Source organism: Microbacterium sp. AK009 (assembly GCF_013410955.1).
Classification (GTDB): domain Bacteria; phylum Actinomycetota; class Actinomycetes; order Actinomycetales; family Microbacteriaceae; genus Microbacterium.
In genome coordinates, this window is the sequence record NZ_JACCCG010000003.1 from 56175 (window position 1) to 113536 (window position 57362).

Consider the following 57362-nt stretch of genomic DNA (forward strand, 5'->3'; position numbering starts at 1 on the left):
GGACGCCGCCCCAGCTTGGCGAAGGTTACGACTCGGGCACAGAGGAAGAGTTCTTCGAGGCTCTTCGCCTCCTGGCTGACGGTGATGCGCCGATGCGCGACATCCTCATACTGTTCAAGGATGTTGGGCCCGTTGCCAAGGCGGACGAGCAACTCAACCGCATTAGGGAGTTTCGGGATCGGCTGGAAAGAAGTCGCGAGATCTTGTTCAACGTCTTCGACTCGGAGTTCGCCTTCAGTCGGTACGTGCGCGGTTCTCTTCGACAGTGGGCGGGGCAGGGCATCGAGCCGTACTTTAAATTGGTGACCTTACCGGAGGCTCTTCCCCTGGACGAGATCCTGACCAATCAACCGACGGTGGCGCTGCTCGAGCTCGCAAAGGCAAAGGCCGATGAGGGGCTGGCTGTTCAAGCGGAGCGGCTGTTCGACGCCGCCACAGCGGATGGTGACCCAGACGGCCTCGTCGCCTATGCGAAGTTCATGCGTCGCGCTGGCCGCTACCAGCGCTCCCTGGAGCTGAACGGCCAGATTCTCTCCAATGCCGAGGTCGCAGGCGGCACCGATCGCAAGTCCGCGTCACGGCGCGCCATGGCCTTGGCAGGGATCGGAATCGTTCGTCGCAAGGTGGGCGAGCTCGAAGCGTCAAGAACCGCGCTCCAGGAAGCTCTACAGGAGGCCGGGCCATCCGGCGACATGAAAGTTGAAGCATACGTAAGCGACAATCTCGCTCACACTCTCCGCCAACTTGGTGATCTCGAGCATGCGGTCATCGCGCTAGAACGATCCCGAGATCTACGGGGCGAGCTCACAGGCGACCGGGACGCAGCAACTCTGATTAACACGGCGCGAGAGAGCTTGCGACAACGGGACCGCGTAACGGCGTTGCAGATGGTTGAGAACGCTCTGGACATACTTGCGCTAGACAAGAACCAGGACAGAGTCCTATATGCATCGGCAAAAGCTCTTCAGGCTCGAGCGCACTTTGAGCTCGGCGCATATGCGCAGTGTTTGGAGTTCGCTGCGGAAAGTCTGGCGGCCAACGAGCATATGAAGAACGATGATGGTGCCGGCATCTGTGAATCGCTGATGTCTCGTGCCCATCTCGCGCTCGGGGACTTTCCCCAGGCGCGAAAATACGCCGACTCCAGCTTTCGACGGGCTCTCAGGTCAGGCAACAAAACAGGGGAAGCCGCTGGGTACTGGAACCTGGCTCAGATCGAGGCTGCGGAAGGCGATCTGACTGAAGCGGCGGAACTCACCGACTCCGCCCTGCGCGTCGCGCGGGAAGGCGATAACGTGCCTCTCGAGTTCGCTATTGGAAAGTGGTTCGAAGGTTACATTGATCGCCAGGCTTCGTCGACTCCTGGGGCGGCCGCCGATTGAAAGGCAATGTGGATCGAGGTCGTCAATCACTTGACTGCCACCACCGTTGCGTCGGCCAGAGGAAACATGTAAGTCGCCCGCCCAAGCGCGTGCCGCATCCTGTGTCGATGAGGGCCATTTTCTTACTTACGAGCGGAACCAGACTCGACTGCGTGGCGTGACCCGCAATCACGAACCGACCGTCGGTGGGCGCGTCTTCCGGGTCGTGGACCGCAATCACATCAGTTCCGTCATACACAGTCCCGAGCGACTCGAGAAAACGGCGGTGAGCCTGCGGCACTGCAGCACGCAGTCGGGACAAAGCGTCTCGATAAGGAGGCTCAATATACGACCGAACCGTTTTCGCCCCACCCATCCTCAGGAATGATTCCAAGCCGTCGTCGTCGTCCAGGATTTTCAAGAACGCGGCGTCGTGGTTTCCTCGGAGGAACGTAGTTCGGTCCGGGGAGTCGCCCTGGAGTTGAACGAGCGCTTCGACGACGGACCTCGAGTCGGGCCCGCGGTCCACATAGTCACCAAGGAACACAACGTGGTCGGCCTCTTCAACCGCTCGCCGTGATACTGAGCGGAACTCATCCACGCACCCGTGGATATCGCCTATGAATGCTGTAATCACAAGATGACCCTCGGAATGATTGTGTATGGAGAGCCGTCGTTATTGCCGAGCACGAGGATCGCGGAGTCTCCAAGATCGGTGTCATCGAACTCGATGATGACGTCAGTCAGCGAATCGAAGCCGATCGGCTCGATCCAGCCGATTAGTTGTTCAATACGCCCGTGTAGATCCGCCAATACCTCTGTCGTCGGCGGACCATGCACCTCTGGATGAGAGGACAATAGCTGGGCGAGAGCCGGGTCATCGAACCGCTCGGCGAGCTCCGTTACTGAGAAGCATGGTGGGCCCGGTCGGAAGGCCCGCGCATAGGTCGCGGTGCGGAGAACGTATCTTGCGTGCCGCACAAACCCGTCGAGCTTGGCATGCTGCTCCTCGCGCGGAAGAGTGAGAAGCCGGGCGAGACTTCGCACGCGTTCCCAGAGCCGCTCGAGATCAATGTCTCCGAATGATGCCAGCATCTTCGCGACAAGATCGTCCGTGTCATGGAGAACGAGACCGTCCCGCGCCAGATGGTTCCCGAAGAGCGTGTGACCCGCCGTCGCGAATTGACTGAGATCGTACGTCGACACGTTTACCCTCCCTGAGGCTACGGTTGGGCGCGGCGCGTGTTCGACGATGAGAAGATCGACGTCGGAAGCATCGGCGTAGTCACCGCGCGCATAACTTCCGTAGAGAATGGCGCCGATCGCTCGAAGCGGGAGCGCGGCCAAGATCTCTTCGACTATAGGTCCGGGTATCTCTCGAGCTTGCAACGCATGGCGAACGCTCGTTTGCGAGATTTTGGGTGAGAGACCTGCCGGATTTCGCAACCGTACTCCTTCACGGGATAACCGAGCCTCGCCTCGATGAACCTCGAAGTGGTTCCGCCATTCAACAGCCACGCGCATCCGTCTCGCGCTCGAGCCAGAGCCTAGCCGGGATCGTATCGGCACACGGCTGCTCAAATATATAAACGAGCCCCGAGCAAGCAAGCCGTCGAGGAAGCACCCTATCGAGAGACTCCCGACGGCATACTCAGTCGCCGGAGGCGTCGATCGGAAAGTGTTCGCAACCCGGTCGCTCACTGTACGGACCGTGGTGGCCATGTATCTCTCGTTAGCCGTCTCCGGCCACGCACGTATGACCCGAACGGGGCCATGGTCGACGAGGGTGCGGCATACGCACTATGAAACCTCGTGCGGCGCTTGTCGACGACGCTCGAAAAGTAGGCCAATGCGACGTGTGAAAACGAGGCCACCTGGTTGTCGTTTGCTCAGTCTGCCGGATCCTGTGTCTTGATGCTGGGGAGGCTGTCGATGCCTCTGCCGCGTAGCCGGTAGCTGGCCCCCTTCAGGGTGAGGACGTCGGCGTGGTGCACGATGCGGTCGATCATCGCCGCGGCGACGGCCTGGTCGCCGAACACGCCGCCCCAGCCCGAGAACGGCAGGTTCGAGGTGAGGATCAGTGACGCGTGTTCGTAGCGGGAGGAGACCAGCTGGAAGAAGAGATTCGCGGCGTCCTGCTCGAACGGGAGGTAGCCGACCTCGTCGACGATGATCAGCCCGTAGCGTCGGAGCCGGCCGAGCTCTCGCGGCAGGTTCCCTTGCCGGTGCGCGTCGGTGAGCCGGGTGACCCAGTCCGTCGCGGTGGCGAACAACACCCGGTGCCCGTGCCGGGCGGCGACGATGCCCAGCGCGGTCGCGAGGTGCGTCTTCCCTGTCCCTGGAGGACCGAGCAGCACCACATTCTGCGCTTCGAGCAGGAACCCGCCCGAGGCCAGCGCGGCGACTTGCTGCCGGGCGGTGGGCTGCGCATCCCAGTCGAAGTCCTCCAGCGTCTTCCGCGCCGGGAACCCCGCCGCCTTGATCCGCAGCTCCGCGCCCGACGCGTTGCGGGCGGACACTTCGCGTTCCAGGACGGCGGCGAGGTAGTCCTCGAACGACCAGCCGGCATCCCTGGCTTGGTCGGCCATTCGGCTGGCTGCCTCGGTGATCCGCTGTGCCTTCAACGCCCCGGCGAGGTAGGTGATCTGCTTGACGGACTCTGTGGTCTTCGTGCTCGCCATCACGCCACCCCGCTGATTCCGAACGCGCGGTCGTAGTCGGCGAGGTCTCGGGTGAGATCGGTATTGACCACGGCTGGTCGTGGCTGCTGGAACTGTTGCCGCAGCAGCTTCGCGGTCTCCCGGTGGGCCGGGTCGGTGACGACCGCGCCGCGCGCCCAGATCCGACGGTGGTCGGCGACGATCCGCCCGTCCAACCGCACCCGCACCCGATCGAGGTCCGCGGTCACGTCGACCATCCGGCCGATCGCGTGAGGGTCGACGGAGTAGTCGCTGGCATCCAGCCGCACGTAGTAGTCCCGCCCCAGACGCACCCGCTCCCGCCAGCCCAACTGCAACGGGACCGGTGGCAGCGGCAGCATCCGCGAACGGTCATGCTCGATCAGATCGACCGGGCGGGCCTTGATCGTCCGCACCACCCGGGCGTTCGCGCGCTCCAACCAGTCCGCGAGCTGCGTGTTGAAATCTGCCGGTGAGGTGAAGGTGCGGCCCGGCATGAACGAGGTCTCCATCCACCCGTTGCGGCGCTCCACGATGCCCTTCGACTCCGGATCGTAGGGGCGCAGCTGCACCACCTTCGTCGCCAGCGTCCCGGCGAACGCGGACACGCCCTGCGCGAGACGTCCCTTCTGCCCGATGCCCGGCTCGTTGTCCCAGATCAGCCGCCGCGGCACCGCACCCAGCTGATGGATCAGTTCCCACGACCCGAGCAGCAGATCCTCCGTCTTGCGGGTGGGGATCATCCGGGCGGCGAGAAACCGGGAGTGCGCGGGAACGATCACCAGCACCGGCAACAGCACGCTGGAGCCGTCCTCGAGCGGGATCTTCCGCGGCGGGAACCACAGATCACACTGCGCCGCGTCACCCGCCGCCCACGACAACCGGTCCGCCGGATCCACCGGGCGATGTTCCGGCCGCAACCGGCGCATGTTCTCCCGGAACCAGGTGATCGACCCCGGCCACTCCACCCGTTCCGCGATCACCGTCGCCGGCATCTCCGGATGCTCCGCCAGCAACGCCCGCACCCGCGCCTCGAACGGCTTGAACAACGTCTCCGCCGCGGGCGGCCGCTCATACTTCGGCGGTCGGTCCGACGCCAACGCTCTATCGACCGTCGACCTGCCGATCCCCAGATCCCTCGCCACCTGCCGCCGCGGCACCCCGTCCGCGACCAGCCGCCGAATCAACGCCCAATCTTCCACCGAGATCACCCACCCAATCTGTCTGGGTGGCCTCGTTTTCGCCCGTCGCTATGGCCTCGTTTTCAACCGTCGCCGACAGGCGGCGGGTCTGACGTTGTAGACGCTGATGGGTCAACGTGCGATCGTCCGCCAGAACTGTCCACGCTACTCACAGATCGACACGGCGCGTGCTCTTGGGTGCGTCTCCGAATAACCGCACTCAGGTGGGGATCGCGCAGAGGGCGACGCCGGCACGGCAGGTGATCAAGAACTTGCCGAAACAGTTCGCGACGCCGCGCCGCCGCATGGCGAGGGCCAGGAGACGCTCAATGATGGTGCGACCCAGGTAGGCGGTGGCGTAGCGCCCGGGGCGGGCAGCCGCCGCGGCTTCCGCGTCGCGTTCGGTGCGGCCGGGATGATCGGCTGGGCGGTGCTGATCGACGCGGCGATCACGTGTGGCCGCTTCAAACCGCGCGACGACCGTCGCGTCCACTGGCGCGTGCCGACCTCGCCAAACCGATCTCCACGCGTTCGTATGGCGCGTCTAGCGGATGTCTCGAAATGTCCCGGTCCGGGTGAGCAGCGAGTGTGGGCCGCTGCTCCTCCCCAGCCCAGACCGGGACTCTCTGCGCCAAGGCTCTGGTGGACTTCCCTGACATATCGTTTAGGGTGCCGCTCATGACGCATTTACTGCCTCGTGGGCGTCATTTCACGCTGTTGTGGACCATCCCGGATGCGGTGGGCGGACTCACGAGCGCTGCCCTGCACCGATCACGAGCATTCGCGGCGTACGGCGGCGCGGATGTCGACATCCTCACCTTCGACAACCGGGTGGACTATCCCGCTGTCACCGCCCAGCTTCGCGAGCGCGGGGAACTATGTGAGGGCATGCGGATCGTCAATCTGTGGGATTGGTTGCGGGAGCATGAGGTTGCCAGGGCCTCTCATCCGAAGGACAGCTCCGACCGACCGTTCACCCCGTTGAGAACTGGTGAGGAGGATGCGGCGCACCGTTCGGTGTACCGAGGGGGAGCTTTGCTTCGGCGCGAGCGCCTCGCCGTGGACGGTCGGACCGTGCTGCAGACCGACTACTTCCGTCAGGACGGCTCGCTCCTCGCGTCCGATCGAGAGGATGCTGACGTCCTCGGCACCCGCGGCGGCCGGAGCATCGTGGTGTGCGATCGCGGGGGGTATCCTGCGCGGTCGTGGGGCACGAGTTGGGCGTTGTATCGGTGGTGGTTGGATCAGCTGACCGCGGGCGCCCAGGAGAGCTATCTGATCGCGGACAGCAAGCCCGTCTCTCGTTTCTTGCGCACGTACCGCCGGCCGGGCAGGGTCACAGTCACGGTTGTTCATGGCTCCCATCTGGTGAGGAACATTGGCCCATGGGGACCGTTGCGTCCGCAACGCGCCGAGGTGCTCCGCCACCTCAGCGACTACGACGCCGTGATCTTCCTCACCGACCGGCAGCGACGCGATGTCCAGCTCCGTTTCGGCCGACACCCGAACTCTGCGGTCATCCCGAACAGTCGACGACTTCCGGTTCAACCCGTCCAGGAGCGTCCGCCCGGTGCGGGCGCGCTGCTGTGCGCGCTGTTGAGGCTGAAGCGTCCCGAGCACGCGGTGCGCGCGGTGACCCATGCCCAGCGGGTCGAACCAGAGGTGAGCTTGAACATCTTCGGCGACGGATCCCAGCGAGCGAGCATCGAACGCCTGATCGCCGCCGCAAGAGCAGAAGAGGTCGTACACGTGTGGGGGTGGCGGGATGACGCGAGAGCGCGTCTGGCCCAGACATCCTTCCTCCTGATGACCTCACGGTCCGAAGGGTTCGGGCTCGTGTTACTGGAGGCGATGGGTGCCGGGTGCATCCCTATCGCGTACGACATCCGGTACGGTCCCCGCGACCTGATCGACCACGGAGGCAACGGCTTCCTCGTCCGCAGCGGACACGTCAGAGGGCTCGCGCGCGCCATTATCACCCTGCAAAGGATGCCGAGGGAACAGGTGGCTGCGATGCGGGACGCGGCACGGCGAACAGCCGAGCAGTACACCGACGAGGCTGTCCTTGGACGGTGGGCGGGAGAGCTCACGGCCGCGCGAGAACGAAACCATGCGCGGCCCTGGGTGAGGAATGGCCGGAATTCCTCGGCTACGTGATCGGGTTCGGCTTCCTCGGCGGCAGCTGGCTGACCCATGCACGGATGACGCGTGTCATGAAGCAGGCGGACGGACTGCGGGCTGTCCGAAGCGGAACTGCCGTTTCAGCCCCCGTCGGCGCGGAGCTTGCAGACGCAGGCTCGGGAAAGAGGAGGACAGATCACGTACCGATTCCGCCGGCCGAGCTTCTCCTTGGCGATGTAGCGGCCTTCGATGAGGTCGCCCAGGATGGAGATCACGGTCCTCTGCGAAAGGCCCGTCGTGCGGGAGAGTTCCGCGATCGTCGCCTCGGTGTTGTCGGCGACGGCGAGCAGCACCCGACCATGGGCGGTGAGGAAGTCCCAGCGGGTCATGGCGATGCGGTCCCGATCCTATGTGCGGTCCGGGCACGGCCCCGGACTGAGGATCGCTCGCCCTCCCCAGGAGTCCACATGAACCGCCATCTGCTCCTGCGTGCTCTGCACGACGATGCGGTCGGTCCAGAACGGGCCCCGGTCGAGAGTCAGGCAGCTGCGCGGCGGCACCACCACCTCGTTCGTCGTTCCGATGAGGATGTCCCGGGCGCCCGGCTCGATGTCGTAGTCGACGGTGCCGAGTTCCCTGACGTCGTAGGCGGTGACGGTGATGGGCATCTCGCCGACGTTGCGCAACCCGCCGCATCCGAAGCCGTTCGCGCAACGAGACTGCCCTGCGCTGACGACGGCGCCGAGGATGACGGCTATCACGGCGATGGCGGGCAACAGGATCAGGACTGCGCGCCATCCTTTGTGGACGGACGCGTGCCCTGTCACCTCTCGCTTGCTCTGAGGGATGCCGGTGGCGTGCATCAGAACCTCCAGGCTCTCGTGGAGACCTGAGGTCTCGTCCGGCCTTGCCCTTGCGGAAGGCTCGAGCACCGGGCTTCGATGGCGAAGCCGCCATGACGATGCGCGACTCGGGACTACTCCCCTCGGCAAGATTCCACCAGACCGTGCCTGTTCTCGCCCGCTCATCCAGCAGAAACTCGGTGTTTCCTGGGCGAAATTCCATGCCCGCGGTCGCTCCTTCAAGTATGCCGAGAGCCCACTGCTGCCCTTCGACACCTGAACGACGCTTCTGCTATCCTCCGATTCGAGGAGGGGAGTAGTCCCCAGCCCACGCGTCGTCACTGCGGCTTCGCCACCGAAGCCCGGCGCGGGGAGAGCGGTCGCTGACCGATCTGGACCAGACCTCCGGTTGCCATACGAGACAACTGGAGGCGTCGTGCCCATCCCCCCACCCCTCGGCTCACGTGCCCCCGCACCGCCGTCGATCGCGATCAGCCGGGTCCGGCGACGCGATGCCCGTCCGTGACACCGCGCTGCAGGGTCGGCCCATGCACGCACAGCGCGCCCAGACCGCCCGCCGCCGCGGCATGGTTCCGGCTTCGCAAAGAACGGGGACGACGTGGAACGGGTGAGCGCCACACGAAGCGAGCTTCTCGCACGGCGGGGTCAGGTGACCCTCGCCGTCAACGGGCGCGCGCTCCTGGCAGAGAAACGCACCGCCCTGATGCGAGAGTTCACCCGCCTCACTCAGTCAGTCGTGAGTGGGATGCAGGGACTCGAGGAGCGAGCGCGAACGGCACGAGCGTCGCTGGCCGAAGCGACCGCGCTCGACGGGCCGGAGACCGTCGGATCAGCGGCGATGGCCGCGACCGGTGAGATCTCGGTCGGGCTCCGAAGCCGCAACGTCGCCGGCGTCGCCATCATCGAGCTCGAGCACGATCCCGTCGCCCGTCGGCGAAACGATCGCGGATACAGCCCGACGGCCACGACCCCGAGAGTCGACGCCGCTGCCGAGGCATTCGAGTCGCTCATCGAGTCGCTGCTCGACATCGTCGCGCTCGAGCTGTCGCTGCGGCGCCTCGCTGAGGAGATCACCCGAACCACCCGCCGCGTCAATGCGCTGGAGCACGTAGTGATCCCCCGACTGGAAGAGGAGCGGAACTACATCGCCATGGTGCTGAACGAACGTGAGCTCGAGAACAGGACCCGCCTGATGCGCGCCAAGAACCGTGTCGACCAGCGGGCAGCCGACGAGAACAGGGAAGGGGGAGGGCGATGAACTCCGGTGCGACCCGGCCAGAGATCCTCGACGCGGTGCGAGATCTCGAGCAGCGACTGGACGGCCGGCGCTCCGTCGAGGAGGAGGTTGCCGCGGCGCTGACCCGAGCGCGAGCTGACGCGGCCGGCGTCGTCGCGGAGGCGAAGGCCGAGGCAGAGATCGCTGCAGCCCAGCTGCGTCGCGACATCGACCTCGCGGCGGATCGCGAAGCCGAACGGGTGCTCGCCGACGCGCGAGCCCAGGCCAAACGTCTCGCCGCTCACGCGGAGGCCGACCGCGAGGCAGCGGTCGAGGCGGTCCTGCGCCTGCTCACCCCTCCGCCGAGGGGCGCCGTCTGATGGCCGTCGAACGGATGGCGAAGATCTGTCTCATCGGTCCCCGAAGCGAGCTCGACGAGACGCTGGAGCAGCTGCACCGGGTCGAACTCGTGCACCTCGCCGACGCCCACCGGGAGTCGTACGACCTCTCCTCCACACCGGCCGACACGAACCGCGCCACTCGCGCCGACGAACTGCGCTTCCTCGCCACCGAGCTCGTCGCGCTGCTCGAGCTCGCCGGAATCCGTGTCGCCGATTCCGATGATCGGGTCGACGTCGTGCCGGGCGCGGCCGACGTGGCGCAGATCCGCCGCGACATCGAAGACGTCGCCCCACGGGTCGAAGCGCTCACCGCGCATCGAGACAGGCTCGAAGACGAGCGCGTCATCCTGCCCCGCTACATCGCGCCCCTTCGTCAGCTCCTTCCCCTCATCCCCGACATCGCCGATCTCACCGAGGACGAGCTGCGCAGGCTCCGCCTCGACACGGTCGCTCTCGTCCTCAACACCGATGACGAATCGGTCGTCGCGCTCCTCCGCGAGGAACTCGCGGGGCACCTCGACGATCGCTTCGAGCTCGTGCACACGCGGATGGACGACGGCGTCATCGGCTGCGTGCTGGTCTTCCCGCATAAGGAGACCCGAGCCGTCCACGAACTCCTCGGCAAGGAGCACGTGCGGCACGTCGCGGTCCCCAAGGACTACGAGCGGTTCTCCCTCACCGTCACCGTCGCCCGGATGCAGGAGCGCCTTGCGGCGATCCCCGGTGAGATCGCGGCCGTCGACGCCGAGCTGACCGCCCTCCTGGCGCCTCGGACCGGGCGCTGGCTCGACGAGCTGGCGAGCCTTCGCGCCGAGCTGGAGCAGACGGATGCCGCGGGGTTGACCGGATCGACCGAACGCACCTTCGTCCTCGTCGGCTGGGTGCCCCGCCGCGACCTCCCCGCTCTGGAAGCCGCTCTCGCGACCTCGCTCCACCCCTCGATCGTCATCGAGGAAATGCCGGTGGACCGCCACGACCCGTCCGCTCCGGTGCTGCTGCGCAACCAACGACCGGCGCGACCGTTCGAGTTCCTGGTCAAGCTCATGGATCTCCCCCGGCCCGGAACACTCGATCCGACCGGACTGATGACGCTCTTCCTGCCGATCCTCTTCGGCGCGATGGTCGGCGACGTGATCTACGGCGCTTTGCTGCTCGTCATCGCCATCGTCATGAAGCGCCGGATCACCTCTCCCGGGCCGCTGCGGGATCTCGCCTCGGTGCTCTTCGTCGGGTCGATCTGGTCGATCGTGTTCGGCGTGCTGTTCGGTGAGGCGCTCGGCGACCTCGGCAAGAACGTCCTCGGCTTCGACTGGGCGCTGTGGTTCTACCGGCCCGACGGACTCGTGCCGCTCCTGGTGTTCGCGATCGCGCTCGGCGCCACCCACATCGTGCTCGGTCTCGCCCTCGGGATCTGGCAGGGCTGGCGCGAGCGGCACCGCGGGGAGGTGCTCGAGCGCACCGGTACCCTGCTCGCGCTCGTCGGCGTCTTCGGCCTCGCCGCCCTGGCGGCGGGGATGCTGCCCGGTGGCACCATCACACCGGTGATCGCGCTCATCGTCGTCGGACTGGTCCTGGCGATGATCGCGCACGGCCGGATGGGCGTGCTGATGGCGCCGCTCGAACTGATCGGCGTGCTCAGCAACATCCTGTCGTACCTGCGGATCGCGGCCGTGGGACTCGCCTCGGCCTACCTGGCCATCGTCGCCAATCGTTTCGCCGAGCTCGGCCCGATCTGGTTCGGCATCATCGTCGCAGCCTTCTTCCACGCCCTGAATCTCGCGCTCGCCGGGTTCAGCCCGATGATCCAGTCGATGCGACTTCACTACGTGGAGTTCTTCAGCAAGTTCTTCGCAGGAGGCGGTCACCCCTTCCGCGCCTTCGGGGCGCGCGCCGACCGGCGCGACCGCCCCGTCCCAGACCAGCAACGCACCGATGGTGCCCTGGCGCCGTGACCTCACGGCGAGTCGAACAGCCACCACCCACACGAAGGAGACAGACATGGAAATCGGACTGATCGCCATCGGCGCCGCCCTCGCCATCGGGCTCGCGGCGATCGCGTCGGCAATCGCGCAGGCCCGCGTCGGCGCAGCGGCGATGGGTGCCATCGCCGAGAAGCCCGAGCTCACCGGACGCGCGATCCTGCTCATGGCCATTCCCGAGACGCTGGTCGTGCTCGGCTTCGCGGTCGCCGCGATGATCATCCTTCTTCTCGGAGGCTGAGCCGTGCCGCTGCAGGACCTGCTGGAAGCCCTCGCCCGAGAGGCGGAAGACGAGCGTGCTCGCCTCCGCCGCTCGGGGGAGAAGGAACAGGAGCGCATCCTCGCCGAGGCCCGCGCCGAGGCCGACGCGCTCCGCCGATCGGTGCTCGATGCGGCCGAGACGCGCGCTCGCGCCGACGCCACGCGTCGTGTCGCGGTCGCCCGGCTCGAGGCCGCCCGGATCGAGCAGCAGGCGGCGGAGGCCGCGTTCGACGAGCTCGTCGAAGAGGTGCGTTCCCGGCTGCGGGCCATCGGCTCGCGCCCCGACTACCCGCAGGTCCTGTCGGCCCTCCTCGCGGAGGCGCTCGAGGCCGTGCCCGACGCCGAGGTGGTGCTCGTGAACCCGGCGGATGTCGCGACCATCGCCGCGGCCGCGGTGGTCGGCAACACCATGGCCGGCGTCACGGTGGCCGGCGACGAGGGTGTCGAGGGAGGAGTCGTGGCGACGAGTTCGAAGGGCCGACGCGTCCGCAACACCATGTCCGGGCGCCTGGAGAGTGCGGACGCGGATCTGCGGCAGTGGTACCGCTCGCGGCTCGGGCCGGCCGCCGCAAGATCGGTGAGGAGCGCACCGTGAGAACGACCGCAGCCGCCGCGCGGTCCGGGCGCACAGGGCGCCCCGACTTCGCCTACGGCAACACGCGCCTCCGGGCGCGGCGCCCCGATCTGCTCGATGCCGCCGCGTACGAGGCGATGATCGACCGAGACCTCGACGGTCTGCTCGGAGCCCTCAGCACCACGCCCTACGCTGCCGACCTCGACCAGGCGGTCACCCGCTATCACGGAGCCCGTCGGGTCCACGAAGCGGTCCGGAGGCATCTGGGTCGCACCCTGGAGGAGATGCGCTCGTTCTACAGCGGGCGTGCTCGCCTGCTCGTCGACATCCTGCTGTCCCGATGGGACCTGCAGAACACCCTCGTCGTGATCCGCGCCGAATCGGTGCGCACGAAGCCCGACGACGCGCTCGCGCACGTCGTCCCGCTCGGCGCCTTCAGCGACGCGGTCGCCCGGGAGGTCGCGCGGCAGCACGAGCTCTCGGGGGCGATTCAGCTCCTGGTGCGCTGGCAGCTCCCCGATCCCGAGACCGCCGCCGCGTTGCGGTCGGCCCTGGCGGTGTACGAGCGGGTCGGCGACCTCGCCGAGCTCGAGCAGCGCGTGACGGCGAGCTGGACCGCTCGAACCAGCGCGGAGCTGCTGCGGCTGGGGCGCGACGCTGCCGCACTCCTCTCCCACGTCCAGCGAGACATCGATGAGCGAAACGTCACGGTCGCTCTGCGGCTGCGCACCGACGACGAACTCGACGAGGGCCTTGCCAGCCACTTCCTTCCGGGGGGCGTCATCGCGGCCGCGTCGCTCGAGGCCGCGGTCCGCGGCATGGAGAACGGGGCCGTCGCCGGCGCGCTGACGCGATTGAGGCCGGAGTGGGAGCGGGCTCTCAAGCGTTGGGCGGCGTCGGGCGACCTCGTGCAGCTGCAGTACGACCTCGACGTGGTGCGCGTGGAGGCCGCCACGAAGCACTTCGCCTTCGGTGATCCACTCGGCATCGGCATCCCGGTCGCCTACACCGTGGCGAAGGAGACCGAAGCGCGCAACATCCGGCTCATCGCCGAGGGCACCGCGCGCGGACTCGACCGCGACCGGGTGCGCAGCCGCCTGCTCCTCCCCGGGAGCCGGCGATGAGCCGCCTCATCGTGCTGACGACGCCCGACATCGCGCCGGGGTACGAGTTGGCCGGGGCGATGGTGTTCCCGGTGTCCGATGCGGCCGAGGCATGGGAGCGCCTCGTCGCACTCGTCGATGAAGAACAGGAACGCGGGGTCATCGCGGTGCACGAGCCGTTCCACGCCGGCCTGTCGCCGTCGCAGCGACGTCGGTTCGACGAGTCGACAGAACCCCTGGTCGTCCCGCTGCCCTCGGGTGAACCCGGCGGCGGCGATGAGGGACGCCGCGATCGCCTCATGCAGCTGCTGTGGCAGGCGGTCGGCTACGAGATCACATTCGACGCGGAAGGGACGACATCATGACCGAAGTGCGAGACTACATCGAACGGCGAGCAGCCCGCCGGACGGACGACCACGGGCAGGGCCAGGTCTGGCGGATCGCAGGCCCGGTGGTCGTGGCTACGGGGCTCGACTCCGCGCGGCTCTACAACGTGGTCCACGTCGGCGACGCGGGGCTGCCGGGAGAGGTGATCCGGCTCGACGGCGACCGCACCACGGTGCAGGTGTACGAGGACACCTCGGGCATCCGCGTGGGCGAACCCGTCGTGGACACCGGGGCACCGCTGGAGGTGGAGCTCGGACCGGGTCTTCTCGGGGCGATCTTCGACGGCACGCAGCGGCCCCTTCCCGTCCTCGCCGAACGCGACGGGGATCCCTTCGGCGCTCCCACCATCTCGCGCGGGATCTCGGTGCCCTCACTCGATCGCGAAAGGCTCTGGGACTTCGTTCCCGCCGTCACGGTCGGCGACGAGGTCGAGCCGGGTGACATCCTCGGCACGGTGCAGGAGACCGTCGCGCTCACGCACCGGGTCCTCGTGCCGCCGGGAATGGCGGGCACCGTGACCGAGATCCGCGCGGGCCGCGCCACGGTCACCGACACCGTGGCCTGCATCGACGACGCCCCGGTGAGGATGCTGCGGCGATGGCCGGTGCGCGAACCGCGCCCGGTCGCCCGACGGCTCGATCCCGACGTCCCCCTCATCACCAACATCCGCATCATCGACACGCTGTTCCCCGTCGCCCGCGGCGGATCGGCCACGATCCCCGGCGGATTCGGCACCGGCAAGACGGTGCTCGAGCAGTCGATCGCCAAGCACTCCGAGGCCGATGTCGTCGTCTACGTCGGTTGCGGGGAGCGCGGCAACGAGCTCACCGAGGTCCTGGAAGAGTTCCCCGAGCTGAGCGATCCCCGCACCGGCGCGCCCCTGATGCAGCGTACGGTCCTCATCGCCAACACCTCCAATATGCCGGTCGCCGCGCGCGAAGCATCCATCTACACCGGCATCACGATCGCGGAGTACTTCCGCGATCAGGGCTACGACGTGGCCATCATGGCCGACTCGACGAGCCGGTGGGGCGAGGCGCTGCGGGAGGTCTCGGGGCGGCTGGAGGAGATGCCGGCCGAAGAGGGATACCCCGCGTACCTGTCGACCCGCATCGCGGAGTTCTACGAAAGAGCCGGGTCTGCCGTCTGCCTCGGCTCCGATGCGCGAGACGGTTCGGTGACCGTGATCGGCGCCGTCTCCCCTCCGGGAGGCGACTTCTCCGAGCCGATCACCCAGTACAGCCTCCGGCTCGCCGGCACCTTCTGGGCGCTGGACACCTCGCTTGCCCGGAGCCGCCATTACCCGGCCATCGACTGGGGTCGCAGCTACACCCTGTACGACCTCGACGGGTGGTTCGAACGCGAGGTGACCGAGGGCTGGGCGGACGGGCGCTCCTGGGCGCGTGCGACGCTGCAGGAGGAGCGCGGTCTGTTGGAGATCGTGCAGCTGCTGGGCGCCGACGCGCTCGCGCCGCCGCAGCGGGTGGTCCTCGCCACGGGCCGCCTCCTGCGCGAGGACTTCCTCCAGCAGTCCGCCTTCGACGAGGTCGACGCGCTGTGCGCTCCCGCCAAGCAATTCCACATGCTGCGCGTCATCCGCGCCGCTCACGACGCGATGGCGGCGGCGGTGTCGCGAGACATCGGCTCGGAGCGGTCGTCGACCGTTCCGGCGATCGCCGACGTCGCCCAGATGAAGTTCTGGCCCGACGACGAAGCCGCCGACCGGGCCGACGAGCTGTCGGCACGCATCACCGCGCAGATAGGAGAGCTGCAGTGATCCCGAACACCACCCCTCACACCACCGCGCTCGCATGGCCCGAGGCAGACGGTCTGCTGGCCGTGGAGCATCGCACGGTCTCGTACGTGTCGGGCCCGCTGTTGATTGCCGAGGGGGTGTCCGCAGTCGGGTACGACGAGATGGTCGAGGTGATCACACCGGACGGCAGCGTCCGCCGAGGGCAGGTGCTGCAGGTGGAGGGCGATCGCATCGCGGTCCAGGTGCTCGGCGGGACCCGCGGTCTCGACCGGCCGGACACCGTCATCCGCACCCGCGGGAGGGTGGCGCGGATGGCGGTCGGCGCCGACCTCATCGGGCGCATCCTCGACGGATCGGGCGATCCGATCGACGGAGGGCCTCCCCTCATGCCCGCCGAGTACCGGCCGGTGGTTGGGGAACCGTTGAACCCCTACGCCCGGGCGCACCCGAGCGACGTCATCGAGACCGGCCTGTCCGCCATCGACGGCCTGAACACGCTGGTGCGCGGCCAGAAGCTGCCCATATTCAGCGGATTCGGACTTCCCGCCGCGGAGCTGGCGGCGCGAATCGCCGAAAGCGCGCGCGTCCCCTCCGCAACCGGTGCCGACGACGACTTCGTCGTGGTGTTCGCCGCGATCGGCGTCACCCAGCGGGAGGCGGCGTTCTTCCGCTCCCGCTTCGCGGGGAGCGCGGCGCTGGAGCGCTCCGTCCTGTTCATCAACCAGGCTGACGATCCGACCGTGGAGCGGCTGCTCACGCCGCGGGCGGCGCTCACCGTCGCCGAGTACCTGGCATGGGAGGAGGGCCGGCACGTCCTGGTCATCCTGTCGGACATCGCGAACTACTGCGAAGCCCTCCGCGAGGTGTCCGCCGCACGTGAGGAGATCCCCGGCCGACGCGGGTACCCCGGGTACATGTACACCGACCTCGCCTCCCTGTTCGAACGCGCCGGCCGCGTACATGGAAGCGCGGGATCGGTGACGCAGCTGATGATCCTCTCCATGCCGGACGACGACATCACCCATCCCATTCCCGACCTCACCGGCTACATCACCGAAGGCCAGATCGTGCTCAGCCGCGACCTCGACCGGCGGGGGATCTTCCCGCCGATCGACGTCCTGCCCTCCCTCAGCCGCCTCATGAACGCCGGTATCGGCGAGGGGAAGACCCGCGCTGATCACCGCGAGATCGCCGATCAGCTGTATGCCTGTTTCGCCCGCGGTCGCGACCTTCGCCGATTGGTCTCGATCGTCGGTGAAGGAGCGCTGTCGGACACCGACCGCATCTACCTGCGCTTCGCCGATGCCTTCGAACAGGAGTTCGTCGGGCAGCGCGACGAGAGCCGGACGATCGACGACACGCTGGAGGTGGCGTGGCGACTGCTGGAGGGCTTCCCCCGCGAAGAGCTGAAGCGCATCAAGCAGCGGACGCTCGACGCGCGCCGTGATGCGGCCGAGTCGCAGGCCGGCGATCCGGCAGCCGCGCAACCCGCTGGCGCTGAGGGTTGACGGCGTCGCCCGTTTCATCAGTATCTGATCCGAGGAGGACCCCATGTCACAATCCACACCCCGGGATGCCGCGGAGGCCGGGACCTCCAGCGAGCGCACCGACTGGCACGAGTCGACAGTCGACCAGACCGCGGAGGGTCTTGCCACCGACCTCCGGTCGGGCCTGACGAGCGCGGAGGCGGCCGACCGGCTGCAGCGCTACGGGCCGAACGAACTCCAGGAGCGGGCCGGTCGCACTGTCGGGCAGATCGTTTGGGAGCAGGTCTCCTCGATCCTCATTGTCATCCTGGTGCTCGCGGGCATCCTCGCCGCGGCCCTCGGACGCCCGTACGACACCGCGGCGATCCTGGCGATCGTGGTGCTCTTCGTCGTGCTCGGCGTGGTGCAGGAGTACCGGGCGCAGAAGGCGATCGCCGCGCTGAAGCAGATGTCGGCGCCGGTGGTGCGGGTCGTGCGCGACGGCCGTCCGCGGGAGATCTCGGCGCGGGACTTGGTTCCCGGCGACCTCGTCCTGCTGGAGACGGGCTCGGTCGTACCCGCTGACATGCGCGTCGTGGAGAGCGTGAACCTCCGCGCTCAGGAGGCCGCGCTGACCGGCGAGTCGGAGCCGGTCGACAAGACCGTCGACCCCATTGCGGGCACCGATACGCCGCTGGGCGATCGAACGAACCTCGCCTACCTCGGCACCTCCATCACCTTCGGGCGGGGGAGCGCGATCGTGACCTCCACCGGGATGAGCACGCAGCTCGGGCGGATCGCCGAGCTCATCCAGGACGTCAAGCACGAGAAGACGCTGCTGCAGCGCCGGCTCGACGGTCTCGCCAAGATCCTCGCTCTCGTCGCGGTCGCGATCGGCACCTTCGTGTTCTTCAGCGGCCTCGCGACGGGAGAAGAGACCGCGGTGCTGCTGCTCACCGCGGTGAGCCTCGCCGTCGCCATCGTGCCCGAGGGACTGCCGGCCGTGCTCACGTTCACGCTCGCGCTGGGAGCGCAGCGCATGCTGGCGCGCAAGGCCCTCATCCGCAGGCTCCCGGCCGTCGAGACGCTCGGCTCGGTGACGGTGATCTGCTCCGACAAGACGGGCACGCTCACTCAGAACCGGATGACGGTGACCGTCCTGCGTTCACCGACCGCGTCGGCCGACCTCGCCGACGCGCTTCGCGAACGAGGCGCCGATGCGCGGCTCACCCTCGGGGACGATGCCCGCGAACTCGGCCCGCTGCTGGTGGCCGGCGCGCTCTGCAACGACGCGATCCTCGACACCGATGACGGTCTCGATGCGGTGGGAGATCCGACCGAGGCCGCGTTCGTCGTGGCTGCCGCTCGGTACGGCCTCGACAAGCCCGCCCTGGAGCGGTCGTTTCCGCGGGTGGCGGAGTTCCCGTTCGACTCGGCGCGCAAGCGCATGACCACCGTGCACGAGGTCGGCTCGGCGGACGCCGAGTCGCTCGCCGGGCTCCGAAGCCTCGCCGGCGCGTCCGCCTACCTGGCGTTGACGAAGGGGGCCGCCGACGCCATGGTCGACCGCTGCACGGCCCTCCTCGCCGACGATGCGGTGACTCCACTCGATGAGGCCGGGCGAGTGCGCCTGCGCGAGGAGATCGAGTCGTATACCGCGAAGGGCATGAGAGTCCTCGCGGTGACGGGGAAGGGGCTGGATTCCCTCCCCGTCCCGGAGGACGAGGAGTCCGTCGAGGACGACCTGGTCTACCTCGGCCTGGTTGCAATGGTCGATCCTCCGCGTGCGGAGGCACGGGATGCTGTCGCGACCTGCCGCACCGCCGGCATCCGTCCGGTCATGATCACGGGTGACCATCCCCTCACCGCGCGGGCCATCGCGGCCGATCTCGGCATGGCGGCGCCCGACGCCCGGGTGATCACCGGTCGCGACCTCGACCGGATGACCCCCGAGCAGCTCCGGGAGGCGGTACGCGAGGTCTCGGTCTACGCCCGGGTCTCCCCGGAGCACAAGCTCCGCATCGTGGAGGCACTGCAGGCGAACGGCGAGATCGTGGCGATGACCGGCGACGGTGTGAACGACGCCCCGGCGCTGAAGAAGGCCGACATCGGCGTGGCCATGGGTTCGGGAACCGATGTCGCGAAGGAGGCGGCCGAGGTCGTGCTCCTCGATGACAACTTCGCCACGATCGTGGCCGCCGTCGAGGAGGGCCGGGTCGTCTACGACAACGTCCGGCGGTTCGTCCAGTTCTCCATCTCGGGGAACGTGGCCAAGGTCCTGGTGGTGGCGATCCCGCCGCTGCTCGGCCTGCCCCTCCTGCTCGTTCCGATCATGATCCTTTTCTCGAATCTGCTCACCGACGGTCTGCTCGGCCTCGGCATGGGGGTGGAGCGGCCCGAGCGCGACACGATGCGCCGTCGGCCCTACGCGCCGACGGAGAGCATCTTCAGTCGCGGCATCGGCATGCACATCGCGATCATCGGCCCGATCCTGGGTGCCGCGATGATCCTTGTCGGCTACGTTACTTATCAGGCCACCGGCGGGTCGCAGCAGTCACCGGGCGCCCAGCTCCTCGTCGCGACGATGGTGTTCACCACTCTGGCATTCGTTCAGCTGCTCCGGGCGCTGTCGGCGAGGTCGTTCCGCGAGCCGGTCTGGCGGACCGGTGTGCGCGGCAACCGCGTCCTCATCGGCATGCTCGTCGCCGCGCTCGTGCTCCAGCTCGCCGTGGTCTACGTCCCGTTCCTGCAGGATGTCTTCCAGACGGTCGCGCTCGATGCGACCCTGCTCGGGTGGGCGGTGGCGGTCGCCGTCGCGGCCCTCGTGGTCATGGAGATCGAGAAGGCGATCCGCGCACGGACCCACCCGCTGACCCTCGCCGAACCGAAGCGGGTGCCCGCCGAAAGGAGATGACCGTGCCATGACGTCGTCTCCACAAGCGAGCCCTCGGCTCCGGGTGAGCGTCGTGGTGGCGGTCTACAATCCCGGCGCCGGCTTCGACGAGCTCCTGGCCTCGCTCGACGGTCAGAGCCTGGGCGCAGACGCGTTCGAAGTCATCCTCTGCGACGATGGCTCCGACGAGGCCACCCGCGCCAGGCTGGCGGCAGCGGCCCGCACACGGGCCAACGTGAGAGTGCTGACGCTTGCCCGTACCGGCTGGCCGGGCACCCCGCGAAACCACGGAATCGACGCGGCGGAGGGCGAGTACGTCTTCTTCGCCGACCAGGACGACAGGTTTCCCCCCGAGGCGCTGGAGCGCATGTGCGACTACGCCGACCGGCACCGCTCCGACGTGGTCATCGGCCGCGTCCTCGGCATCGGCCGCGACATCCCACGGGCGATCTTCGCCCGTGACATTCCCCACGCGCACCTCGACGTCGATCCGCTGCTGGAGCTGCTCACCCCGCACAAACTGTTCCGCGTCGCCTTCCTTCGCGCGCACGGCATCCGATTCCCCGACGGCCGCGTGCGACTGGAAGACCACCTCTTCGTCGTGGCGGCCTACTTCGCCGCATCCGTCATCTCGGTCCTCGCCAGCAGCCCCTGCTACTACTGGGTGAAACACCGCGGCAGTGCCAGCTCGTCGCGCATCGACCCCGTCATCTACTTCCCGCACCTCCTCGCCGTCCTCGACCTCGTCGAGGCGAACACCGATCCGGGTGAGGTTCGCGACCGGCTGCTCAGGCACTGGTACCGGGGGAAGATCCTGCAGCGACTGGAGGGACGCCGCGTCGTGCGCTACCCCCCGGAGTACCTGGCCGGATTCCTCGACGTCGTGACTCCCATCGCGCGGGACAGGTTCGGCCCCGGCGTCGAGGCGGGGCTCGCACTGCCGTTCCGGGTGCGTTCCGCGCTCCTGCGCGGCGGAAGGCGGGACGACCTGATCCGCTTCTGTGCGTGGGAAGGGGCGGTGACCTGCCGGGCCGAGGTGGTCGAGATCCGATCAACCCGCTCCGGCCGGCTGCGGATGACCCTGCGGGCCACCGTCGAGCGCGACGGCACCGACGCGTTCCTCTTCGACTCTCCCGCCGGACCGGAGCATCACCGGTACCTCCGGCTGCCAGAGGACATCGCCCCAGACCTGCTCCCAGGGCCCGTCCTCGACGCCACGCATGATCTGCGGCGCGACCGCGTCGAGGTCGGAATTCGCGGCGCCGGAACCGGTATCGACCTCCGCCGCGCGACACGCCCGACGGCGCCCGGTGCGGTCACCGTCGTGCTCGACCCGGTGGAGATCTTCGGCGCGCACGAGCCCGCGGAGCGAGTGGCCCTCCGCGCGCACGTGCGCCGGGCGGGCTGGGCGTTCACGGTGCCGCTTCGGGTCGCCGCCCGTCCACCCGGCGACCTCCTCCGGGGCGCGGGATGCGTGGTGGAGGTCGGCCCTGCGGGTGACCTTGTCCTCCGCCGCGACCGAACCCCGGGGGGCTGGCTGCGCCAGCAGGCGCGCCTCCCGCGGGCTGCGCGCACTCTCCCTCACCGGTTGCTGCCGCGCTGGGCGCGCCGCGTCGGGCGCCGTCTGCTCTCACGCGCGCCGAAACGATGAACGGCAACCGCGCCATTACTTCTCACTTCGACGACCACCCGATCACGGTGCCGTTGTCGGAGGAGGAGGCAGGGGGCTTCCACAACCATTTCTCGCCGGCCGTCGTCGCTGCCATCAGACTCACCGTCGTCCCCCGTCGAGCTGGGAGACGTGGCGCTCGACGTTGCCGATCACGCGCTCGAGGCTGCGCTGAAGTTGAACGAGATCCACGCCGTCGTCCGCTCCATCGTCCGAGGCCGCCAAGCCCTGCCAGGCTGAGGTGATGAGGTCGGCTCCGGCCGCGGTGAGGGACACCAGATTGGTTCGCCCGTCGGAGTGGTACGGACGCACCTCGACCCATCCCAGGGCGGTGAATGCCGCAAGTCGCTGGGTGACCGCGGCACGCGACACGCGCAGAACGCCGGCAATCGCACTCTGCTACGCGCGCCCCAGGGCTTGGAGCACAGATGCCGCGCTACGCGCGTTCGTGTTCGCGCGCTTGCAGGAGCGATGGAGCCCGCAGCAGATCTCCCGTTCGCTCAAACTCACCCACCCGGGGAATCCGACCGCGCGGGCGGCGACGGAGACGATCTATCAAGCGATCTACCGAACGGACTCGGGCATCATCCGAAAATCTAAGCCGTCACCGTTGCGCACTGGGCGCGATCATCGACACGGTCAGAGCCGGCAGGTCCGCACTCGACGACAATTCGCCCAGCCAATGCTCTCTGTTCACGACCGCGACTTCGAACCGACCGACAGGTCAGTCGCCGGTCACTGGGAAGGAGACCTCATCGTCGGCCCGCATAGCCGATCGGCACCCTTGTCGAACGGCAGACCCGGTTCGTCAAGCTCCTGCACCTTCCCGCGCACAACTCGACGGAGCTCCTGCACGCGCTCGTCAGAACTCTCAACGAGCTGCCGCCACCGTTGCGGCGGACGGTGACATCCTATCAGGGCACGGAGATGGCCCGACACCTCAAGATCACCCAGGCGACCGGAACGCGGATCTGCTTCTGCGACTCCGCCAGCCCGTGGCAACGAGGATCGAACGAGAACACCAACGGACTCCTCCGCCAGTGCTTCCCGAAGTCCACCGACCTCTCCATTCACACCGCCCGTGACCTCGCACGCGTTGAGAACGAGCTGAACCGCCGGCCCAGCATCACCCTCGGTGATCGAGCGCCAGCCGACCTCTTCGAGGCACTGCTACCCTCCGAGAATCCGCTCTCGTTGCGATGACTACTGGAATACAAGCCGGCGCTATGGCCTCGAGATCAACCGTCGCCGACACAACCGACGCCTCGCCGATCGCGGCCCTTCGTTCCGGTCGTGGTCACCTGGTTCAGCGGTGTCGATTTGCGGCTGGTGGTGGTGTGCAGTCGCGGAGAACGACGCTGACCCCCTTTGACCCGAGACGCTCTAAACCGAGATGTCAGGTGCTCCTCGTCGATGGAGGATTGGTCTGAAGGTAGTTCCGTCGTGCGCGGATCACACCCATCTCGTAGGCCGTGACGGCGATGAGCGTGACGGCGAGAAGAGGCAGCGTGAAGTAGAGCATGACAAGAGTGAACCCGCTGAGCGCGTCGTGCTGCGTCGCCGCGAGCACGAGGTACACGGTGTAGGCGATGTAGAGGAGCACGAACACAGCGCCCTCCCATCGCTTGATCGCGAAGCCGGTGAAGGCGATCGGGACGAGCGCGACGGCCGCGGCGATCATGAGGGGGATGTCGAGGGCGATCGCGGCGTCGGCAACGGGGATACCCGCGGGGAAGAAGACGGCGGGCAGACCCAGCACGAATCCCAGGTTGAAGATGTTGCTGCCGACGATGTTGCCCACGGCGATGTCGCGCTCGCCGCGGAGGGCGGCGATGATCGAGGTGGCGAGTTCGGGCAGCGACGTTCCGATGGCCACCACGGTCAGACCGATGATCAGACTCGACACGCCCAGGCTTGCGGCGATGTTCGTGGCGCCGGTCACCAGCAGCCGCGCGCCGACGACGAGGAGGCCGATGCCCAGGACGATCAGCAGAACCCCGTACAGCAGGCCCTTCCGTCGGGGGCGGGGGGGTGCGGCGGAATCGTCACCGCCTGATCTCCTCGGTTGATCTGCGCTGTCGCCCCTGCTCATGGTGAAGCTGAGGACGACGTGAGCCGTGGCCGCGGCGAGGAGCAGCGCCCCGTCCCATTGGCTGATCTCACCATCGAGCGCGAGCAGCAGGAGCAGCACGCTGATTCCCACCATGACCGGCACGTCGAAGCGGACCAGTCGACGTTTCACGGCCAGCGGCAGGATGAGAGCCGACAGACCGAGGATGAGGAGCACGTTCACGATGTTGCTGCCGACGGCGTTGCCGACGGCGAGGTCGGGTTCGTTGTCGAGCACGGCGCCGATGGTGACGGAGAGTTCGGGAGCGCTCGTGGACGCTGACACGATGACGAGGCCGATGACGAGGGACGGCACACCCAGCCGGGCGGCGAGGCCCGACGCGCCGCGGACGAGCGCTTCACCGCCGGCGATCAGGATGACCAGTCCCAGGATGATGGAGCCGATGTCGAGGATGTTCATTGGGGCGGCCTTCTTGTCGGGTGGTTGCCGGTGTCGTCCGGAAAATGGTGTTCGGTGTCGCTCGCGCGGGGTTCGGGCAGGGCCTCTTCGGGCAGGGCCTCGTCGCGTGCGAGGTCGTTGTAGTGGGCGCGGGTGTTCAGTGACACGCCGGCCCGGTACGCCGCGCGCCCGAGGGCGAACCCACCCACGGGTGAGGTGATCAGCTGGAGCGCGACGGCGAGGAGAAGCGGGATGGCGGTGCGCCACGACGGCTCGATCAGGAGTGCCCCGAGCAGCACGAGACAGACCCCGAGGGTGGCGGCTTTGGTGACCGCACTGAGTCTGGTGTACACATCGGGAAGGCGGAGCAGACCGAGGGCCGCTACGGCGAACAGGAGGATTCCCGCGGCGACCGCGGCGTATCCGAGTGCGCGGCCGGCGGCGAGCAGATCGATCATGGCCGGGACCGATCGACGATCCGCGCCAGCGCGACGGTGGCGAGGAATCCGGTGAGCGTTGCCACCAGCACGATGTCGACGAGGGCGGGGTTGTCGGTGCTCAGCGACAGCAGCGCGATCGCGGCGATGAAGGCGAAGAAGACGAAATCGGCTGCGGCCGCCCGGTCCGCGTCGGTAGGGCCGGAGATCAGCCGCCAGACGGCGGGCGGAAGCGTCAGCAGCAGCGCGGCCAGCAGCAGGTTCTCGAGCGTCACGTGATCACTTCTTTCCCGTTCTCAGCCGCACGGCTGCAAGGTACCGAGATTCCAGTTTCTCCAGGTCGGCCATCAAGGCATCACGGTCGGGAGCGTACATCGCGTGCACGTACAACTGCGGTGGGTCACCGTCGCGGATCGCGAGGGTGAGGGTGCCCGGGGTGAGGTTGACCAGGGCCGCGAACGTGGACACTTCTCCTCGCGTGGCGCACCGCAGGGGGAACGCGATGACGCCGATGGCCAGTCGACTGCGCGGGGTGAGCACGTCCACGGCGACCTCGATCGACGCGCTGACCACGAGCCCCGCGAACCACAGCAGGAATCCGAGCATCCGACCCAGACGGGCGAGGTGACTCCCCAGTGCTCTCATCGTCCGGTCACCGCTTCGATGTAGGGGGACAGATCGAGGAGATTGGTCGCCGCCGTCTCCGACAGCGCCAGCATCGGCTCCGCGCCGACGCCGAAGACCACACTCAGCACCGACAGCGCCAGCACCGGGAGTATCAGGCGCACGGGGACGGGCGGGGGAGGGGCCGGGGCGGGCGCGGGTTCGTCTCCCCAGAACGCGCCGTTCCAGATCTTCAGCATCGACAGCAGAGTGAGAAGGCTCACGGCCACAGCCGCACCCGCCGCGACCCATGCCGCGGCGTCCGCGGCGGCGACGACCAGGGCGAACTTCGCGACGAAGCCCGACAACGGCGGAATGCCGGCGAGCGAGAGCGCGGGAACGAGGAACGCTGCCGCCAGCAGGGGAGAACGGCGCGCGATGCCCCCCAGGCGTCGGAGGTCACCCGACCCGGTGACGCGCTCCACGGCCCCGACGGCGAGGAACAGCGCCGTCTTCGCGATCATGTACTGCACCAGGTAGAACACGCTCGCACCCAGCCCGGCGAGGGTGAATAGCCCGAGGCCGATGAGCACGTAGCCGACCTGGCTGGACATGTGGAACGACAGGATCGCGCGCATGCCGGACGACCCCAGCGCGCCCAGCACCCCGACGACCATCCCCACGACGCACACGGTCAGGATGATGGCCTGCAACCGTTCGTCGACTCCGAAGGCGACCGCGTAGACGCGGAACAGGCCGTACACGCCGATCTTGGTGAGCAGCCCCGAGAAGAGGGCGCTGATCGAAGGCGATGCGAACGGATACGTGCGCGGCAGCCACCAGTGCACCGGCACCATGGCCGCCTTGCCCGCCAGAGCGATCAGGACCACGCCCATCGCGATTCCGGCGGCGGGCGACTCCGCGGCCACACCGGCGAGCTCGGCGAGGTTGACCGTTCCGGTCACCCCGTACACCAGGCCGATACCCAGCAGCAGGGTGGTCGAGATGAACAGGTTCACCGTTACGTAGACGCGACCGGCTCGCACGGATCGTGCCGACCCGGACCGGGTGAGGAGCACGTAGGAGGGCACCAGGGCGACTTCGACCATCACGAACAGATGGAACAGGTCACCGGTCACGAATGCCCCGTAGACGCCGCCGGACAGCACGAGGACCAGGGGAGGGAAGAAGGTGTCGCGGTCTTCGCCGGAGGCCGCGGCGTACACGCAGCAGATGAGCACCAGGAACGCCGACGCCGAGAGCAGAAGCGCGCTGAAGGCATCGATCACGTAGGGAATCGCGATTCCCTCCGGCCAGCCGGAGACCTGATGCGCAAGAACCGAACCGTCCGCGGTCTGCGTCAGCGCCCACACGGCGAAGCCCAGCACCCCCACAGTGGTCAGCCACAGCACGGCGCGCCGGACCAGGGATGACGGCACCGCCAGGCAGAGCCCTGCTGCGCCGAGCGGCACGCCCAGGAGGAGGGGGAGAAGAATGGTCACGGTGCGCCTGCACCCCCCCGCCCGGTGTCTGCCACATCGGGGCCGCGGGGATCGTCGTCTGCCGATTCACCGGCACCCTCGGTGGGATCGGCCCGCGAGGCGGCATCCGCCGGCATGCCGACGGCATTGCGATCGCCATCGGTGGCGTCGTCGTCCGATCCGTCGTCTTTCGCCGGCGCTCCTGCGAGCGTGATGAGGTAGACCGTGATCGCGAAGGCGATGACGATCGCGGTGAGAACGAACGCTTGGGGAAGCGGGTCGGCGATGCCTGAGGGATCGCCGTCGGCCGAGATGAAGGGCGGCTGCCGGCGGTCGGTGCCACCGGCGGCGAGGAGGACGAGGTTCGCGGCGTGGCCGAGGAGCACGAAACCGAGGATGACCCGGAGCAGGTCGCGCTGCAGGACGAGGTAGATGCCGCCTGCGACCAGGACCGCGACGGCGATGGCGGAGGTCATCGCGGCGCCCCCGCTTCCTGCGGTGTGCCGCTTCGCGCGCCCAGGCGGCCGATGGCGGTGACGACGAGCCCGATCACGCACAGGTAGATACCGACGTCGAAGACCAGCGACGTGGTGAGGGTCTGACTGAACCCGCCGAGCTCGACCGAGGTGCGAAGCGGCCGGAGGAAGGAGCCGTCGATCACGCCGACCAGCCCCGTTCCGACGCAGACGAGCAGGCCCGACGCCAGCAAGGGCTGCGCAGGCAGACGGGCCCAGCGGCTCCGGGAAGGAGCGAGGCTCGCCAGGGCGACGCCCGCGCCGCCGACGAGAGCAGCGATGAAGCCGCCGCCGGGATCGTTGTGCCCCCGCCACAGCAGGAAGAGCGAGAGCGCGACGACGACCGGTCCGACGACGACCGAGACGGTCTGGAAGGGAGCGGCGTTCCCCAGCCGCTCCTCCCGGGTCGGCAGGGCGGTGACGCTCCCGACGCCGTCGGTCGCGGTACCGAGGGCAGATGGAGGGCGAGCGGAGCCCAGGGCGCCCAGGAGCGCCACGGCCGCGACGACGAGCACCGTCGCCTCTCCCAGGGTGTCGAGTCCTCTGAAGTCGACCAGGACGGTGTTGACGACGTTGGTGCCACCCGACAGCTCCGGACCCTCGCGCAGCAAGAAGTCCCCGGCCGGCGAGATCTCCCGTCGGCCGGTGAGAGCGTACGTGGCGGCGAACGCCGCGACACCTGCGGGCACCGCCATCGCCGCGGCGCCGAGGCGGCGACGACCGGAGGGGCGCTCCATGACCGCTGACAGGCGCCGCACCACGAGCACCGCGACGACGACCGTTAGCACCTCGACGAGGAGCTGGGTCATCACCAGATCGACACCACCCACGATGAGGAACCACACCGCCACCGCCAGACCGACCACTCCGACCAGCGCCAGTGCGGCAAGTCGGGAACGAACCACGCACAGTCCGGCAACGGCGAGGGTGAGCGCGACGATCACTCCGACATCGACCGCTGCCGCAGTGCCGGGGATGACCGGCGGGACGGGTCGGGCGACGAGGACGAAGCCGAGGGCCGCGACCAGGAGGACGCCGATCGGATACGCGAGGTGGGCGGCAGGTGAGGCAGCCCGTGCCGGGGCCGCAGACCACTGCCCGAGCGCCAACAGGCCGCTGTACGCGCGGTCGTAGAGGTCTCGTCCCCGCAGCGGCAGGTTCCAGCGGTGGAGGAAGGCATCGACCTGGTCGCGTCGGAGGAACAGCGCGATGCCGCCGGCGATCGTGACGGCCGACAGGGCGACGGGTACCGAGACACCGTGCCACAGGGCGAGGTCCGAATTCCCCTCCTGCCCGAGGGTGTCGATCACCGTGGCGTCGATCAGCGGATTCAGCGTGCTGACGCCCACCCCGAGAACGAGTCCGGCCACGGCGGGCACCATCGCAGGGGCGAGGAAGCTCCACCGCGGTTCATACAGGTTCGGCTGCTCGAGCGGCCCCGCGAACGCCCCCCACATGAGGCGGAAACTGTACGCGAAGGTCAGCGTCGCAGCTGCGACGGCCGCGACGGACAGCAGCACATTGATCCCCGGCGCGGCGGAGTACTCCCAGAAGGCGTAGTACGCCTCCTCCTTCGAGACGAATCCCAGCAGTGGAGGCACTCCAGCCATCGACAACGCGGCCAGCGCGGTCAGGGTCGCGGTCACGGGCATGACGCGGTAGAGGCCGGAGAGCTTGCGGATGTCTCGGCTGCCGGCTTCCCGGTCGATGATCCCGACAAGCATGAACAGCGTCGCTTTGAACAGCGCGTGGGCGAAGGTGTGCAGCGCGGCGTCGGCGAGACCGTCGACGTTGCCGAGGCCGATGAGCGCGATGATCCAGCCCAGCTGACTGACCGTCGAATACGCCAGCAACGACTTCAGGTCGTGTTGCTTGAGCGCGAGCACGGCACCGATCACCGCGCTCACCAGTCCCACGGTGAGGAGCGTCGCGGTCCACCCCAGGGTCTCGGCGTACACCGGCGAGAACCTCATCAGCAGGTAGATCCCACCCTTGACCAGGGTTGCCGCGTGCAGGTACGCGCTGACGGGCGTGATCGCGACCATCGCGTCGGGGAGCCAGAAATGGAACGGCACCTGCGCAGACTTCGTGAACGCGGCGATCAGGACCAGCACCGCGATCCACGGCGCCGCGGAGGAGTCGCGGAGCACGTCCGCCCGATCGAGGACCGTGGCGAGAGAGGTCGTTCCGAGGGTCACGAAGACCAGGACGACCGCCATCAGCAGGGCCAGCCCGCCCGCCGCGGTGATCACCAGGGCACGCGTCGCCTGACGTCTGCCACGCCCCGTCCCGCCGATCAGGAGGAACGAGCACACGGTCGTCAACTCCCATGCCACGTACAACAGCACCAGGTCGGCGGCGAGCACGAGCATCAGCATCGCGGCCGCGAAGACGGTCAGGAGCACGAACAGCCGGCCGTGACTCTGATCGTCACCGAGGTAGCGGGCCGCGTACGCCATCACCAGCGCGCCCACGCCGAGGATGAGCACAGCGAACAGCAGACCGAGGCCGTCCATCCGCAGCTTCAGCGCCACGTCCAGCGACGGCAGCCACACGAGCTCCGCATCGACGCTCCCCGCCAGCGCATCGGGCGCGAAGACGAGGAGCAGACCCAGCACCAGAACGAAAGCACCCGACAGGGGATACCCCGCGTTACGGCCCATCGTCCGCGCCAGCGGAAAGGCGAGCACCGCCGCCAACGTCATCACGGCGAACGGCACCAGCAATGACACCCGCGAACTCCCTTCACCAGGTGCGTCCGCACCCGGGAAGGCGGTGACGTGAGCGCAACTGCATCGGATCGTATCGGAACGACCGAGGCGCCGCGGACCTCGACGGACCCGATCACGTGAACGAAACGATCAAGAAACCCTTGGCGTTTCCTATGAAAGGGCGGTTCCGCTCTCGGAGCGCGGTTCCGGGCGCCCGGTTCGATCCCCGTCGCCTCGGTGGGGACCTCGAGAGCGCTCACCCGTTCCGGGCGCAGTGGACAGCCGCCGCGTGCTCTGGTGGACTCGAAGGAGAAGAAAAGAGGAGCTGAGCGGATGACGCCGGGCAACCTTCCCTCGGGGCGCTACTTCACCCTTGCCTGGACGATCCCGGACCGCATCGGCGGGCTCACCAGTGCGATGCTGCAGCGGACCCGAGCATTCGTGCGTGCCGGCGTCGGGGAGGTGACCGTTCTCATCTTCGACGACAGAGTCGATTACCCCGTAGTCGCCCAGCGTCTCGCTGACCGGGCCACCTCATCCCCGGGGAAAACCCGAAGGATGGGTGTCTGGTGCTGTGAGGCGACCGGGAGGGATCATCGACCGCAGACGCCCGTCGCGCTCCGCCACCGTGGTCGAGGCCTACCTCACCTCCGACTGGCCCGACGCCCGAGTCGCGACCGCCGGACATCTGCATCGCCGCGGGTAAACCCGTGAGAAAGATCGTGTCGCGATCGACTGCTTCCAGCACACCCGCGAAAGGTCGACTTCCGCGCAAACACAGGCGAGCGCGCCCTCGCACACCCATGAAAGACCGCGGGATATGAGTTCAAATCCCACCGTCACCGCCACTGTTGAAGCCCCTGTCGAACCCCTGCAAACACTGGGATCGCGGGGGTTTCTTCTTGCTCTGGGAAGCCAAGTGAGAAAGACCGGCTCTCTCACCGGTCGGCGTGAGGGCTGCGTGCCTCGAAGACGGTCAGCGAGAGCGCTGGCCGGGGCCGAGTTCCGGCCACCCACGAAGGCTTGTCGGGCGTCCGAAGCCGGCCTCGCCGATCTTGATCGTCCGTTGACTGTCTCGTGCTCGGCTCAGCGCCTGGCCGACGTAGTCAAGGTCGTCATCGAAGAGGTCTGCGTAGGTGTCGAGCGTCATGGCCGCACTAGCGTGACCGAGCATTCTCTGAATGGCCTTCACGTTTGCGCCGGCGCTGATCGCGAGGCTCGCTGCGGTGTGGCGAAGGTCGTGCGGAGATGTACGAGGCATGTCCGGGTCAATTGCTTGCGCGCGCCGCACGGCGGCGGCGAACCACCCGTCTCTCGAATTGGGCAGCCTTAGGTGATCTGAACTATGCCCCGAATCGGCACTCGCCGAACTACGAGGTTGTTCACCTCGACGTCGGCGCGGAGCGCGCGATTGTTGACCTCGCTGAAAAGGTAGCGACCCTCGAATGCGCGGTACCGGGCGTGCAACGATGTCTCGATACCAGCGGCTTCGTCGATGGCGCTCGCCTGGAACGCAGGAGCAATCCGCAACGCGGAACCCACGGGCAGTGTCGCGTCCTCCCATGTCATGGTCGCCCCGTCAGGTGTTCCTCACCGACGCCGACCTTCTCGCCACTGCAATCGAACGCGCCTGCCACGAAGCCGACCCGCAGTTCCGGCGCACCAACAATGACATCTTGGGCAACGCGGACGCCTTCGTACACGCTCACATCTGGCCCCGCTACGAATGGGAACCCCCGGAACTGATCTGGCGTCCCGTCTGGCTCTACGACCTCGTCAGCTGGAAGAACCCAGCAACGCGCTCACCACCAAGCACGACGCACTCCGCGCGAGCATCACCAAGCACCTACACGAGCTCGGCAACGCAGACAACATTCGCATCACTCAATAGGCTCGCGATCAGCAATCGGGCTTGACGAAAGACATAGGGGCACCCCCCGGGCGTAAGTCTTCCTACCGTGGCGCTGCTGCGCAGTCGACACAGCGCGTCAGGTTTGCAACTATGATCTGATCGATAATCGTTCGGAACCATCGATGGGACAGGCCATGCGCAGCGAGTCCATTTCGCGAGGGCTCCTCTCCGATCAGGTATACGAGCTCCTTCGCTCGTCGATACTCGATAAATCTCGTCGGCCCGGCTCACGTCTTGTTGAGTCGGAGCTTGCTCGCAATCTCGAAGTAAGCCAGGCCCCCGTCCGCGAAGCCCTGAAGCGCCTCGTCCATGAAGGTCTCGTCGTGTCCGCGCCCCGCCGGGGTAGCTACGTCACCGAGTTCTCCCGCGACGAATTCGAGGTTGCCCGGCAGCTGCGTGCAGTGGTCGAGCAGCTGGGAGCACAACTGGCGGCGCGTGCGGTGACCGAGGAGGAGCTCACCGATCTCGACCGCGTTGTAGAGAAGATGCAGGATTCCGTCGCGAGACACGACTGGGCTACCTTCCGCCTGTGCGACATGGAGTTTCACACTCGCGCACTCGAGCTAGCTCGCCAGCCGGTTCTGCAACGGGTTTGGTCGGCGCTCCAGCCGGCGCTGATATCGCAGAGGGCGATTGGCGATCCGGCGTTCGCGGATTCCGGAGAAACGATGGTGCAATGGCACGCCGATCTCGTCGACGTGTTGCGGTCTGGCGAGGCCGACCGCGCGGGCGAGATGTTCCGCGCTCATGCGTCCGGCGCTCTGACGCCCGGCCAGACCAACGCTCCTTGATCCTTCTTTTCAGTTGACGATCGAGCCTGGATTAGCCATACTGTTCTCATCGCTAATCGATAGGCGATAGTCGAGGAAATCGTGGCGGTGCGGAGAAGAAGTAGCTTGCTGATGAGAGCGAACCTGGTTCGCGCGCGGCGATCGTCGCCGCGACCGGTGTGGCGGCAGTGCTGGCGGGGTTGCAGCTCCACGGTCGAGGATGTTGCGCAAGACCCCGATGCGACCGTGACTGTATGGGTCGACGGAGTTCGGCTCCAGGCCGCCCAGGAGTGGGCGGACTTGTTCGCACAGAAACACCTCGTCGCCGGACAGACGGCCGCGGCGAAGAAGGGATAGCCAATGAGGATCCGTAGTGTTCGGACGACTCTCGCCTCGCGGTTGCACTCCACGGGTGAGCAGTGGATCACCGACCGCTACCGCAGCATCAAGGCCGACCTGGTCGTGGTCGCCGTCGAGCTCGAAGACGGCACGGTAGGGATCGGGGAGGCGTCTCCGTACGGCATCCCTGCGATGATCGCTGACTGGGTCGAGTGGCTCAGCCGCGATCTCATCGGAGCGGATCTCTTCAACGATCGGGCGGTGCCACGCCCGAACGGTACGGCGACGATCGGCCGCGTTGGGTCTTCTCACGACTTCGCCGCGGCTGGCATCGACTGCGCGATCTGGGACGCTCGGGGCAAGATCCGGGGGGCGAGTGTCGCGCGACTGCTGAATCCCGATGCGGACGACCGGGTCAAGGTGTACGCGTCCGGGGGCGTGCGGTTCGACTGGCGTAAAGACCCGAACGTCTTGGTGGAGGACGTCAGGGACTACGTCGACGCCGGTTACGACACCGTGAAGGTCCGCCTCGGAACGGCCTGGAGATGGGACCGAGTCACACCGGGCCGATTCCTCGACTTGTACGACGAGGCGCTCGCGGAGGCGGGGCCCGGGGTCAGGATCGCCGTCGATGCGAATTGCCGGCTCGGCCTAGAGGAAGCCATTGAACTCGCGCGCGGCTTGGAGTCGCGCGGCGCTCCCTTCCTCGAAGAGCCCTTCCCGAACACCGATCTTGCCCTCTATGCGGAACTGAAGCGGCACACATTTCTGCCGATCTCGGGAGGCGAGTCCTTCTCGAGTCACGAGCAGTATCGGCCGTGGCTGGAGTACGGTCTTCTCGACATCGTGCAGCCGGACGCCGGCGTCATGGGCATTACCGAGCTGTGCCTCGTCGGCCGGACGGCGGAGTCGGTCGGAGTGCAGGTGATACCTCACTCCTGGCACAACGGCTTGATGGCCATGGCCAACGCCAACGCCGTAGCCGCCCTGCCGAACGCCCCGATGGTGGAGGAGTGCATGGTTCAGGGGCCGCTGAAGTGGGGCATCGCGGCCGCGGGGTCTCCTGTGCGAGAAGGCTCAATTGATTTGAGCGATCGTCACGGTCTGGGATTCGAGCTCATCCCCGACTTGGAGCAGCGCTTCCCCAACATCGAGGGGCACTACGGCGTGGAGGTATTCCGCGATGAGCGATGACCACGACATTCATTCGGCTGAACAGGGAGGGCTCATGATGCCGACCGACACGAAAACAACACCACCGATCCAGCTTCCCGTGCGGGGCGGACCCTTCGAGCGCGCGGGCGAGGACGCCTTCCGCGCGCTCGAGGGCGTGAGCGCAGCCACCGCCAGCGCGCATTTGCACGGCATGGGGATTTCGCGGACCTTCATCAACGGCCCCGCGTCGATCGCGCCCGGAACCCGCGTGGTAGGGTCTGCGCTCACGCTGCAGTTCATGCCCGTGCGGGAAGACATCGGCAGCGGAGAAGGGCAGGAGTACGCCGAGCGCACAACGGCGCTTTGGGCCGTTATGGAGACTGTCCAGCCGGGGGACGTGCTCGTCGTCCAGGCGTGGGGAAGTCCTTTCACCGGGTGCTTCGGAGACATGCTGGTGCGCTACTTCCGCCGTAAGGGCGGGGCGGGCATCGTCGTGGACGGCCGAATCAGGGACGCCCCTCGAGTGCGGCAATTGGGGGTTCCAATCTGGTGCACCGGATTTACCCCCCACTACGCGTCTCAGACCGAGCTCTTCCCGTGGGCGTACGACGTCCCCGTCGCAGCCGGTGGGGTGCTGTGTCTGCCGGGTGACGTCGTGATAGCCGATGACGATGGCGCGGTGGTCGTGCCGGCGAGCAAGACCAGCGAACTCACTGCGCTGTCGCGCGAGCATGAGGAGTGGGAGGTCTTCAGTCGGATGCGTATCGACGAAGGCGGGCGGCTGTCGGACTACTACCCGCTGAACGACCGGACGCGCGCCGAGTACGAGCGGTGGCGGCACGACGAGTCGGCCGCGGCAATCGGACGGGACTGACTGATCTAGATCGATCTGCCGCTCAACGAGCTCGAGGACTACCGCAGTGCCCGGTCGAGCCGCACGAGTTCGACGCGTTCTGGAGCGGAGCGCTCGAAGACGCGGGCGCACCATCTCGGCCTCGTGCTCGATGAGGTATACGTGCCGCTGGCCAGGCCTTGCAGGTCTACGACGTGGCGTCCCGGATAATGACGGCCGTGCGTGGCTGACGCTTTTCGCGTGAGCCTTCGCAGCGTTCGGGTAATGCGGCGAGTGAGTTCATCGGGTCCGGCCGTGGATGGGAGCTGCCCACCGACAGCCTGCTGTTCGGCTTGGCCGGTCACGCGCACCTCGTCACGGATACGCGTGGCCAGGGCGCATCGTGGAGCTATGGCGCGACGGAAGACAATTCGGTGTCGACGGGCCCGCGCACGCCGGATTCCCGATATCCGTGATCCAGCCGCGCGGAGCCTACTGCTATTTTCGGCTCATCGGCTCATCGGCTCATCGGCTCATCGGCTCATCGGCTCATCGGCTCATCGGCTCATCGGCTCATCGGCGACGCGGCGGGTACCGTCGAGGTTGTGCGGAGTGGAGCGATCTCAAAGGAGAATCGTAGGGGGGTGTGCGGCATCAGCAAGGGTGACGGCTGAGCTGTGCACGGGTCTCGCGGCGGGGATGGCCCGTGTTCCATTCCTGCGCGACTTTCCTCGCGCGGTCGCCAGGACGGACTCGCCTTCAAGCTCACACGGTACTTGTTGGCGCAGCGGGACCGGGGTGACGGCGCGTAGCGAATGTTGCGGTACTTCGACGGCGTTCAGTTCGCTGGGCAGATCGATGCGCCCACCCACGTGTCCGTCGCCCTCATCGACGACACGTGCCCGCCGACGACGGCGTTTGGCACATACAACGTCATCTGTGCGACGAAGTCCATGCAGGTGTGGCCGTACAACGCACACGAGGGCGGGAAGGCATCGGACGAGCATGACCCTCTCGAGCCCTTCCCGCGGGAGCTCGTATGATGTCACGAGTCCGCGGCCGCCAGCCGCTTAGCGACCGTCCGACTGACCCCGCCCGTCCATCCGCCACACGCTCTCGAGGCGGATATCCGAACCGGCAGTATGCTCGAGCATTGCATGGATAGTCGCCTCCCAGCTTCGGAGGTCGAGTTTTGACGCTGCCATGCCGGCAATCACCTCGGCATACGGTCGGTCGGTCTCGATGTGGTGGAACAGCGTCCGGCCGTCCCGCCAGATGTGCCAGCTCAGGACACCGTTGGCCCGCAGCGCCTGGGCCAGCTCGTCCGGCACCGTAGCATGGACTCGTACGTAGTCGTCAACGCGATCCGAATGCAGAACTGTACGACGGGCCGTCACGTACGTTGGCTGTGCCACACGATCACCTCCCTCGGGCGAATCGTCGCGGAGGCCGACGATGACGCGTCGCACGACAGTCTTCCTCGCGACCGACTGTGTTCTGAGCGACACGCCCGAATGGGCAACTCTGCGGCTCGACCTACCGCCGAACCCGAAGCAGGCATGTCGGCACCTCGATCGCAAGCGCCCCGCGCCGGACTGCACTCCTCGCCGCTGTTCACTGGGGACTCGACGTCGAGGGATGGGGGCGACGACCTCTGCGAGAGCTTCTTCACCTGGCTACAGCTGTATCTGCTCACCGGCGAAGATGAGCTGCTCGCGAGTTGCGAGCGCCACTGGCCGGGCGGCACCGAGCAGCTGAATGCGCTCGGGATGCTCGACGAGGACTTCGATCGCGGGTACGACTCGTTCGGGACGGGCGAGTTGCTGCAGTTCCTGCATTTCCAGGCGGCCGCGCCACCGGAGAGGTGGGAGTCGGCCGCTTCGCCGAGCTCTTCAGCGATCCGGCCAAAGGCAATCTCGACCAGGTCCGCCTGGGCGGACCTCACCTCGTGTTTCCGCCGAGGGTGCCCCTGGCGATTTTCGGCCCGGCATTCCAGGATTCGGTGGAGTAACAGGGCGGAGGAGAGGTCGAGGGCCCAAAGGCCCGGATTGAGCTTGATAGACGTTTCCGAATCACGTGCGAGACGATAATCGATTATCAGCTATCGACTAAATCTCTTGGTGGCGGTACGCTCACTGCATGCTGCGGCGCGCGCTGCGCGACGATCTCGCGCTTACAGAGGTGGCGGTTGGCACCGCCGCTCTGGGGAATCTCTACCAAGAGACGTCCGACGACGACGCGGCTGCGGCTCTCGCCCGGGCATGGGAGGCAGGCGTCCGGTACTTCGACACCGCGCCGCACTACGGCCTCGGACTCGCCGAACGCCGTCTCGGGATCGCGCTCGCCGCTTGGCCGCGTGAGGAGGTGGTCGTGTCGACCAAGGTCGGGCGCTTGCTGCAGCCTCGCAGCGCTTCGCCGGGCGATCGCGACCCGGCTTTCGCAGTCCCCGCGACGCACGACCGCGTCTGGGACTTCAGCCGTCGCGGAGTCATCGCCTCCTTGGAGTCGAGTTTGCAACGTCTCGGTACCAATGCCGTCGACATCGCATATCTGCATGACCCCGACGATCATCTTGACATTGCCTTCGCCGAAGGGATGCCCGCGCTGCTCGCACTCCGGGAACAGGGCTTGGTTCGCGCCGTCGGAGTCGCCATGAATCAGGTGTCGGTGCCTGCCGAGTTCATTCGCAGATTTGATATCGACGTCGTCATGATCGCTGGTCGATACACGCTTCTCGATCGCTCTGCAGAGACGGAGTTGCTTCCCCTAGCGCGCGAACGCGGCATCGGAGTGGTGGCAGCTGCGGCGTACAACTCGGGGCTTCTCAGCGCCGACCACTTCGACGAATCCGCTCGTTTCGACTACGCCGAGCCGACTTCTGCCGTGTCGAGTCGTGCTCGCCGTATCTATCAGATGTGCGAGCGCTTCGGCGTCCCCGCTCCCGCCGCGGCGGTGCAGTTCCCGCTTCGGAACGACACCGTGAGGTCCGTCGTCGCCGGCGTCCGGACCGAAGATGAGGCGGCTGCACTCGTCGATCGCTACCGGACTGTTGTCCCGGACGAACTATGGGCGAGGCTCGGTGCGACCGACCGAACGACAGAAGACCCATGAGCTCCAGGCAAGCCCAGCGGGGAGGTGCGTCTCGGGCCAGCGAGCGCACGCAGCGTGACACGTTCCCCAGGCGGGTCACCCCCTCGTGGTTCGCAGACGCCAAGCTTGGCGTCTTCGTGCACTGGGGTGCCTACTCCGTGCCGGCCTGGGCGGAGCCCACCGGTGAATTAGGCGCGGTCGCCGACGACGTCTGGTTCGCCCACAATCCCTATGCGGAGTGGTACGCGAACACAATCCGAATCAACGGCAGCCCCGCCCAAGCGCATCATGCAAGGGCCTGGGCCAGTTGCGATTACGATGCTTTTCTCGACCTCTGGAAAGCGAAGAGCTTCGATGCAGAACGGCTCATGGAGGACATCCGCGCAAGCGGCGCCCGGTACGTGGTTCCCACGACGAAGCACCATGACGGTATAGCGCTCTGGAATGCGCCCGGAACCGGCGCGAGGAACGTGGTCCACCGTGGACCGCGCCGCGATCTTGTGGAGGAAATGGCAAAGGCCGCCCGCGGGGAGGGGCTGCGGTTCGGTGTCTATTACTCGGGAGGCCTGGATTGCCATCATTCGCCAACGGCGCCGATTCGAACGCACGCTCAAATGTACGGCACGAGACCAATCAACGTCGCATACGCATGCTACGCCTTTCGACACGTCGATGACCTCATACGCCGATACCGACCCGACATTCTCTGGAACGACATCGAGTGGCCGGATGCGGGCAAGGCCAACACTCCATTCGGGTTGCCCGAGCTGTTCCGGCGATATGTCGACACCGTCCCCGACGGAGTGGTCAACGACCGTTGGGGTGTCCCGTTCGCTGACTTCGCGACGAGCGAGTACCAGGCGCATCGCGACAGAGAATCCGGACTCTTCGAACACACGCGCGGCATCGGGCTATCGTTCGGGTACAACGCTGTCGAATCTGACGAGCACCTGCTTCGGGGAGACGATCTGATTCGCTACTTCGTGGACGTGGTGGCACGCGGGGGGAATCTCCTGCTCAACGTAGGGCCGACCGCGGAAGGCACACTGCCCGCGACGCAGCGCACTGTCCTGCGCGATCTCGGTGCCTGGCTCGATGTGAATGGCGAAGCGATCTACGGCTCGCGTCCGGCCCCCAAACCGTTCGCTGCGGCAAACGACCCCTGGGTGCGCTGGACCGCGAAACGCGGCAGTGTCTTTGCCTTCGTCGACGCCGGCACTGGACCGGCACGGGTGAGGTGCGTGACCGATCTCGTCGATTGGCAGGCGGCTCGCGCGGTGTCGCGCTCTCCCGCGCAGCTCTGGCGGGTCGATCACGGGTTCGTCGCAGACTTCGCAGCCACCGGAATCCACGTTCTCGAGCTTCCCCTGAGAAGTGAATCTTGAACGACCTGAAACCCTCACGCGCGGCCGACCTGCGTGATCGCCACACCTACCCAGAAGGAGAGTTGACATAATGAGATTCGCCCGCTTCGGCCCGCACGGCTCAGAGACGCCGGCCGTGTTCGATGGCACAGGGTGGCGCGCCCTCGTGGATGTATCGATGGACGAGGTCGTCGAGGACCTCCACGACGCGAGGGCGCGGGTCGCACAGCAGTGCCAAGAAGGGAATCTTCCCGAAATCGACGAGGGTGTGCGCATCGGGCCACCGGTGCTCCCGGGGAAGGTTGTTTGCATCGGTCTGAACTACAGGGAGCACGCTCGCGAGAGCGGCGCCGACATCCCGCGAGAACCGGTGATTTTCCTCAAAGCGGGGGACACCGTCGTCGGTCCGAACGATCCCGTGCTCATTCCGCGTGGCTCGAGCAAGACCGATTGGGAGGTCGAACTCGCTGTGGTCATCGGCCGTCGGGCCGCTTACTTGGCGTCGCCCCAAGCGACCGCTGAGGTGATCGCCGGGTTCACGATCTCGCACGACGTGTCGGAGCGGGAGTTCCAGCTGGAACGGGGCGGACAATGGGACAAGGGCAAGAACTGCGAGACTTTCAATCCGCTGGGGCCGTGGCTCGTAACCCCGGATGAGGTGCCGAATCCACAGATGCTCGGCCTGCGGCTCGCCGTGAATGGACATACGCGTCAGAGCGCATCCACGTCCGACATGATCTTCAGCGTTCTCGAGATCGTGCAGTACGTCAGCCAGTTCATGGTTCTCCACCCGGGGGATGTCATCAACACGGGCACTCCGGCCGGTGTCGCGCTGGGTCTTCCCGAGCCGAAGCCGTATTTAAGAGCGGGGGACGTGGTTGAGGTGGACATTGAAGGGCTCGGCCGGCAGCGACAGGAGTTGAGGAACGCATGAGCGGCGGCGAGTCGACCGATCTCAGGGGTCTGAGAGCCATCGTCACGGGAGGTGCGTCAGGCATCGGGTTGCGGACGGCTCGTTATCTGCGGGCCTGCGGGAGTGAGGTGCGTGTGCTGGATGTGCGTTTGGAGGATCTCCCGGACGAACTCGCGGGCTTCCGCGCCGATGTCGCGGACGACGCCGCAGTGCGGTCCGCGGTTGAGGCTTCGGTGCTGGACATGGGCGGGCTCGACGTGCTCGTCAACAACGCGGGAATCGGCGCCCAGGGGACGGTGGCCGACAACGACGACGCGACCTGGCATCGCGTGCTCGACATCAACGTTGTGGGCGCCGTCCGCGTCACGCGAGCCGCGCTCCCGGCGCTGCGCGCATCTGAGCGGGCATCGATTGTGAATGTGGCTTCGATCGCGGCGACCGCCGGACTTCCTCACCGTGCCCTGTACAGCGCCAGCAAGGGCGCTTTGCTCGCGCTGAGCCGTGCTATGGCTGCCGATCACGTGCGCGAAGGCATCCGAGTGAATGCGGTGAGTCCGGGAACGACGGCGACAGAATGGGTCGATCGCCTCCTCGCCTCCGCCGAAGACCCGCAATCTGAGCGAGCGGCGCTCGAGGCACGTCAGCCTCACGGCAGGCTCGTTCACCCTGATGAGGTCGCCGCCGCGATTGCCTTCCTTGCGAGCCCGCTCGCCGGGTCAACAACGGGGACGAATCTTGAGGTGGATGGGGGAATGTCAGGACTTCGATTGCGTCCGATGTGATGGCGAATCCGCCAGCCGACGATCCGGCGCTGAAGGGCATCGTCGATACGCACGTACACTTCTGGGATACAAAAGAGCTGAGCTACCCCTGGCTGACCGACACGCCCGAGCGGGGGAGCTACACGCCGGATGACTACTGTCGCGTCACGGACGGACGCGTCAGTCGCGTGGTCGTCGTTGAGGCGGGGGCAGATGCCGGCAGCTCACTCGCCGAGGTGCGCTGGATTGACTCGCTGGCCGAGGCTCACCCGTTCATCTCCGGAGTAGTCGCCGCCTGCGACTTGACCGCCATCTCGCTCTCGGACACTCTACTCGGGGCGCTCGTCGGGCATGCACGTGTGGTCGGAGTGCGACACTCCCTTCAGGATGATCCCGTCAATCGATGGCGGATCGAGGAGCTCTCCCTCGGCATCGGGGCGGTGACAGCCCACGGACTCACCGTGGATGTCTGCGTCCGCCACGGGCAACTTGACGCACTGGCGGGGCTCCTCGAGCAGACTCCTGACGCGACCGTCGCGCTCGACCACCTGGGCAAACCGCCTGTCGACGCGGGGATTAGCAGCGACGCGGGACAGCGTTGGTGCGCCAACATGAAGCGCTTGGCTCAGCTGCCCCGCCTCGCCGTCAAGCTCTCCGGCCTTGCCGGCGCGTCGACCGCCGCCCCGCTATTCTCAGCCCACGCCGATGCTTTCGTAGACTTCGCCGTGCAGGAGTTCGGCGCCGAGCGGTCGATGATCGGCAGTGACTGGCCGGTCAGCGCAAACAGCGGCGCCAGGGTGTCCGTCCTTCCGTGGGCCTCGCGCATTCAGCGAGTCGTCGGGCCCGGCTGGCACCAGATCTCATCGGCGACGGCGATCAGCTTTTACGGACTTTGACAGTCCGTCTCCAGGCAAAGGGCCAGCAGTGGCGGGTGATCGATGTTGCGGTTGAGCGAGACGCGTACATCCCTTTTATGCGGGCGAATGGTCGAGGATGCAGTCGACGAGCTTGTCGCCACTGTCCGAAGTGCTGATGAACCCGGGGGCTCAATAAACAGTGTGATTTCTTGGTGCCGTCATCGGCTTCGCCGATCTTGGCGTGGGTCGACGTCCGGAGTGGCGAAGATCGAACATGCCGTCGTGGAAGATTGCGCTAACGGAAGGTCCAAACAGTCGGGGGCCGGGCCTGGTCGGGTTGCTCTCGCAAGAGGCTGTGGGCGAAGGAGCCTGCACGCGGCCGATACCGCCGTGCAGGGGCGGTGTTCAGTGGTCGGGCGAGGGTTGAAACCGGATGCAGGTCAGGCAGAATCCTGCTGGAGCGCCCCTCGGCGTCATCAGAGTGTCGCCAGAGCCACTCGCTTGTTCTTTGCGGTGGTGAGCGTAACGGTATGCCCTTTCGTGGTCACACTCACGTCGGCGAGCATAAAGCAGGGTTCGTTCCAGGCCCCCACCGCTTGATCCCGGCCGCGGCCGGCCATTGCCGATGGTCTGAACCGCGCCGTTGCTGGTGAGCTCGGCGGTGAGAAGCCCGGGGTGCGCTGCAACGTAGATGAAGGCGCCGTCTATGCCAACCCATTGATGCGGCAGCGAGCGGTCAGATTCCGCGATAGCAGCACTGGTCGTCGACCAATCTGACGATCTTGACGTCGAGCCTCTAGTGAGCGGCCGCCTGAGCCCGTCGGCTGACCTGAACGCAAGAGTACGGCCTTTGGCAGGTGCCTCGCCGTCCGTGGAATCAGCGACCAGCCGACAGATGGTCGACGCTGCCGAAGCTCCTGGCCACGGAATGTTATAAGTTGTAAACTACACATTATCGAACATGGGAGCCAGGGTGGCAGTACCGTCTTTAGAGAATCGAGTCGCCTTTGTTACCGGCGCATCTCGAGGCCTGGGCCGCGAGTTTGCACTCGCCATGGCGGCGGCCGGAGCGAGCGTTGTAGTCGGCGGTCGCGATGAGCGCGCGGCAAAGACCGTCAAGGCCGAGATAGAGGACGCAGGAGGCGTCGCGGCTGTCGCCCTCGGCGACATCACGCGGCGGCCCGACGTTGAGAGAGTCTTTTCCGAGGCGGTGACTCGATTCGGCGCCGTTGACATCCTTGTCAATAACGCCGGAACCTGCATACATAGCCCCGCGTTGGAAGTCTCGGATACCGATTGGGACCTGGTCTTCGACACGAATGTGAAAGGTCCGTGGCTCTGTAGCCAGGTGTTCGGGCGGCACATGATCGAGCGACGCCGCGGTGTGATTGTCAACGTCGGATCGATGTCCGGAGAGATCGTGAACAGGCCTCAGTGGCAGCCTGCGTACAACGCGTCGAAGGCTGCCGTTCATCATCTGACGCGCAGTCTCGCGGCGGAGTGGGCGCCCTATGGGATCCGAGTCAACGCGCTTGCCCCGGGCTACATGCGCACCGACATGTCACCTGTCGATGAGCCGCGGTTCCGACAGAACTGGATCGATGACGCGCCCATGCGACGCGTCGGTGAGCCCGCAGAGCTTCGCGGCGCGATCGTGTTTCTCGCAAGCGACGATTCCTCGTTCATGACGGGCTCGATACTAAACATTGACGGAGGGTACCGAGTCTTCTAAAGGGGGCACCTTGATATCAAAGTTGTCTTGAGTTAGATTTCACAACATGACACACGCCCCCGATGCTGGCGACGGTGGGCAAGGCCGCCTCCTGGTAACGGGCGCAGCCGGCAATTTCGGATCAGCCTGTGCGCGACACCTTCTCGAGGTCGGATACGACATCGTCTCTCTCGATAGCCGCCCTTCCCACGTCGAAGGAGTGAAAAACGTCACAGCCGACCTCACAGATCTGGGTCAGGTCCTGGAGGCTCTGACCTACATCGACTGGCAGTACACGGGCGGAGTAGACGCAATAGTCCACCTCGGGGCCATCCCCGCGCCCGGCATCACCACATCCGGCGCGACATTCGATAACAACGCCCGCGCGACACATAACGTCTTTCTTGCCGCAAAGATCAAGGGAGTCAAGCGCGTGGTGTGGGCGTCGAGTGAAACCACAGTGGGCATCCCCTTTGATGTCCCTCCACATCAGGTGCCCGTCACAGAAGCCTCACCGCCGATGCCGCAGTCGACCTACGCGATGGTGAAGGTCCTCGAGGAAGAAATGGCGCGTCACTTCTGCCGATGGGACGCAGACCTGACGATGATCGGCCTCCGGTTCTCCAACATCATTCACGAGTCGGACTATCCGGAATTGATCGGTGCGCAGGGTGACCCGGCCGAGAGGCGCTGGAACCTGTGGGGCTACGTCGACGCCCGCGATGCGGCACAGGCCGTGGAGCTTGCCCTGAAGACCGCCCGCGGCGGTACCGACGTCTACATAATCGCTGCCGCTGACACCGTCTCGCCTCTGACCAACCATGACCTTCTGCGCGCTGAATTCCCGGGCGTTCACGTCGTCGGCGATATCGGAACGCACACCACTTTGCTATCAATCGACAAAGCTCGAAAGGACCTGGGCTATGAGCCTCACTTCAGTTGGAGAGATCACGTTGAACGCGAGTGAGCTAAGTGAACTTCCGGCCGACTACGCCGAGCGCGTCTATGCCGGCCTCCTCGGCAAGATTCTCGGCGTTTACGTCGGACGGCCCGTTGAGGGGTGGCTCTACTCGCGTATCCAGGAGCAACTGGGGGATATCGAGTACTACGTCCATGACCAGGTCGGCGTTCCTCTCATTGTGGTCGACGACGACATATCGGGCACTCTCGCGTTCTTGAGCGCGTTCCGCGATGTCGACTACGAAGCGAACCTGTCCGCCGAAGCGATCGGCGAGGCATGGCTGAACTACGCGATCTACAACAAGACGATCTTCTGGTGGGGCGGCATGGGCAACTCCACGGAGCACACCGCGTATCTTCGGATGCGGGACGGCGTCGTCCCTCCCCGGAGCGGCTCGGCCGCGCTCAACGGGCCCGTGGTCGCAGAGCAGATCGGATCACAGATCTTCATCGATGGGTGGGCGATGCTCTTCCCGGGTGATCCGGATCGGGCGGCCGAGCTCGCCCGCCGCGCAGCGTCCGTTAGCCACGACGGCGAAGCGATCTACGCCGCTCAGGTCATGGCCGCGATGGAAGCACGAGCCTTCGAGAAGGCCACGATCGATCACCTGCTCGACGCAGGGCTCTCCGTGATCCCCCCTGACTGCGTCATCGCTCGCCTCATTCGTGACCTACGGGGATGGCACGCGGAGGAGCCTGACTGGCGAGTGGCTCGGGAGCGGCTCGAGGAACACTACGGCTATCACGCCTTCGGGGGGAACGTCCATGTCGTGCCCAACCATGGTGTGATCATTCTCGCCCTCCTCTACGGAGCGGGTGACTGGAGCCGCTCCATGATGATCGTGAACACCTGCGGCTGGGACACGGACTGCAACTCCGGCAATCTGGGCGCTTTGCTCGGAATTTGGCACGGCCTTGCCGGATTCGAAGGTGACCGTGACTGGCGCACTCCTGTGGCGGATAGGCTCTTCCTTCCCACCGCGGACGGAGCACGCACCACAACGGACGCGGTGACAGAGTCTCTGGTTATCACGAATATCGCTCGACGCATACGTGGTCTTCAGCCCGTGCTCCCGAAGGGCGGAGCCAACTTCAGTTTTCTGTTCGCCGGCTCCCGGCAAGGCTTCCAGGTCGTCGACGGGGTAGGGAGCGTATCCAACAACGGTTCGTTGCTCGGCGACGAGCCAGGTCTTCGCATTTCTGTCGGATCGAGTGGTCATGTGCGAGTGGCCTCACCAACATTCGTCCCTCCTGAGATGCTCAACGTGGCCGGGTACGGGCTGCAAGGCACGCCGCGGCTCCACCCTGGCCAGACGCTTCGCGCACGGCTCCGGGCAGAAGGCGCCGACGCCCAAGTTCGCCTCACCGCCGATGTGTACAACGAGGACGATCTCACGGGCGTTGTGGCCGGAGAGGAGCGGACTCTCATCGCAGGGGAGTGGGCCGAGGTCTCCTGGACCGTCCCGTCGACGGGCGGATATCCCATTGCCGGTGTCGGGATAGATGTGAAGGGAGAGGAGGGCAGCGGCGTCTTCATCGACTGGCTCGACTGGTCCGGAGAGCCCGATATCGTCCTGACCCGCCCGCAACCGCCAACCTGGCGAGCCTATCCGAAGCCCAAGGGCGGGTCCGCGTGGCGTCGGGCGTGGGTCGACGCAATGGACCTCTTCGAGGAAGGGTGGGGTGAAGGGTGGCCTGAGCCGTTCCGTCTCATCCAAAACGAGGGCAAGGGCTACGTGTTTCACGGGCCCGAGGATTGGCGCGACATCGAGGTTTCTGCGGAATTCACTCCGCACATGGCCGATTCCACCGGGTTGCTCGTTCGTGTCCAAGGTTTACGTCGGCATTACTCCGCGGTGATCTCCCAGTCGGGTGAGTTGAAACTCGTGAAGACGACTGGACCCACTGAAGTCGTCCTCGCTCGGGTAGATATGCCCTTCGAGCTCTACCGGCCCGTCGCCTTGGCAATGCGTGCCGAAGGCTCCCGTCTTACGGTCAGCGTCGGCGGAGAGGTGGTTCTCTCGGCGGAGGACCACGAAGCAACGTTGCAATCCGGTGGAATCGGGCTCATGTGCGAGCGCGGACGCGTCGCCGTTGGTGCGGTGACGGTCCGGCCGGCGTGACCACGGACTCGCTGGTCGGACGACCGTCCCGACCAGCGAGTTACAGGTAGGTGCCGAGGTCCTTCAGGGCCGGTTGCGATGCGGCGTCAGCTACGGCGGCCGCTCCCACCCGGCACGCTGCGGCGAGCGCCACTTCCGGAGGCAGCCCGAGGGTGAGCGCGATCGGCAATGCGGCGCCGAATGCGTCCCCGGCCCCGACGGTATTGACGACCGGGGCCTTAACGCCCGGTACTCTGATTGCCTCGCGACCGTGCTCAACCAATGCCGCACCCGCAGCGCCATACGTCACGGCGACGAGAGGCGCCCCTTTCAGCTCCGGCATCTGGGAGTACTCGTGTTCGTTGACCACGATCAGGTCACACGCGGCGATCAGGTCGACAGGAAGTTGACGTGCCGGGGAAGCATTCAAGGAGAAGTACCCGGGCGAGCGCGTTGCAGCATCTATCACAACCTCGATAGGCACCTCGAGCTGCGCAAGCACAAGGTCGGTTGCCGGGTGGGGGAGTCCATCGGGTAGCAATGAGCCGTTAGCGCCCGGGCATACAACAATGTGATTCTCCCCCGATCGATCAACGACGATGAGGGCTGTTCCTGTGGGCAGATGCGAGCGACTAACGAGCGAAGTGTCGACTCCGGCCGATTCCAGCGAGTGAAGAAGAAAGTCGCCCTCCGGATCGGGCCCGACGGCGCCGAGCATGTGCACTTTCGCGCCGAGCCGTGCGGCGGCGGCGGCCTGATTGGCGCCCTTGCCGCCCGCCGACCGCTCGAGTCGCGCGGAGCCCACCGTCTCGCCAGCTGTAGGGAGCCTCTCCGCATATGCAGTGATGTCGATGTTGAGGCTGCCGACCACCGTCACCGCGAGTGATGAGACGGACCCGGTGGCGGTCTGTCGGCGGTCGGTCGCGATGTTCACGCTCGCTGCTCCTGCCCGCGCGGCCCGTATGGATAGTCATCAGGGCGTGGATCGCTTGCTGACGATAGGCGGGTGAGTTCGTCGATCGAAAGGGTGAGTCCCGCCGCGGTCATGTTGCTTTCGAGCTGCGTGGCACTTCGCGCACCGAGGATGACGGAGGTGACTCCAGTCTGGTCGCGCAGCCAGGCGAGCGCGACCGCGGCCGACGTCACATCATGATCACGCGCGACGCGCTCGACCTCTTCGAGCACTTTCCACGTCCCGTCTCGCGGTGCGCGCTTGCTGTAGGCCTCGAAACCTCGGCTCGGATTCTCGCCTAACCGAGTGCGCCCGGTGGGCGGGGCTGTTCGCGAGTACTTTCCCGTCAGCCACCCGCCGCCCAGCGGGCCCCAGGCCAGAACACCAAGTTGCGCATCAAGCGCAGAGGGGAGGATCTCGTACTCAGTCTCGCGGACGAGCAAGCTGTACTGAGGCTGGATCGTGATCGGCGCGCTGGTGCCTACCGACGCGACGGACGCCATCATCTTCTGCAGCTGCCAGCCCGTCATGTTAGAGAATCCAGAATAGTCGATCGCTCCAGAACGAACGAAGTCGTCAAGCACGCGAAGCGACTCGTCGGCTGGCGTCGATGGATCCCACGCGTGAATCTGGTACAGGTCGATCGTGTCGCGCTGCAGTCGACGCCGAGATGCGTCGACTGCGCGTCTGAGGTGTCGACGTGATGCTCCGGAGTCATTCACATCATTCGAGACGGAGAAGCGAGCTTTGGTCGCGACGACCATTCGGTCGGAGACATCAGGCCGCGCGGTAAGCCATCGACCGATGATGCTCTCGCTCTCACCCCCGCTGTACACATCGGCAGTGTCGATGAGGTTTCCCCCAGCGCTGGCGAATGCGTCAAGCATCCTCCAGCATTCTGCTTCGTCTGCCTCATGTCCGAAGGTCATCGTTCCCAGAGCAAACTCGCTCAGCGCGATGCCTGCCCTCGGTGGCCTGCGATACCTCATGATCGCCCGTCAGAGTGAGTCGGGAGAGGCGTTCGTAGAAGCGCGCTGCGCCGCATCACCTCGTCATCGCGGGAGTGGATGCGGTCCACCTGAGCGGGAGTGAGGTAATCGACGTTCCCAATCGTGAGGGCGCCGCTGACGACCTGGGCGACCTTGCAGGCCATCTCCGTGACATTGAGCACGTCTTGCGGCGAATCCCCGAGGGCGAACAGGCCGTGATTACGAAGATAGATTGCCCGAGGTGCTTCCCCGTGCAGCGCGAGATGGCGTGACATCTCCGCTCTCACGACGCGGGCGAGTGCGAGGCCCGGGTCGACGTAGGGCACCAGCATCTGCCGCGGGCCGAGAACGACGATTTGATCGGGGAAGACGGCGCCTTTGACAAGCGCGTCGGCCTGATCCGAGCAGAGAAGGGAGTTGACGACGAGCGGATGTGTGTGAGCGACCACGCGGGCACCACCGAGCGTTTGGCAGACAGCGTGCAGGAGAGACTCCACAGAAGGTCTGTGGCCGCCCGTGCTCCAGCAGTCGAACGTTTCTGACACATCGTCGTCACTCGCATCGGCCTGATCCAGGAGGTCGAGCAGCGGCGCGAAGGGGACCTCCAAGAAGTCCTCGACAACCGCGTGCGCCATGCGTTGACCGCTTGCCTTCACAAACATCGTCTCGGCCGAAGCTCGAACCGAGATGTTCCCCTCTGCAAGGATCACCCAGCCTCGGGTCTCCCGGGCCATATCTCGAGACAGCGCCGCAATCTCCGGCAGGGTCGGGTCCATGAGCTCCTCGGCATCCGTCTCAGAGTGATGTAGTGTGAAAAGTAGCGAAGATTTACACGGTTTGCAACGCTAGACGACCGTCCGAGGTGCGCTGGAGCCCAGAATCGGCAACACTGTTCTCGTCGGAATGTGACAGGAACGCGAGTATCTAAATGAGCAGTCCGCTCCCGGCAGAGATGCGCCGAGTGCAGTTGAGTGACCTTCTCCGGTCTGAAGGATCTCTCACCATCGAACGCGCATCGCAAGCGTTCGCGGTTCACCCGATGACGATTCGGCGTGATATGCAGGCGTTAGAGGAAGAGGGAGTCGCGCGGCGAGTCAGAGGCGGAGTCGTGCTCGTCGGTCCCGACGACTTCCGTCGGCGTCAAGGGAGAAATCTGGGTGCCAAGCGCAAGATCGCAGAAAAGCTGGTGCCGCTTGTAAAGGGTCTGTCAGCGGTAGGGCTCGACGCCTCGAGCACCATCTACCAACTCGCCTGCGAGATACGCGACGTCGAAAACCTCACGGTTTTGACCAACGGTCTGGCGGCGTTCGACACTCTGCAATTCAGGCCAGGCCTGCGCGTCTACCTCACGGGCGGTGAACTTGAAGAGCGAACAAACAGCCTCACTGGCCCGCTTGCCACTGCCGCAATCTCGAGCTTCGTCCTCGACGCGTGCTTTGTATCGACCTCCAGCCTCGACCCCATGATCGGCTCCAGCGAACTCACGATGGGGGAGGTCGAGGTCAAGCGGGCGATGGCCACCGCGGCTCGACGCGTGGTCCTCGCGGCTGACTCGTCGAAACTAACGAGCAAGGCGATGGCTCGCTCGCTGCCGATGGACCGAGTCGATGTTCTGGTCACCGAGCTCGACCCAGATGACAACCGGCTCGACCCGTTCCGTGGCTCCCTCGAACTTCTGTGACGGAACGGCGACCGCCTTGCGGAATCCTTGCGGCCGTTGACCTCGGGGCGACGTCAGGCCGCGTCTTCTCGGCGACTGTGTCGGGGGGCAGAGTAAGCGTCGAGCCGCACAGTCGCTTCCAGAACGTGCCGCTCACATTGCCCAGCGGTCTTCACTGGGATATCGGCCGGCTGTTCTCCGAGATCGGGGGTGCGCTCCGCGACGTTGGTTCACGCGAAGGGAATCTGATCTCGGTTGGTGTGGACTCCTGGGGAGCGGACTATGGGTTGTTCCATCGAGGGCGACTGCTTGGACTGCCCTTCACATATCGTGATCCACGCGCGCTGCGTGGCCTTGAAGCGACTCATCGTCGAATTGATGCCGCCACGCTCTATCGACACAACGGGCTGGAACCGTTGCCGTTCAACTCGCTCTACCAGTTGTCCGAGGACGACGAGCAGGGCGTGCTCGACCTTGCTGATCTTTTCCTTCCCATTCCTGACCTCATGGGGTACTGGTTGACCAGCGTCGCGAGCACCGAGCCGACAATCGCGTCAACGACTGGGCTGCTCAATGCGGCAACGCAAACGTGGGATCCGGCCGTGATGAACCGAGCGGGAATACCTGGCCGCATCCTGCCTCCGCTTCAGAAGACAGGGGATTCGCTTGCTCGGGTTTCTCCGCAGGTCCAGTCTGCTTTCGGTCTCCCGGCGACGACGCGCGTCATCAAAGTCGCCTCTCACGACACGGCCGCTGCGGCCGTGGCTGCGCCTCTCGACGAACGAAATTCGGCCTACCTGTCGTGTGGCACATGGGCGCTGATCGGTGTCGAGATCAGTGAGCCGATTACTAGCGACGCCGCACGGTCCGCGGGTTTCACCAACGAGGCCGGCTTGGACGGCCGAACCCTTCTGCAGAAAAACCTCATGGGACTGGGGCTAATCAACGACCTCGTCAAGGAGAACCCTGACAAGGAGCTTGCTCCGCTCCTCGAGCAGGCTGCCAGCGTCGTGCTCCGCCCGGACCAGCTGATCGATCCGAGCGATCCTCTCTTCCTGCGTCCCGGGCGTGCTTCCCTCGCCATCATCGAATGGTTTGCCAGGCGTGAGCGGCCTGTTCCCGCAGGCTATCCGGCCCTCATTCGGTGCGTGCTCGAGAGCCTCGCGCAGGCATTCGCCGAGGCGATTCGACACCTCGAGGTGATTTCGGAGCGCTCCATACCTGCCATTCACATCGTGGGAGGTGGAGCACAGAACACCCTGCTGTGCCAGGCAACTGCGGACAGGTCGGGCAAGACGGTCATCGCCGGACCAGTGGAGGCGTCGGTGATCGGAAATGTGCTCATCCAAGCGCGATCGCTCGGCATGATCGACGGCGACAACGAAGACCTGAGGAATGTCGTTCGAGCGTCGTTCCGTCGGCAGCGCTTCCGGCCTCGCTAATCAGACCGTCGGGTGCACTCAAGGCTGTTGTATCCTGTGAAAAATTTCTCGATACAACAGGGCGGCGCGGATGCACTCACCACTCGAGGACCTGGTCAGTCGATCGAATCGCTTGGGTTCCGACCCGAGGAACACCAACTTCGCAGGCGGCAACACCTCGGCCAAGATCGTCGGGACCGATCCGGTGACGTCGGAACCAGTCGAGTTGCTGTGGGTCAAAGGGTCCGGTGGCGACCTCGCCACACTGACCGGGTCGGGCCTCGCGGTGTTGCGCGTCGACCGGATCCGCGCTTTGGCTGACGTCTACCCGGGTGTCCACCGCGAGGATGAGATGGTCGCGGCGCTCGATTACTGCTTGCACGGGAAGGGCGGCGCAACACCGTCGATCGACACGGCCATGCACGGGCTCGTTGCCGCCGCCCACGTGGATCACCTGCACCCCGACTCGGGCATCGCGATCGCAACCTCCGCCGACGGGGAGGAGCTCACCCGGCGGATCTTCGGCGACAAGGTGGCCTGGGTTCCGTGGAGACGGCCGGGCTTCCAGCTCGGCTTAGACATCGCCGCGATCCAGGCGGCGAACCCGGAAGCGGTCGGCTGCATTCTCGGAGGTCACGGGATCACAGCGTGGGGTGCCACCTCTGAAGAGGTCGAGCGCAACTCGCTATGGATCATCGATACAGCGGCGGAGTACATCGCCGAGCACGGCGCCGCCGAGCCTTTCGGTGCGGTTCGAGCGGGCTTCGAGGCGTTGCCAGAGCGGGAGCGGAGAGCAAAGGCCGCTGCCCTCGCGCCCACAGTCCGCAGCATGGTCTCGACCGACAGGTCCATGGTCGGGCACTTCACTGACTCGGACGTCGTCCTGGACTTCCTCGCGTCCGAGAAGGCGCCCGCGCTCACTACGCTCGGCACAAGTTGCCCCGATCACTTCCTGCGCACCAAAGTCAAACCGCTCATCCTCGACCTGCCGTCGAACACTTCGATCGAAGAATCGGCTCATCGCCTCAAAGAACTGTGCAGCACCTACCGCGCTGAGTATCGGGCGTACTACGAAGCCCACGCCACGGCGGATTCGCCCGCCATCCGCGGCGCCGATCCGATGATTGTGCTCATCCCGGGCGTCGGAATGTTCTCGTATGGTGCAGACAAGCAGGCAGCGCGTGTGGCGGGGGAGTTCTACGTCAACGCAATCAACGTCATGCGTGGCGCCGAGGCGATCTCGGCCTATACGCCGATCACGGACGCCGAGAAGTTCCGCATCGAGTACTGGGCGCTGGAGGAGGCCAAGCTGCAGCGCATGCCCAGGCCCAAGAGTCACCAGGGGCGGATTGCTTTCGTCACAGGCGGCGCCTCCGGGATCGGAAAAGCGATCGCCAAGCGCTTGGCGGCTGATGGAGCATGCGTCGTGATCGCCGACCTCGACCTCGACGCGGCACGGGCCGCCGCCGCCGAGCTGGGCGGCCCGGACGTCGCGGTCGGCGTCGCCGCGAACGTCGCCGACGCGGGTGCGGTTCAGGCTGCGATCGACGCCACGGTGTTGGCCTTCGGCGGACTTGATCTGATCGTCAACAACGCCGGCCTCTCGCTCTCGAAGCCACTACTGGAAACGTCCGAGCGCGACTGGGACCTGCAGCACGACGTCATGGCCAAGGGGTCGTTCCTAGTGTCCAAGGCGGGGGCGCGAACGCTCATCGAGCAGGGCCTCGGCGGTGACATCGTCTATATCTCGTCAAAGAACTCCGTCTTCGCCGGTCCGAGCAACATCGCCTACTCCGCCACAAAGGCCGATCAGGCACATCAGGTCCGGCTACTGGCGGTCGAGCTCGGAGAGTACGGCGTTCGTGTCAACGGAATAAACCCCGACGGAGTCGTCCGGGGCTCGGGCATCTTCGCCTCAGGCTGGGGCGCCAACCGCGCCGCGACATACGGCGTGAAGGAGGAGGAGCTCGGACAGTTCTACGCGAACCGCACCATCCTCAAACGCGAAGTCGTTCCCGACAATGTCGCCGACGCCGTCGCTGTGCTCACCGGGCCTGAGCTGTCACGGACCACAGGTGTACATATTCCCGTCGACTCCGGCGTCGCCGCCGCGTTCCTGCGATGAGACGAGCCTCACGGGCCCTTGCACGCAAATGTTAACTTGTGCGACAATTCACTAAACACCGCACACAGCTGAACCGGTGACTCAATGGAGAGAGGAAAACCCGTGACCTCAAACAACAAACGGCGGCCAAGGCAGCTCGTCATAGCGTCAACAGCGATCATCGGTCTGGGGCTCGCAGGGTGCTCTGCCGGTTCCTCGGAAGAACCAAGCTCGGACGTCTTCCAGCTCTGGTACGGCTTCGAACCGGGACAGTCCGACGCCATCACCGACCTCATCGCGGAGTGGGACGAGGCCAACGAGGACGTGACAGTTGAGATCACTGCGATGGGCCCAGAGCTGAACCCGCCATCCCTGCTTCCCGCGCTCAGCTCAGGCGAGGGGCCCGACATGTGGGCCGGCGCGGTCGGGCCCGGCCAACCGCAAGCCTTCATCGACGGTGGGCTCGTCGTCGACCTCACCCCTTACTACTGTGAATTCGACTGGGGCTCGCAGATCTCCGACGACCTCGCCGCCATCACCACCGTCGACGGCCAGCTCTTCGCGGTTCCGTACAGCATCGAATCCACCGGAATGTTCTACCGCAAATCCATCTTTGAGGATCTCGGTATCTCCATCCCGACCACGTGGAACGAGTTCATCGAGGTGGTCAATACCCTCGCTGAGAACGGTTATGAGACGCCGATCGGTGCTGCCGGTCAAGATGCCTGGCCGGTGACGCAGCTTCTCGGTGCCATGTGGGGGACAGCGGCCGGACCGGAAGGACTCGACCAGACGTTGTTCGGTGACGGCGCCTGGACGGATCCCCCCTTCATCGAGGCGAGTGATGCGTTCGTGAGTCTGCAGGATTCCGGGTTCTTCGGGCCGGAACCCCTGGCGTTCAGCTATCAAGCGACGATGGCGGACTTCTACAACGGGGTGGTGCCGATGACGTACACCGGTGGGTTTGTCATCCCCGGGGCGCAGGAAGATGCGGGTGAGAACTTCGACGACATCGGTGTCTTCGCTCTCCCGAGCGTTTCAGGCGGGCCGATTTACGCCAACGAGAGCCCCGGGGGCGGGTGGTACATCAACGCGAACTCGGACAAAGCCGACATTGCCGCCGATCTGCTCAACTTCCTCTTCTTCAACGACGAGAGTCGAACCCAGATGCTGCAGGGAGGGCTCGTTCCCCCGGGTGAGGTCAACCTCGACGAGGTCGAATTGCCCTCCGTCCTCGAGGAGCTGCTCGCCGAGAACAACACCTACCGCGAGAACGGTGTGATTCCCGCATTCCTCGAGGTCGTCACCCCGGGAGCTCTCTTCGAAGTTCAGATGGATGAGGTCCAAGGAGTGCTCTCCGGAAGTGTCACAGGCCCGCAACTCAGCGAGTCTTACCAGGCTGCCTGGGAAGCGGAGAAGGCCAACGGAAACACCCTGGCAGCGGGCGGATCGCCTGAGTGCTGACCGGCCCCCCGGGAACGCAGGGCCCGTCGCTGAGCAGCGACAGCGACGGGCCCTCGCGATCAGGACGAATCAGCTCGCGAAAGGGCGCTCACCCATGGCCACAACGACTTTGACGCGTAACGCCAGCTCGTACCCGGGGCAACGTCGTCGCACCTTCCGTCGGCGCGGCCGGCGCAGCCTCACGGCCTACCTGTTCTTAGCCCCGGCGGTGCTGCTCTATCTGACTTTCGTCATTCGCCCCACCCTCGAGCTGTTCGGGCTGTCGCTTTACTCGTGGAACGGCGTCTCGCCGACGAGGGACTTCGTAGGCTTCGCCAATTTCCAACGGCTTTTCGCCGACCCGTTGTTCTGGGAATCGCTGCGAAACAACCTCGTGTTCGTCGTGATACTGGTGAGCTTCAACGTGATCGTCGGGCTCGTCACCGCGAGCGCGCTCGCTCGCATCACCCGTGGCCGACTGATCTACCAACTCATCTTCTTCCTTCCGGTCGTTCAAGCGTCCATCGTCACCGCGCTCGTGTGGCAGTGGATCTATCAGCCGCGAGGACTCCTGAATGAGCTGCTGCGTGCCGTCGGACTCGATGATGTGGCCCGCGGATGGCTCGGGGACCCGACCACGGCTCTTGCTGCTCTGGCGCTTGCGGCGGCGTGGGCGGGATTCGGTCTTTCGGTCGTCATCTTCCTGGCGGGCCTCCAGGGGATCGACCAGACGCTCTACGACGCAGCAAAGGTCGATGGCGCAAATGCTTTCCAATCCTTCTGGAACGTCACTGTGCCTGAGCTTCGGCCCGTTATCACGGTCGTGTTCCTCCTGGAGATGATCGGTGCGTTCCAGACGTTCGACATCATCTGGGCCACGACGCGCGGCGGCCCGATCAATTCGACGGAGGTCCTCGGCACATACATGTTCAAGCGAGGATTCACGGATGCGGAGTTCGGTTACGGAGCTGCCATCGCCGTTGCGTTCATGATCATCGTGCTGGTGGCCGCTGTGATCTCGCTGCTCATCCGGGAAAGGAACGAAGACTGATGGCACTATCGACCTTGCCCGCAGCCACAGACTCCGCAGCTCCCGTCCGGCGCCGGCGGCGCCCTCGGGGGCAGATCGTTCTCCACATCTATCTGACATTGATAGCGCTCTTCTCGATCGCTCCGCTGTTACTGGCGTGGTCGACCGCGTTCAAGGATCGGGCGCAGATCGTCAGCAACCCCTACGGTCCGCCGATCCCTCTCGCGTTGGACAATCTTCAAGAAGCCTGGGTAAGCGGCAGATTCAGTCAGTACTTCCTCAGCAGCGTCATCATCTCCGTTGCGTCCGTCCTTCTTATGGTCATCGTCGCGCCCCTCGCGGGGTACGGGTTGGCTCGCATGAAGTTCTGGGGTCGTCGATTCCTCATGGTTCTGCTGCTTCTCGGACTCACTATCCCCGTTACAGCGATCGTCCTACCGCTTTATACGATCGTGCGCGATCTGGGCCTGTTGAACAGTTACGCGGGCGTCGTCTTGGTTCATGTCGCCATGGGTGCGCCATTCTTCGCGTTCATCATGCGGGCATTCTTCTTGCGCCTTCCTGAGGCCCTGGAGGACGCCGCACGCGTTGATGGATGCTCGGAGCTACGGATCTTCTGGTCGATCATGTTGCCTCTCGTCCGACCCGGCGTCCTGACGGTTGCGCTCCTGGAGTTCCTGTGGACGTGGAACAACCTGTTGCTCCCCCTCGTGTTCCTGACGAACGAGCAGGTGCGCACCCTTCCGATCGGCATGCTTCTGCTCACGGGTCGATTCAGCACGGACTACGGACTTCTCTCGGCGGCGGTGCTCATTCTTTCGGCACCTGTCGT

54 protein-coding genes and 1 pseudogene (2 of these 55 cut by a window edge) are annotated in these 57362 nt (G+C 66.0%); 33 read left to right on the forward strand and 22 right to left on the reverse strand.

Annotated features, from left to right (window positions below):
• Positions 1–1382: the 3' portion of a DUF4062 domain-containing protein gene (locus HDC37_RS06860; protein WP_179559676.1), read on the forward strand. Its footprint begins 247 nt before the window's first position; only the last 1382 of its 1629 coding nucleotides appear in the window; its start codon lies off the left edge, out of view; its stop codon occupies positions 1380–1382.
• Between the two features lie 22 nt (positions 1383–1404).
• Here HDC37_RS06860 and HDC37_RS06865 read toward each other — a convergent pair whose 3' ends face one another.
• The 5 genes from HDC37_RS06865 to HDC37_RS06885 all read right to left on the reverse strand — a co-directional run bounded on the left by HDC37_RS06865 (position 1405) and on the right by HDC37_RS06885 (position 5713).
• Positions 1405–1998: a metallophosphoesterase gene (locus HDC37_RS06865; protein ID WP_218869468.1), complete on the reverse strand. Its 594-nt coding sequence runs from the start codon at positions 1996–1998 to the stop codon at positions 1405–1407.
• Positions 1995–2708: a nucleotidyltransferase domain-containing protein gene (locus HDC37_RS06870; RefSeq protein WP_179559678.1), complete on the reverse strand. Its 714-nt coding sequence runs from the start codon at positions 2706–2708 to the stop codon at positions 1995–1997. The genes HDC37_RS06865 and HDC37_RS06870 overlap by 4 nt, the downstream gene beginning before the upstream one ends.
• A 542-nt stretch (positions 2709–3250) precedes the next feature.
• Entirely contained in the window at positions 3251–4042 is a 792-nt protein-coding gene (istB, locus tag HDC37_RS06875) for an IS21-like element helper ATPase IstB (RefSeq protein WP_179559679.1), read from the reverse strand.
• Positions 4042–5250, reverse strand: coding sequence for an IS21 family transposase (gene istA / locus HDC37_RS06880; RefSeq protein WP_179559680.1), 1209 nt, complete (start codon positions 5248–5250; stop codon positions 4042–4044). Before istA ends, istB begins: the two co-directional genes overlap by 1 nt.
• A gap of 190 nt (positions 5251–5440) precedes the next feature.
• Positions 5441–5713 carry a hypothetical protein gene (locus HDC37_RS06885; protein ID WP_179559681.1) on the reverse strand — a complete coding sequence of 91 codons (273 nt, stop codon included), beginning with the start codon at positions 5711–5713 and terminating at the stop codon, positions 5441–5443.
• Between the two features lie 185 nt (positions 5714–5898).
• Here HDC37_RS06885 and HDC37_RS06890 point away from each other — a divergent pair, with 185 nt between their 5' ends.
• Positions 5899–7377 (forward strand): glycosyltransferase, encoded by a 1479-nt coding sequence (locus HDC37_RS06890; RefSeq protein ID WP_179559682.1) that lies wholly within the window; start codon positions 5899–5901, stop codon positions 7375–7377.
• Between the two features lie 104 nt (positions 7378–7481).
• Here HDC37_RS06890 and HDC37_RS06895 read toward each other — a convergent pair whose 3' ends face one another.
• Both HDC37_RS06895 and HDC37_RS06900 read right to left on the reverse strand, forming a co-directional pair.
• Positions 7482–7730, reverse strand: a complete 249-nt coding sequence (locus HDC37_RS06895) for a helix-turn-helix domain-containing protein (RefSeq protein ID WP_179559683.1) — start codon at positions 7728–7730, stop codon at positions 7482–7484.
• Positions 7731–7748: 18 nt separating this feature from the next.
• Positions 7749–8168, reverse strand: coding sequence for a hypothetical protein (locus HDC37_RS06900; RefSeq protein ID WP_179559684.1), 420 nt, complete (start codon positions 8166–8168; stop codon positions 7749–7751).
• A gap of 643 nt (positions 8169–8811) precedes the next feature.
• Here HDC37_RS06900 and HDC37_RS06905 point away from each other — a divergent pair.
• The 11 genes from HDC37_RS06905 to HDC37_RS17385 are packed head-to-tail and all read left to right on the forward strand — an operon-like array spanning position 8812 to position 21891.
• Complete coding sequence (locus HDC37_RS06905) at positions 8812–9462, forward strand: V-type ATP synthase subunit D (RefSeq protein ID WP_179559685.1); 651 nt, start codon at positions 8812–8814, stop codon at positions 9460–9462.
• Entirely contained in the window at positions 9459–9800 is a 342-nt protein-coding gene (locus HDC37_RS06910; RefSeq protein WP_179559686.1) for a hypothetical protein, read from the forward strand. The genes HDC37_RS06905 and HDC37_RS06910 overlap by 4 nt, the downstream gene beginning before the upstream one ends.
• The gene (locus HDC37_RS06915) at positions 9800–11773 is read left to right on the forward strand and encodes a V-type ATP synthase subunit I (RefSeq protein ID WP_179559687.1); all 1974 of its coding nucleotides are present in this window, start codon (positions 9800–9802) and stop codon (positions 11771–11773) included. Before HDC37_RS06910 ends, HDC37_RS06915 begins: the two co-directional genes overlap by 1 nt.
• Positions 11774–11819: 46 nt before the next feature.
• Positions 11820–12041 (forward strand): ATPase, encoded by a 222-nt coding sequence (locus tag HDC37_RS06920; RefSeq protein WP_179559688.1) that lies wholly within the window; start codon positions 11820–11822, stop codon positions 12039–12041.
• 3 nt (positions 12042–12044) lie between these two features.
• On the forward strand, positions 12045–12656 hold the full coding sequence (locus HDC37_RS06925) for a V-type ATP synthase subunit E (protein ID WP_179559689.1): 612 nt from the start codon (positions 12045–12047) through the stop codon (positions 12654–12656).
• Positions 12653–13759, forward strand: coding sequence for a V-type ATPase subunit (locus HDC37_RS06930; protein WP_179559690.1), 1107 nt, complete (start codon positions 12653–12655; stop codon positions 13757–13759). The genes HDC37_RS06925 and HDC37_RS06930 overlap by 4 nt, the downstream gene beginning before the upstream one ends.
• Positions 13756–14103, forward strand: a complete 348-nt coding sequence (locus HDC37_RS06935; protein ID WP_179559691.1) for a V-type ATP synthase subunit F — start codon at positions 13756–13758, stop codon at positions 14101–14103. The genes HDC37_RS06930 and HDC37_RS06935 overlap by 4 nt, the downstream gene beginning before the upstream one ends.
• Positions 14100–15902, forward strand: a complete 1803-nt coding sequence (locus HDC37_RS06940) for a V-type ATP synthase subunit A (RefSeq protein ID WP_179559692.1) — start codon at positions 14100–14102, stop codon at positions 15900–15902. The genes HDC37_RS06935 and HDC37_RS06940 overlap by 4 nt, the downstream gene beginning before the upstream one ends.
• Positions 15899–17389: a V-type ATP synthase subunit B gene (locus tag HDC37_RS06945; protein ID WP_308472127.1), complete on the forward strand. Its 1491-nt coding sequence runs from the start codon at positions 15899–15901 to the stop codon at positions 17387–17389. Before HDC37_RS06940 ends, HDC37_RS06945 begins: the two co-directional genes overlap by 4 nt.
• A gap of 43 nt (positions 17390–17432) precedes the next feature.
• A complete protein-coding gene (locus HDC37_RS06950; protein WP_179559693.1) occupies positions 17433–20261 on the forward strand; it encodes a cation-translocating P-type ATPase in 2829 nt (942 codons plus the stop codon).
• A gap of 7 nt (positions 20262–20268) precedes the next feature.
• The gene (locus HDC37_RS17385; protein WP_179559694.1) at positions 20269–21891 is read left to right on the forward strand and encodes a glycosyltransferase family 2 protein; all 1623 of its coding nucleotides are present in this window, start codon (positions 20269–20271) and stop codon (positions 21889–21891) included.
• A gap of 120 nt (positions 21892–22011) precedes the next feature.
• On the opposite strand, the gene HDC37_RS06960 is transcribed toward HDC37_RS17385, so the two are convergent.
• On the reverse strand, positions 22012–22281 hold the full coding sequence (locus HDC37_RS06960) for a MarR family winged helix-turn-helix transcriptional regulator (RefSeq protein WP_179559695.1): 270 nt from the start codon (positions 22279–22281) through the stop codon (positions 22012–22014).
• A 402-nt stretch (positions 22282–22683) separates the two neighbouring features.
• On the opposite strand from HDC37_RS06960, the gene HDC37_RS06965 reads away from it, so the two are divergent.
• Complete coding sequence (locus HDC37_RS06965) at positions 22684–23112, forward strand: IS30 family transposase (protein WP_179560066.1); 429 nt, start codon at positions 22684–22686, stop codon at positions 23110–23112.
• 193 nt (positions 23113–23305) lie between these two features.
• On the opposite strand, the gene HDC37_RS06970 is transcribed toward HDC37_RS06965, so the two are convergent.
• The 9 genes and pseudogenes from HDC37_RS06970 to HDC37_RS07010 form a co-directional block, all read right to left on the reverse strand.
• A complete protein-coding gene (locus tag HDC37_RS06970; RefSeq protein ID WP_179559696.1) occupies positions 23306–24439 on the reverse strand; it encodes a calcium/sodium antiporter in 1134 nt (377 codons plus the stop codon).
• The gene (gene mnhG, locus HDC37_RS06975) at positions 24436–24876 is read right to left on the reverse strand and encodes a monovalent cation/H(+) antiporter subunit G (protein ID WP_179559697.1); all 441 of its coding nucleotides are present in this window, start codon (positions 24874–24876) and stop codon (positions 24436–24438) included. The genes HDC37_RS06970 and mnhG overlap by 4 nt, the downstream gene beginning before the upstream one ends.
• A complete protein-coding gene (locus HDC37_RS06980; RefSeq protein ID WP_179559698.1) occupies positions 24873–25130 on the reverse strand; it encodes a monovalent cation/H+ antiporter complex subunit F in 258 nt (85 codons plus the stop codon). The genes mnhG and HDC37_RS06980 overlap by 4 nt, the downstream gene beginning before the upstream one ends.
• 4 nt (positions 25131–25134) lie before the next feature.
• Positions 25135–25500, reverse strand: a complete 366-nt coding sequence (locus HDC37_RS06985; RefSeq protein WP_179559699.1) for a Na+/H+ antiporter subunit E — start codon at positions 25498–25500, stop codon at positions 25135–25137.
• Positions 25497–26960, reverse strand: a complete 1464-nt coding sequence (locus HDC37_RS06990; protein ID WP_179559700.1) for a monovalent cation/H+ antiporter subunit D family protein — start codon at positions 26958–26960, stop codon at positions 25497–25499. Before HDC37_RS06990 ends, HDC37_RS06985 begins: the two co-directional genes overlap by 4 nt.
• Positions 26957–27415: a sodium:proton antiporter gene (locus HDC37_RS06995; protein ID WP_179559701.1), complete on the reverse strand. Its 459-nt coding sequence runs from the start codon at positions 27413–27415 to the stop codon at positions 26957–26959. Before HDC37_RS06995 ends, HDC37_RS06990 begins: the two co-directional genes overlap by 4 nt.
• The gene (mbhE, locus tag HDC37_RS07000) at positions 27412–30186 is read right to left on the reverse strand and encodes a hydrogen gas-evolving membrane-bound hydrogenase subunit E (protein WP_179559702.1); all 2775 of its coding nucleotides are present in this window, start codon (positions 30184–30186) and stop codon (positions 27412–27414) included. The genes HDC37_RS06995 and mbhE overlap by 4 nt, the downstream gene beginning before the upstream one ends.
• Positions 30187–31141: 955 nt before the next feature.
• Positions 31142–31495: pseudogene (locus tag HDC37_RS07005) on the reverse strand (tyrosine-type recombinase/integrase); the annotation flags it as partial.
• Positions 31495–31734 (reverse strand): hypothetical protein, encoded by a 240-nt coding sequence (locus tag HDC37_RS07010; protein WP_179559615.1) that lies wholly within the window; start codon positions 31732–31734, stop codon positions 31495–31497. The pseudogene HDC37_RS07005 and the gene HDC37_RS07010, both read right to left, overlap by 1 nt.
• Between HDC37_RS07010 and HDC37_RS07015 the strand changes: the two genes are divergently transcribed.
• From HDC37_RS07015 to HDC37_RS17595, 5 genes are all read left to right on the forward strand, one after another.
• Positions 31728–32081 carry a hypothetical protein gene (locus HDC37_RS07015; protein ID WP_179559703.1) on the forward strand — a complete coding sequence of 118 codons (354 nt, stop codon included), beginning with the start codon at positions 31728–31730 and terminating at the stop codon, positions 32079–32081. The two genes, HDC37_RS07010 and HDC37_RS07015, sit on opposite strands and share 7 nt — an antisense overlap.
• A gap of 118 nt (positions 32082–32199) precedes the next feature.
• Positions 32200–32868: a GntR family transcriptional regulator gene (locus HDC37_RS07020; RefSeq protein ID WP_218869470.1), complete on the forward strand. Its 669-nt coding sequence runs from the start codon at positions 32200–32202 to the stop codon at positions 32866–32868.
• 339 nt (positions 32869–33207) lie between these two features.
• Positions 33208–34380: a mandelate racemase/muconate lactonizing enzyme family protein gene (locus tag HDC37_RS07025; protein ID WP_257021362.1), complete on the forward strand. Its 1173-nt coding sequence runs from the start codon at positions 33208–33210 to the stop codon at positions 34378–34380.
• Positions 34381–34417: 37 nt separating this feature from the next.
• Positions 34418–35215 carry a ribonuclease activity regulator RraA gene (locus tag HDC37_RS07030; protein ID WP_257021363.1) on the forward strand — a complete coding sequence of 266 codons (798 nt, stop codon included), beginning with the start codon at positions 34418–34420 and terminating at the stop codon, positions 35213–35215.
• Between the two features lie 773 nt (positions 35216–35988).
• Positions 35989–36216 (forward strand): acetylxylan esterase, encoded by a 228-nt coding sequence (locus HDC37_RS17595; protein WP_374939153.1) that lies wholly within the window; start codon positions 35989–35991, stop codon positions 36214–36216.
• A 27-nt stretch (positions 36217–36243) separates the two neighbouring features.
• Here the strand turns inward: HDC37_RS17595 and HDC37_RS07040 are convergent, their stop codons facing one another.
• Together HDC37_RS07040 and HDC37_RS07045 are read right to left on the reverse strand one after the other, a co-directional pair.
• Positions 36244–36774, reverse strand: coding sequence for an L-rhamnose mutarotase (locus tag HDC37_RS07040; RefSeq protein ID WP_308472128.1), 531 nt, complete (start codon positions 36772–36774; stop codon positions 36244–36246).
• Between the two features lie 75 nt (positions 36775–36849).
• Complete coding sequence (locus tag HDC37_RS07045; protein WP_179559709.1) at positions 36850–37011, reverse strand: hypothetical protein; 162 nt, start codon at positions 37009–37011, stop codon at positions 36850–36852.
• A gap of 301 nt (positions 37012–37312) precedes the next feature.
• Here HDC37_RS07045 and HDC37_RS07050 point away from each other — a divergent pair, with 301 nt between their 5' ends.
• The 8 genes from HDC37_RS07050 to HDC37_RS07085 all read left to right on the forward strand — a co-directional run bounded on the left by HDC37_RS07050 (position 37313) and on the right by HDC37_RS07085 (position 46952).
• The gene (locus HDC37_RS07050) at positions 37313–38284 is read left to right on the forward strand and encodes an aldo/keto reductase (protein WP_179559710.1); all 972 of its coding nucleotides are present in this window, start codon (positions 37313–37315) and stop codon (positions 38282–38284) included.
• Complete coding sequence (locus HDC37_RS07055; protein ID WP_179559711.1) at positions 38281–39648, forward strand: alpha-L-fucosidase; 1368 nt, start codon at positions 38281–38283, stop codon at positions 39646–39648. The genes HDC37_RS07050 and HDC37_RS07055 overlap by 4 nt, the downstream gene beginning before the upstream one ends.
• Before the next feature lie 70 nt (positions 39649–39718).
• Positions 39719–40561 carry a fumarylacetoacetate hydrolase family protein gene (locus HDC37_RS07060; protein ID WP_179559712.1) on the forward strand — a complete coding sequence of 281 codons (843 nt, stop codon included), beginning with the start codon at positions 39719–39721 and terminating at the stop codon, positions 40559–40561.
• On the forward strand, positions 40558–41322 hold the full coding sequence (locus tag HDC37_RS07065; protein WP_179559713.1) for an SDR family NAD(P)-dependent oxidoreductase: 765 nt from the start codon (positions 40558–40560) through the stop codon (positions 41320–41322). Before HDC37_RS07060 ends, HDC37_RS07065 begins: the two co-directional genes overlap by 4 nt.
• The gene (locus tag HDC37_RS07070) at positions 41322–42197 is read left to right on the forward strand and encodes an amidohydrolase (protein ID WP_179559714.1); all 876 of its coding nucleotides are present in this window, start codon (positions 41322–41324) and stop codon (positions 42195–42197) included. Before HDC37_RS07065 ends, HDC37_RS07070 begins: the two co-directional genes overlap by 1 nt.
• Positions 42198–43119: 922 nt before the next feature.
• Positions 43120–43890: an SDR family NAD(P)-dependent oxidoreductase gene (locus HDC37_RS07075; RefSeq protein ID WP_179559715.1), complete on the forward strand. Its 771-nt coding sequence runs from the start codon at positions 43120–43122 to the stop codon at positions 43888–43890.
• 46 nt (positions 43891–43936) lie between these two features.
• A complete protein-coding gene (locus HDC37_RS07080; protein ID WP_179559716.1) occupies positions 43937–44836 on the forward strand; it encodes an NAD(P)-dependent oxidoreductase in 900 nt (299 codons plus the stop codon).
• Complete coding sequence (locus HDC37_RS07085) at positions 44793–46952, forward strand: ADP-ribosylglycohydrolase family protein (protein ID WP_179559717.1); 2160 nt, start codon at positions 44793–44795, stop codon at positions 46950–46952. Before HDC37_RS07080 ends, HDC37_RS07085 begins: the two co-directional genes overlap by 44 nt.
• 40 nt (positions 46953–46992) lie before the next feature.
• Here the strand turns inward: HDC37_RS07085 and HDC37_RS07090 are convergent, their stop codons facing one another.
• The 3 genes from HDC37_RS07090 to HDC37_RS07100 are packed head-to-tail and all read right to left on the reverse strand — an operon-like array spanning position 46993 to position 49648.
• Positions 46993–47865, reverse strand: a complete 873-nt coding sequence (locus HDC37_RS07090; RefSeq protein WP_308472129.1) for a PfkB family carbohydrate kinase — start codon at positions 47863–47865, stop codon at positions 46993–46995.
• Positions 47862–48872, reverse strand: coding sequence for an aldo/keto reductase (locus tag HDC37_RS07095; protein ID WP_179559718.1), 1011 nt, complete (start codon positions 48870–48872; stop codon positions 47862–47864). Before HDC37_RS07095 ends, HDC37_RS07090 begins: the two co-directional genes overlap by 4 nt.
• Complete coding sequence (locus tag HDC37_RS07100; protein WP_179559719.1) at positions 48869–49648, reverse strand: class II aldolase/adducin family protein; 780 nt, start codon at positions 49646–49648, stop codon at positions 48869–48871. The genes HDC37_RS07095 and HDC37_RS07100 overlap by 4 nt, the downstream gene beginning before the upstream one ends.
• Before the next feature lie 185 nt (positions 49649–49833).
• On the opposite strand from HDC37_RS07100, the gene HDC37_RS07105 reads away from it, so the two are divergent.
• The 6 genes from HDC37_RS07105 to HDC37_RS07130 form a co-directional block, all read left to right on the forward strand.
• The gene (locus tag HDC37_RS07105) at positions 49834–50553 is read left to right on the forward strand and encodes a DeoR/GlpR family DNA-binding transcription regulator (RefSeq protein ID WP_218869472.1); all 720 of its coding nucleotides are present in this window, start codon (positions 49834–49836) and stop codon (positions 50551–50553) included.
• Positions 50550–51974: a rhamnulokinase family protein gene (locus HDC37_RS17505; RefSeq protein WP_179559721.1), complete on the forward strand. Its 1425-nt coding sequence runs from the start codon at positions 50550–50552 to the stop codon at positions 51972–51974. The genes HDC37_RS07105 and HDC37_RS17505 overlap by 4 nt, the downstream gene beginning before the upstream one ends.
• Before the next feature lie 70 nt (positions 51975–52044).
• Complete coding sequence (locus tag HDC37_RS07115; protein ID WP_179559722.1) at positions 52045–54078, forward strand: bifunctional aldolase/short-chain dehydrogenase; 2034 nt, start codon at positions 52045–52047, stop codon at positions 54076–54078.
• Between the two features lie 102 nt (positions 54079–54180).
• On the forward strand, positions 54181–55521 hold the full coding sequence (locus HDC37_RS07120) for an extracellular solute-binding protein (protein WP_179559723.1): 1341 nt from the start codon (positions 54181–54183) through the stop codon (positions 55519–55521).
• 94 nt (positions 55522–55615) lie between these two features.
• Entirely contained in the window at positions 55616–56551 is a 936-nt protein-coding gene (locus HDC37_RS07125; RefSeq protein WP_179559724.1) for a carbohydrate ABC transporter permease, read from the forward strand.
• On the forward strand, positions 56551–57362 hold the 5' portion of the coding sequence (locus HDC37_RS07130) for a carbohydrate ABC transporter permease (RefSeq protein ID WP_179559725.1). The gene runs 67 nt beyond the window's last position; 812 of the gene's 879 nt are visible here — the first part of the coding sequence; the start codon lies at positions 56551–56553; its stop codon lies off the right edge, out of view. Before HDC37_RS07125 ends, HDC37_RS07130 begins: the two co-directional genes overlap by 1 nt.

Excerpts from the sequence above, each read along its gene's own strand:
- HDC37_RS06910 (WP_179559686.1), top strand. The coding sequence starts at position 9,459 with ATGAACTCCGGTGCGACCCGGCCAGAGATCCTCGACGCGGTGCGAGAT.
- HDC37_RS07010 (WP_179559615.1), bottom strand. The coding sequence starts at position 31,734 with ATGACATGGGAGGACGCGACACTGCCCGTGGGTTCCGCGTTGCGGATT.
- istB (WP_179559679.1), bottom strand. The coding sequence starts at position 4,042 with ATGGCGAGCACGAAGACCACAGAGTCCGTCAAGCAGATCACCTACCTC.
- HDC37_RS07055 (WP_179559711.1), top strand. The coding sequence starts at position 38,281 with ATGAGCTCCAGGCAAGCCCAGCGGGGAGGTGCGTCTCGGGCCAGCGAG.
- HDC37_RS07045 (WP_179559709.1), bottom strand. The coding sequence starts at position 37,011 with ATGCAGGAACTGCAGCAACTCGCCCGTCCCGAACGAGTCGTACCCGCG.
- HDC37_RS06985 (WP_179559699.1), bottom strand. The coding sequence starts at position 25,500 with ATGAGAGCACTGGGGAGTCACCTCGCCCGTCTGGGTCGGATGCTCGGA.
- HDC37_RS07100 (WP_179559719.1), bottom strand. The coding sequence starts at position 49,648 with ATGGACCCGACCCTGCCGGAGATTGCGGCGCTGTCTCGAGATATGGCC.
- HDC37_RS07085 (WP_179559717.1), top strand. The coding sequence starts at position 44,793 with ATGAGCCTCACTTCAGTTGGAGAGATCACGTTGAACGCGAGTGAGCTA.
- HDC37_RS17385 (WP_179559694.1), top strand. The coding sequence starts at position 20,269 with ATGACGTCGTCTCCACAAGCGAGCCCTCGGCTCCGGGTGAGCGTCGTG.
- HDC37_RS06950 (WP_179559693.1), top strand. The coding sequence starts at position 17,433 with ATGTCACAATCCACACCCCGGGATGCCGCGGAGGCCGGGACCTCCAGC.
- mnhG (WP_179559697.1), bottom strand. The coding sequence starts at position 24,876 with ATGATCGATCTGCTCGCCGCCGGCCGCGCACTCGGATACGCCGCGGTC.
- HDC37_RS07030 (WP_257021363.1), top strand. The coding sequence starts at position 34,418 with ATGCCGACCGACACGAAAACAACACCACCGATCCAGCTTCCCGTGCGG.
- HDC37_RS07020 (WP_218869470.1), top strand. The coding sequence starts at position 32,200 with ATGGGACAGGCCATGCGCAGCGAGTCCATTTCGCGAGGGCTCCTCTCC.
- HDC37_RS07070 (WP_179559714.1), top strand. The coding sequence starts at position 41,322 with ATGGCGAATCCGCCAGCCGACGATCCGGCGCTGAAGGGCATCGTCGAT.
- HDC37_RS17595 (WP_374939153.1), top strand. The coding sequence starts at position 35,989 with ATGTTGCGGTACTTCGACGGCGTTCAGTTCGCTGGGCAGATCGATGCG.
- HDC37_RS07050 (WP_179559710.1), top strand. The coding sequence starts at position 37,313 with ATGCTGCGGCGCGCGCTGCGCGACGATCTCGCGCTTACAGAGGTGGCG.
- HDC37_RS06935 (WP_179559691.1), top strand. The coding sequence starts at position 13,756 with ATGAGCCGCCTCATCGTGCTGACGACGCCCGACATCGCGCCGGGGTAC.
- HDC37_RS06895 (WP_179559683.1), bottom strand. The coding sequence starts at position 7,730 with ATGACCCGCTGGGACTTCCTCACCGCCCATGGTCGGGTGCTGCTCGCC.
- HDC37_RS07080 (WP_179559716.1), top strand. The coding sequence starts at position 43,937 with ATGACACACGCCCCCGATGCTGGCGACGGTGGGCAAGGCCGCCTCCTG.
- HDC37_RS06940 (WP_179559692.1), top strand. The coding sequence starts at position 14,100 with ATGACCGAAGTGCGAGACTACATCGAACGGCGAGCAGCCCGCCGGACG.
- HDC37_RS06995 (WP_179559701.1), bottom strand. The coding sequence starts at position 27,415 with ATGACCTCCGCCATCGCCGTCGCGGTCCTGGTCGCAGGCGGCATCTAC.
- HDC37_RS06915 (WP_179559687.1), top strand. The coding sequence starts at position 9,800 with ATGGCCGTCGAACGGATGGCGAAGATCTGTCTCATCGGTCCCCGAAGC.
- HDC37_RS06970 (WP_179559696.1), bottom strand. The coding sequence starts at position 24,439 with ATGAACATCCTCGACATCGGCTCCATCATCCTGGGACTGGTCATCCTG.
- HDC37_RS07060 (WP_179559712.1), top strand. The coding sequence starts at position 39,719 with ATGAGATTCGCCCGCTTCGGCCCGCACGGCTCAGAGACGCCGGCCGTG.
- HDC37_RS07115 (WP_179559722.1), top strand. The coding sequence starts at position 52,045 with ATGCACTCACCACTCGAGGACCTGGTCAGTCGATCGAATCGCTTGGGT.
- HDC37_RS07025 (WP_257021362.1), top strand. The coding sequence starts at position 33,208 with ATGAGGATCCGTAGTGTTCGGACGACTCTCGCCTCGCGGTTGCACTCC.
- HDC37_RS06920 (WP_179559688.1), top strand. The coding sequence starts at position 11,820 with ATGGAAATCGGACTGATCGCCATCGGCGCCGCCCTCGCCATCGGGCTC.
- HDC37_RS07065 (WP_179559713.1), top strand. The coding sequence starts at position 40,558 with ATGAGCGGCGGCGAGTCGACCGATCTCAGGGGTCTGAGAGCCATCGTC.
- HDC37_RS07125 (WP_179559724.1), top strand. The coding sequence starts at position 55,616 with ATGGCCACAACGACTTTGACGCGTAACGCCAGCTCGTACCCGGGGCAA.
- HDC37_RS07075 (WP_179559715.1), top strand. The coding sequence starts at position 43,120 with ATGGGAGCCAGGGTGGCAGTACCGTCTTTAGAGAATCGAGTCGCCTTT.
- HDC37_RS07095 (WP_179559718.1), bottom strand. The coding sequence starts at position 48,872 with ATGAGGTATCGCAGGCCACCGAGGGCAGGCATCGCGCTGAGCGAGTTT.
- HDC37_RS07015 (WP_179559703.1), top strand. The coding sequence starts at position 31,728 with ATGTCATGGTCGCCCCGTCAGGTGTTCCTCACCGACGCCGACCTTCTC.
- HDC37_RS06890 (WP_179559682.1), top strand. The coding sequence starts at position 5,899 with ATGACGCATTTACTGCCTCGTGGGCGTCATTTCACGCTGTTGTGGACC.